The sequence below is a fragment of the Sphingomonas sp. Root710 genome, assembly GCF_001429065.1.
Classification (GTDB): domain Bacteria; phylum Pseudomonadota; class Alphaproteobacteria; order Sphingomonadales; family Sphingomonadaceae; genus Rhizorhabdus.
The window spans coordinates 962949-1019500 of record NZ_LMIB01000012.1; the positions used below are offsets into that span (position 1 = coordinate 962949).

Here is a 56552-nt window from a genome sequence, read left to right on the forward strand (position 1 = left end):
TCATCGTTGCGCCCGCGCCATGTTCATCACATGTTCTCTTTCGCGCAGGCGAGACGATTTGTGAAGTGAAAAGCGGTGAGACCCGATCAGCCGCCCCTAGGCAGGCAGTTTCGTCGCCTTCGCCCAGGTGCCGACACGGTCCTGCACCTGCCAGAAGGCATCGCGGGCGACGCGGCCGGTTTCGGACAGCAGTGCCGCGTCGAGCCGCGCGGCGGCATCGGGCAGATCGAGGCCGGGCTCCACCCGCCCGAATATCGCGGTGAGCGGGTCCTTGCCGGCGAAGGCGTCGGACATAGAACGGACGGCCTTCAGCGCATCCGGACTGCCGACCAGAGACTTGGTACCGTCGCTGCCCAGCACGTTGCGCGGCAGCGCCATGTGGAGCCCGCGCCATTTGTAGAGCAGGGTCCGGTTGCGCGACAGTTGCGCCATCAGCCGCTCATGCGCCCGCCCGGCGCCGATGATGCTGACCGCCACCGCGCGCTCGGCGAGGCGCACATAAGCGGTGGTCAGCAGCTTGCCGCGGATCGCCGCCGAGCTGCTGCCGCTGGTCGCGCCGAGATTGCCGCGGAACTGGAAATAATCCGATGGGTAGAGGATCTCGGCCAGCGGCGCGATCGAGATCAGCATGATGCTGAGCAGATCGCCGGCGGCCTGCGCATGGTCCAGCGCGCCGAACTGATCGCCCGCGTCGAGCGCCTCTTCGACCGACAACCAGCGCCGCAGCACCGTCGGCACGATCAGCTCGGGCAGCTGATGGAGCAGGCAGAACTGGTTGATATGGGTCGGCCTGTTCATCGCCAGCCCAGCCGCTGCCGCCGCGACGCAATCGAGATGCGCCGCAACAATGTCAGCGGGGAGATCGGCAGGGGGAAGCAGACCGAGGCTGTCCTCCTGGGCCAGGAGGATGCTGTTCTTGGTGCGATGGAAGAGCAGCGCATCCGCCGCGCCGCCGGCATCGATCGCTGCGATCGCGGGGAACCCCGCTTCGTCGAAATGCGCGAGGAGCACGCTGCTCAGCGCATCGAGCGCGGGCGGGAACGGCGACGCCGGAACATCGGCATCGCCAGACCGGATGGGCGGCGGCGGCGGCGCATAGACGGCGATGTCATGCTTCAGGCGCAGCAGCCGCTCGATCCACTTAAGCCGGCTCGCGGCGCCGTCGATCCGGCCCGCCTCGACATCGCGGCGGGTCCAATCGCACAGTTCCGCCAGATTGGCGTCGCAGAAGCGCGCGAGGATGAAGAACAGATAGCGGGCATGGGCGTCGTCGGTCAGCGCGCCGGGAATGCTGTCGAGGATCAGCGTCACCAGCCGGACGCTGTGCAGCGTGTCATAAGTGTCGGCAACCTGTCCGTCCTCGGACGTCGCCAGCGCGTCGCGTAGACGATGCTCCTTGTGGCAACCGTCGCCAACCTCTGCCACGCTGAGCGACGGCCCGGCATCGGCCACCGCCAGTGCAGGGGACGAAACCGCCGCGATCTGCGCCGGAACGTCGGCGGGCAGCGACGGTTGGCGCACCGTTACCCAGCGGCTCGAATCCCGCAGCAGATCGACCAGGGCGGCCTTGATGCGCGCGGTCCGCTCGCTCCACAGATCAGGCTGCAGCTTGATGTCGACCAGGATGTTCATCGTGGCGTTGGCTTCGAAGACCAGCACGGTGCCGTCGCTGCGCACAGCGCAATCGATCCCGAAATAATCGAGGCCGAGCCGGGCGTAGATGGCGTCGAGCGCGGGCCTGATCCGGGGCGCGAGGTCCGTGTCGAACGTGTCGATGATCCCGCGCTCCTGCGCGATCGTCCGATCGTCCCAGATCCGGCTGGACGCGTGGAGGTTCCAGCCCGGCCCCATGATCACGCTTTTGATGAACGGCTCCCCGCCGACCATGACGAGGCGATAGCGCCGGTAGAGCCCGTCCTCATCGGCGAAATCGTAAAACTCGGTGATGTAGAGATCCCGGCCCGGCGACACCGACATGGCGAGCTCGAGCTCGCAATCGGGACCGTCGATGCGGACCAGTGTCTTGCCGCCGTGTTCGCCCGCCGAGCGCACCAGCACCGGATAGCGCAGCCCGCCGGCCTCGATCGCCCGGACGATGTCACGACCGGTGACGGCGCGGCAGCGCACCACCTTTGGCACGACCAGCCCGTCGATCCCCTGCAGGTTGCGGCTTACCTGGTCGCGCGTGCTTGCGATGATCCGGTCGGGATGGTTGAACCAGGGCCGCGGGAATTTAGCGGCATTGGCGCTGGCGATGCGCAGCGCGGCGGCGCACATGTCGGGATCGGCGATATAGTTGACGATGGGCCCCGGCCCCAGTTGCGCCTTGCGGTGCCTGCCCGGCCCGACCCATATCTGGTTCCAGGCGATCTCTTCGCCCATCTGGACCAGGAAGCTGGCCGTGCCTTCATAGGCAAGCCGGAAAGGAGGCCCGGTCTCGACGAGATGGACCTTGCCATCGTCCGGCAGCCCGCGAATCAGATTGAGAGGTTCGACCACATGGATGTTACTAGGGCGAAACTGCCTTTACATCCATATTGGTTGAAATGCGCAATGATCAGCCGAGCTTGGCCATGACCTCATCGGGCACGTCGTAATTGCCCCAGACGGTCTGGACGTCGTCATCGTCGTCGAGCGCGTCGATCAGCTTGAGGAGCTTGGCAGCATCCTCTTCGCCGACGGTCACCATCGTCTGCGGACGCCAGGCGAGCTTCGCGCCTTCGGGTTCACCGAGGACCGGCTCGAGCGCCTTGGCGACTTCGTGGAGGGCGTCCTGCGCGGTCCAGATCTCATGGCCGTCCTCGGACGAGCTGACGTCCTCGGCACCTGCTTCGAGCGCGGCCTCGAAAACCTTCTCGGCGTCGCCGGCCGCGGCGCCGTAGCTGATCAGGCCCAGCCGGTCGAAACCATGGCTGACCGATCCGCCCGCACCGAGATTGCCGCCATTTTTCGACACCGCGGTGCGAACGTTGGTCGCGGTGCGGTTGCGGTTGTCGGTCAGGCTCTCGATGATCAGCGCGACGCCGCCCGGGCCGAAGCCTTCATAGCGAACCTCTTCGTAATTCGAGCCGTCATTGGCCGACGCCTTGTTGATCGAGCGCTCGATATTGTCCTTGGGCAGGCCTTCCTTGCGCGCGGTGATCACCGCCTGGCGCAGACGCGCGTTCATCGCCGGATCAGGCAACCCCATCCGCGCCGCGACGGTGATTTCGCGGCTGAGCTTGGAGAAGAGCGCCGAGCGCTTCTTATCCTGTGCACCCTTGCGGTGCATGATGTTCTTGAATTTGCTATGACCGGCCATTGCCGCCCTATCCTGAATCTGCCGTTGAGTGGCGCGCTCTCTAGCCTTGCAGGACACATCTGTGCAACCCACCGCTCACCCCGAAGGGGGCTGAGCGGTGGGGTAATCAGTCGACGAACAGCAGCGCGGGCGTCTCGACCAGACGCTTAAGGGCCTGGACGAAGCTGGCGGCGTCCCAGCCGTCGACGACGCGGTGGTCGCAGCTGATCGACAGGTTCATGAGCTTGGCGGCGACGATGTTGCCATCCTTGTCGAACACCGGCCGCTCGACGACCTTGTTCGGCCCGATGATCGCGACCTCGGGACGGTTGATGACCGGCGTCGTCGCGATCCCGCCCAAGGGGCCGAGCGAGGTGATCGTCAGCGTCGAACCGGACAATTCCTGCGAGGTCGCCCTGCCGGTGCGCGCAGCCTCGGCGAGGCGGACGATCTCGGCGGCGAGCTGCCAGATGTTGCGGTCCTGCGCATCGCGGATCACCGGCACCATCAGCCCAGCGTCGGTCTGCGCCGCCATGCCCAGATGGACCGCGCCCGAGCGGGTGACGATCCCGGCCTCGTCGTCATAGCGCGCATTGATCATCGGGAATTGCGGAATGACCTTGCAGATCGCGGTGATCAGCAGCGGCAGCATGGTCAGCTTGGGCTTGGCTCCGCGCGTCGCGTTCAGATCGGCGCGCAGTTCCTCCAGCTTGGTGACGTCGATCTCCTCGACATAGGTGAAGTGCGGGATGGCGCGCTTCGACGCCGACATATTCTCGGCGATGCGGCGGCGCATGCCGATCACCTTGACCTGCTCGTCAGCGCGCTTGCCGCCGGCGGGGCGGTAACCGCCGCCGCTATTATAGCTCAGAAAGGCATCGAGATCGGCATGGCGCACCCGGCCGTCCTCGGCGGTCTTCACGTCGGCGAGATCGATGCCCAAGTCCTTCGCCCGCTGGCGCACCGCGGGCGAGGCGAGGACGCGCTTGTGATCGTCGGTCTTCGCGATGGGTACGGGGGCGGGAGCAGGCTCGGGCTTGCGTTCGGGCTCCGCCTCGACGACCGGCTCGGGTACCGGATCGGGCTTCACCACCTGCGCCGCCTCATTAGGCGCAACCTCGACCGCTGGCGTCGGCTCCGGCGCGGGCGCCGCATCGCCCTCCACCTCGAACTCGGCGAGGATCGAGCCGATCGCGATCATCTCGCCCGCCTCGCCCGCAATCTTCACCACCTTGCCCGCGACCGGCGAGGTCATCTCGACGGTCGCCTTGTCGGTCATCACGTCCGCCAGCGGCGCGTCCTCCTCGACCACATCGCCTACCGCGACATGCCAGGCGACGATCTCCGCCTCCGCAATGCCTTCGCCGATGTCGGGGAGTTTGAAGCTGTAAATGCCCATCTCGGATCAATCCTGCATCACGCGCTTGAGCGCTTCGGTCAGCCGCACCGGGCCGGGGAAATAAGCCCATTCGAGGCTATGGGGATAGGGCGTGTCCCAACCGGTCACGCGCTGCACCGGAGCTTCCAGCGAATGGAAGCAATGTTCCTGGACGAGCGCCGACAGCTCGGCACCAAAGCCCCCGGTCTTGGTCGCTTCATGGACGACCAGGCAGCGGCCGGTCTTCTTCACCGAAGCGACGATTGTCTCGATATCGAGCGGCACCAGCGTGCGAAGATCGATCAGCTCCGCGTCCACCCCCGTTTCGGCGATCACGCCCTGGGCGACATGGACCATCGTGCCATAGCTGAGCACGGTGACGTCGTTCCCCTCCCGGACCACCCGGGCCTTGCCGAGCGGCACCTTATAGTAGCCCTCGGGCACCGCGCTTTCGGGAAACTTGCTCCAGGGCGAAACCGGGCGATCATGATGGCCGTCGAACGGGCCGTTATAGATGCGCTTGGGTTCGAAGAAGATGACCGGGTCGTTATCCTCGATCGCGGCGATCAGCAGCCCCTTTGCATCATAGGGGTTGGACGGGATCACCGTTTTGAGGCCCGATACATGGGTGAACAGCGCCTCGGGCGACTGGCTGTGCGTCTGCCCGCCGAAAATGCCGCCGCCGAACGGCGTCCGCACCGTGATCGGTGCTGTAAATTCCGCAGCCGAGCGATAGCGCAACCGCGCCGCCTCGGAGACCAGCTGGTCAAGGCCCGGATAGATATAGTCGGCGAACTGGATCTCCGGCACCGGCCGCAGGCCATAGGTTGCCATCCCGACAGCCACGCCGATGATGCCGTTCTCGCTGATCGGGGTGTCGAAGACGCGGGTCTTGCCGAACTTCTTCTGCAGCCCCTCGGTCGCCTTGAAGACGCCGCCGAAATAGCCGACGTCCTCACCCAGCACGACGATCTTGTCGTCGCGGGCCATCGCCGCGTCGAGCGCCGAGTTGATCGCCTGGATCATGTTCATGGTGCGGGTCTCGCCCGCAGCTTCGCTCATCGCTTCCGCCGTCATGCTCATATCCCCGCCGCCTTGCGCTCAGCCATCATCTCCCGCTGCTGTTCGCGCAGATGCCAGGGCATCTCTTCGAAGACATCCTCGAACATGCTGTCGAAGGAGAGTTTGAGGCCATCGTGAAGCAGGCCGTTCTTCTCCGCCTCCTTCTGCGCAGCGCGAACCTTCTCGGCGACTTCCTTGTCCATCGCCGCATGCCGCTCCTCGTCCCAGATGCCGAGACCGATCACATGCTGCTTGAGCCGCGCGATAGGATCTCCAAGCGGCCACTTGCTGCTTTCGTCGGCCGAGCGGTATTTGCTGGGATCGTCGGAGGTCGAATGGCCTTCGGCACGATAGGTGAAATGCTCGATCAGGGTTGGCCCATGGTTGCCCCGCGCCCTGTCCGCAGCCCATTGGGTGGCGGCATAGACCGCGAGCGCGTCATTGCCGTCGACGCGCAAGCCGGCGATGCCGTAACCCACTGCGCGCGCCGCGAAAGTCGTCGCCTCGGCGCCCGCGAAACCGGAAAAGGAGGAGATTGCCCACTGGTTGTTGATCACGTTCATGATCACCGGCGCGCGATAGACCGAGGCAAAGGTCATCGCAGAGTGGAAGTCGCCCTCCGCCGTCGAACCCTCGCCGCACCATACCGCCGAAATGCGGGTGTCACCGCGCGCCGCGCTCGCCATGGCCCAGCCCACCGCCTGCGGATATTGCGTGGTCAGGTTGCCCGAGATCGAGAAGAAATTAGCGTCCTTGACCGAATACATGATCGGCAGCTGGCGCCCCTTCAGCCGATCGGCGCTGTTCGAATAGATCTGGTTGATCATGTCGACGAGCGACCAGTCGCGGGCGATCAGCAGGCCCTGCTGACGGTAACTGGGGAACAGCATGTCGTCATAATCGAGCGCATGCGCCGCGGCGACCGAAGTCGCCTCCTCGCCGAGGCACTTCATGTAGAAGCTTGTCTTGCCCTGGCGCTGGGCGCGATAGAGCCGGTCGTCAAAGGCGCGGGTCAGCGCCATGCTGCGCAACATCTTGAGCAGGGTTTCGGGAGCGAGCCGCGGATCCCAGGGGCCCTGGGCCCTGCCCTCGTCGTCGAGCACCCGAACCATCGCATAAGGCATATCGCGTATGCCGGCGGGCTGGACATCGATCGCGGGCCGGGCGACCGCCCCCGCGACGGGCATTTCGAACGCGCTATAGTCGGCCTCGTCGCCCGGCCTGAAGGCAGGCTCGGGAATATGGAGCGACAAGGGCGGCAGGTTGCGGCCGGACATAGCTCATCCTCTGCGTCAAAATGGTCAGTAATGCTGACCCTTATTATTCGTATAGCCCGTTGGAATAAAATTACAACAGCCTTGTGAGTCGTCCAAGCGGGACGTGCTGGACCGACGCCGCGCGGGCGGCTTTTCTCCGTTTCGTAAGCGGGAGAGCAAAGTCTAGAAGCGGATCGGCAGGCGGCAGATCGCGACGAGCCCGCCACCGGTTCGATTCGCCAGGACGAGGCTGCCGCCATGTTCCTGGGCGATGGCGCGAGCGATGCTGAGGCCGAGGCCGATGCCGCCCGTAGCGCGGTTGCGCGAAGGCTCGCCACGCTCGAATGGGCGGAACATCGCCTCCAGCGCGGCGGCGGGAAGCCCCGGCCCGCTATCGGCGATCCGCACCTCCGCCTCGTCGCCCGCGCGGGTGAGGCTGATCTCGACCCCGCCGCCATAGGCGACGCCATTGTCGATCAGGTTCTGGAACAGCCGGCGCAGCGCCATCGGATCGCCCGACACCTCGATCGGCTCGACCGCGCCAAGCACCGCCTTGCGGCCGATCTCCCGTTCATTGCCGACGAGGTCGTCGAGCAGACGGCCGAGCGCGACCGGCTCGACCACGCTGATGCTGCCGGTGTCACGGACGAAGGAGATGGTCGCGGCGATCATCGCGCGCATCTGCTCGATATCGGCCTGAACCCTCTCGCGAATGTCGTCGGGTGCGCCTTCGATACGGAAGGCGATCCGCGCGAGCGGGGTACGCAGGTCGTGCGCGATCGCGCCGATCATGTTGGTGCGCTCGGCGAGATAGGCCGACAGACGCTGCTGCATCCGATTGAGCGCGTGCGCGGTGACGCGCAGCTCGGCGGGTCCCTCTTCGGTGATCTGCGGTGCCTGTGGGTTGGCGCCGAGCCGGTCGGCAGCGTCGGCGATGCGCCGGATCGGCCGGGCGAGGGCGCGCGCGAAAATCCAGGCGAAGGGGATCATCACCAGCACACTGAGCCCGAACAGAACCAGGATACGCTTCTGCCAGGGCGCGATCCATGCGCGCGGCGGCGTCCGCACCACCCGCCAGCCGCCATCGGTGCGCAGGCCTGCCACGACCGTATCGAAGAAGATCGGTTCGCCCCGGCGGACGATCACGCGCCGCTCGTCACGCGACCGGAAGGGCATGTTGCTGCGCTGATCGGGCTCGAAATAGAGCCGGACATCGTCGGCCGGCACACCGATCCGCGCCGCCAGCCGTTCGCTGAACGCCCCCGAGCTGATCATTTCGCCTTCGGCGCGCGGTTCGGCGGGACGCTCGACGATGGTCAACCGCCGTTCGCGCTCGCGCTCCTCGGCATCTCCCCCGTCGCGCTCATAGCGCCGCGTTCGCCGGGCATGGCTGCCGTGCGGATTCACGCTATCCCAATAGCGTTCGCGCGGCAGCTTGCGGCCCGACAGCGCCTCGGCAATGTCCGACAGGCTGTTGAAGTCGGGACGCGGCGGCGGCGCAGTCAGGAACAGGCCGACCGTCACGACGAACACCACGGCGACGCTGGCGAGCAGCAGCAGCAGCGTCTGCCAGAAGATCGACAGCCCGCCCCAGCGCACCCCGCCCCCCGGCGCCATCACTCGCCCTCGACGCGCAGGGTGAACATATAACCTTCGTTGCGGATCGTCCGGATCGGATCGTCGGGGCCAAGCTTCTTGCGCAGCCGGCTGATCGTCACGTCGATCGCGCGGTCGAACACCTCACTGTCGATGCCCTTGCCCGCTTCGATCAGCTGGTCGCGGCTGAGCACGCGCTGGGGCCGATCGAGAAAGGCGGCGAGGACGCGGAACTCGGCATCGGTGAGCGGCGCGGGCGCGGCGTCGATGCGGCGCACTTCGCGCTGGACGATGTCGAGCGACCATTGCCCGAAGCGGCGGACTGCGCCGGCCGAGGCGATCGCCGCGCTTTCCTCGCCCCGGCGGCGCAGCACTGCACGGATGCGGGCGAGCAGCTCGCGCGGGTTGCACGGCTTGGGCAGATAATCGTCGGCGCCGACCTCCAGACCGATGATCCGGTCGGTATCCTCGCCCATCGCCGACAACATGATCACCGCCGGGCCGCCAGGCTTGCGCACCCGACGCAGGATCGACAGCCCGTCCTCGCCCGGCATCATCAGGTCGAGGACGATCAGGTCGGGCCGCTCAGCAGCGATCCGCGCGTCCATCTCCGCGCCATCGGCGGCGCTTTCGACGCGCAGGCCATTGGCGCGCAGGAAATCGGTGATCAGGGTGCGCAGCTCGGCATCGTCGTCGACGACGAGGATCGCGGGGTTGCCGAGGCTCATCGGCGGCGCTCCTTCGCCTGCTCGCGGACGCGGGCGAGGCAGGCTTCGTTGGCGGCAAGCTGCGCCGGGGTCTTGGGCAGCGAGGCGAAGAGCAGCGTCTTGGCCTGGCTGCTGTCGAGCTCGCGAAAACGCTCGGCTGCCGCCGCGCGGAACTCGGCGGCACTGATCGCACGGTTCACGTCGCTGTCCGCCGCCACCACCGGATGCGGAATGTTGAGGAAGGCATAGCGCCCCGCCCCCATCGCGCCGTCATAGGCCGGAACGCCCGGCTTGCGCTTCGCCGCCTTGCGCCGCTCGGCCCGCTCCTCCTGACGCGCCTTACGGTCGCCCTCGGCATCGGGATCGCGGCGGCGCTGGTAGAGGCGGATCTCGGGCACCTCATCCTCATAGGCATGGACCTCGTCGGGCAGCAGCTCGCCGCTGCGATCCTGATCCAGCCGCGCGAAGAAGCGATCGGCGTCGAGCATCATCTCGCCGATCGTCAGTTTGCCGTCATGATCGCGGTCGGCCTGATCGAACCAGCGCTTCACCGGATCGTCGCTGTCACCCTTCGGCCGGAAGGGCTCGCCGATCGGCGAGACGAACAGCTGCGGCTTCACCGGCTCCGGGCAGATGGCCGGGGGCTGATCGGCCTTCTTCGCGGCGAGCGGCGCGGACAAGGCCGCCAGGAGGAGCAAAGCCTGTCTCATTCGTGCCGCAGCGCCTCGATCGGGTTGAGCGACGCCGCACGGCGCGCCGGGAAATAGCCGAATACCACCCCGATCATCGCCGAGAAGAAGAAGGCGAGCAGGTTGATCTGCGGATCGAAGATGAAAGGCACCTGCAGCACCGGCGCCAGGATGATCGTCGAGACCAGCGCGAGGAAAAGTCCGAGCAGCCCGCCGAGGCAGGATAACGTCACCGCTTCGACAAGGAACTGCAGCAGCACCTCGCGCGCGACGGCGCCGATGGCGAGACGGATGCCGATCTCGCGCGTCCGCTCGGTCACCGACACGAGCATGATGTTCATGATGCCGATGCCGCCGACCAGCAGGCTGACCGCCGCGACCGCGCCGAGCAGCGATGTGAGGATCTGGGTCGTCCCCGACAGCGTATCGGAAATCTGTTTGGTGTCGAAGATGTTGAAATCGTCATCGGCCTCGCTGGTGAGGTGGCGGCGTTCGCGCAGCAATTTGCGTAGCGAGGACTGGACCGCCTGGGTGTCATAGGCATCGTCGACCGAGACCATGATCATGCGGACGTCACGGTTGCCGGTCATCCGCCGCTGCACCGCCTTGTAGGGCATCAGCACGATATCGTCCTGATCATTGCCGAAGCCGCCCTGCCCCTTGGCGGCGAGCGTGCCGATGATCTCGCACGAGATATTCTTGATCCGGAAGCGCTTGCCGACCGGATCGGTCCCCCGGAACAGCCGGCTGCGCACGGTGTTGCCGATGATGCAGACCGCCTTGCCAGCCTGTTCCTCGGCGGCGCTGAACTCGCGCCCGCCGGTGAAGGTCCAGGGCTGCGCCACGAAATATTCGCGGTTGGTGCCGTTGACCGTCGTCGACCAGTTGGCGGCGTTGTAGACGGCGGTGCCGGTCGACTGGACCAGCGGGGCAACCGCGGTCACGCCGACGATCTGGGTCCGGATCGCGTCGAGATCCTCGATCTTGAAATCGGGCGGCTGCGGCCCGCCGCCGCCGCGCCCGAAGCCCTGGCCGGGGCGGACCTGAAGCACGTTCGAGCCGAGGCTGGAGATCTGCTGCTTCACCGCCGCGGTCGCGCCATTGCCCAGCGTCACCATGGTCACCACGGCCCACACCCCGATGACGATGCCGAGAATCGTCAGGAAGGAGCGCAGCAGGTGCCGCCGTATCTCGCGCACCGCGAGAAGGAAGGTGGTGCCGTACATCAGGCCTTCACCCCGGCCCCGCCGGTCTGCTCGATCCGCTCGACCAGCCCGTCGCGGAAATGGATGATCGTGCGGGCATAGGCCGCCATGTCGGCCTCGTGCGTCACCATGAGCACGGTGATGCCGCTGTTGCGGTTGAGGTCGGTCAGCAGCTCCATGATCTCGATCGACCGTTCGGTGTCGAGATTGCCGGTCGGCTCATCGGCGAGCAGCACATCGGGATGGGTGACGATCGCACGTGCGATCGCGACGCGCTGCTGCTGACCGCCCGACAATTCGGCGGGGCTATGGTCCCACCAGTCGGCGAGGCCGACCTTGTCGAGCGCAGCCATCGCCAGCTCGTGACGGCGCGCCTTCTCCTCGCCGCGATAGACGAGCGGCAGCTCGACATTCTCCAGCGCAGTGGTGCGCGCGAGCAGGTTGAAGCCCTGGAAGACAAAGCCGAGATAGCGGCGGCGCAACAGCGCGCGCTGATCGCGTTCGAGCTTCTCGACATGATGGCCCCGGAACAGGAACTCGCCATCGGTCGGCACGTCGAGACAGCCGAGGATGTTCATCGTGGTCGACTTGCCCGATCCCGACGGCCCCATCACCGCGACGAAATCGCCCCGCGCGATATCGAGGTCGACGCCTTTCAGCGCCGAGAAGGCCGTCGCCCCCTCACCGAAGACCTTGGTGACGCCGCGCAGCGAGATCAGCGTTTCGACGGAGGCGGCCTCACTGGGCATTGCGCCGCTGCCCACCACCCTGACCGCCACCGCCGGAACCGCCGCCCGAACCACCACCCTGGCCATCGGCGGCATATTGGCCGGTCACGACCTGTGCGCCTTCGGCCAGCTTGCCGCCGGTCACTTCGGCCTGGCTGCCATTGCTCTCGCCCACGGTGATCTCGACCGGCTCGGGCTTGCTACCGCTATCGGCGACGACATAGACGGTCTGCTTGCTGCCGCGCCCGATCGACGCCTCGCGATCGGCGCGGTTGCCGCCGCGCCGCATGGGCCGGGGCGCGAGCACGCTGGTCAGGCCGCCGCCGCTCGCCGCCGCCTTGCGATCGGGCGAGAAGCGCAGCGCCGCGACCGGCACGAGCAGGACATTCTTCTTCTCGGTGGTGATGATGTCGGCGGTCGCGGTCATGCCGGGGCGCAGCACGCCCTGCGCATTCGAGACGGTCAGCCGCGCGGTATAGGCGACGACACCGCTGGTCGTGGCGCTGGCCGTGCTGCCGGAACTCGCCGTACCGCTGCTCGTCGCATTGGCGCCGACGTCGACCCGCTCGATCATCGCGGGAAAGGTGCGGCCGGGGAAGGCGTCGACGGTAAAGGTCGCCTTCTGGCCCTTCTTCACCTGGCCGACATCGGCCTCATCGACCTTCACCTCGAGCCGCATCTGGCGCAGATCCTCGGCAATGGTGAACAGCACCGGCGCATTGAGCGAGGCGGCCACGGTCTGTCCCGGCTCGATCGAGCGCGAGAGCACCTGGCCGTTGACCGGCGACTTGATGAAAGCCTTGGACAAAGCGGTCTCCGCTGACGACAGTGTTGCGCGCGCCTGATCGACCGTGGCCCTGGCGGTCGAAACGCCGGCCGCCGCCCGGGCGGCATCCGCACGGGCGACGTCGAGTTCGGTCGCGGACGGCACCTTGCCGCCCGACAATCGCCAGACGCTCTCCTGTCGTCGCAGGGTCGCCCGCGCCTGCATCGCGGTCGCCTCCGCCTGATCGACCCCGGCAAGCGCGGAGGCGAGCCCGGCCCGCGCCTGGTTCACCGAGTCCTGCAGGCGCGACGGATCGAGCTTGGCTAGCAGCTGGCCCTTCGAGACCCGATCATTATTGTCGACATAGACTTCGACAACCGTGCCCGACTGTTCGGAACCGACCTCGACCTGATTGGTCGGCGCGAGATTGCCGGTGGCCGAGACGACGACGGTCAGGTCGCCGCGCTCGACCGGGCGGGTCGCATAGGCGGCCTTGTCGTCACCGCCCCAGATCAGCCGCCACAGGATGATCAGCACCACGACGACCGCGAGGCCGATGCCGATGCGACGGAACAGCGCCGCGCGCGGCGAGCTCGGCTCGACGCCGAGAAATTCGTCGAGATCCTGCTCGGGCTGTTTTTCAGGTTCGGTCTTCATCAGCGTTTCGTTCCGGGTTTGGGGGCGCTGCCGCCTTCGTAGGGGCCGGGCGCGGGAATCGGCGCATTCTGCCACCCCCCGCCCAGGGCCTTGTAGAGCTGGATCGTCGCGCTGGCCCGCGCCGCTCGGGCGGCGGCGGTCGCGTCCTGGCTGGACAACAGGCTGCGCTCGCTGTCGAGCAGCGACTGGAAATCGATCAGGCCCGAACGATATTGCAGCCTGGCGTAGCGCGCCGCGTTGTTGGCGGCCTCGTAGCTCACCGTCAGGTCTGCCTCGCGGCGTTCGGCGACCTCGCGGGCCTTGAGCGCGTTCTCGGCCTCTTCGAGTGCGGTCAGAACTGAGAGGCGATAGGCATCATAGGCGGCGTCGGTCGCGGCGCGCTGGCCGAGGATCGCGGCGCGGATCTGGCCGCCCTCGAAAATTGGCGCGGTGATCCCGGCAACCAGCCCGCCGATCCCGCTGCTGATCACGTCGCCCACCGAAGTCGCGGAGCCGGCGAAGGAGCCCGAGAGCCGGAGCGCGGGATAAAGCTGCGCGGTCTGCACGCCGATCCGCGCGCTTTCGGCGGCGAGGCTGCGTTCGGCGCTGGCGACATCGGGCCGGCGCTCGATCACCTGCGCCGGGATCGGCGCGCCAACGCCGGGCGCGAGCGGGATCGAGGCGGGCGGATCGATGAGCGCCGTCACCGCGCCGGGCGCCTCGCCGAGCAGCACCGCGATATGGTTGACGGCGCTGTTGTAATCATTCTCGATCGTCGGGATCGACGCGGCGGTCTGCGCGCGCAGTTGCCGCGCCTGTTCATAGTCGAGGCTGGAGACCAGCCCGGCCTGCCGCCGCCAGCCGACGATCTGCAAAGTGTCGTCCTGCGACGACAGATTCTCGCGGGCGATGCGCAGGCGGATCTGCGCCAGCCGCGCCTGGACATAGTTGAGCCCGACCTCCGAGGCGATGCTCGCCTGGGTGAAGCGCAGGTCCGCCTCGCGCGCTTCCGCCGTCGCGCGGGCGGCCTGTATCGAACGGCGGATACCGCCGAACAGATCGGCCTCCCACGCCACGTCGAACCCTGCGCGATAGACAGTGGTGTCGCCCCCGGTGCCGATCGGCTGACCGGTGGTGGAATCGATCCGTGTGCCGCTGTCCGCGCCGATGCTGCGCGATGCCGATGCCGAGACACCGGCGCTGGGCAGAGCCTGCCCCTGGGTGCCCCGCAACGTCGCGCGCGCCTGGCGCAGGCGGGCGGCGGCGGCGCTGACGTCGAGATTGCCCGCGAAGGCGCGATCGATCAAATTCGTGAGGACCGGATCCTCGAAACTCTCCCACCAGCGGGCGAGATCGGCGATGTCCTGCTCTGCCGCGATCGTCGCCGAAGCCTGGAACTGATCGGGAATCTTGAGCGCGACGGTGCTGGGCGGCCGATAATCGGGCCCGGCATTGCAGGCGGCCAGCGTCAGCAGCCCCACGAAGAGGCCGGGGCGCGACAGGCTGGCAAGGCGACCGTCAAACTTCATGCCGCCGCTCTACCGTCCTTTCATGTCCCATGATTTCAGCGCTGAAACGCACATGTCGCACCGCACATAATCGCCGTTGTTGCTTCACCGCAACAAGCGGAACGGCAAAACGCCCGCCCGCAAAGACAGCGAACGGGCGCTTTGCGCGCTTATGCGGGGCGACGCCCGTCAGTTCAGCGCGGCGAACGACGCGGCCTGCTGACCGACCAGCGTCACTTCGACGCGGCGGTTCTGCTGGCGGCCCGCGTCGATCTTGTTGTCGGCGACGGGCTGGCTTTCGCCATGACCGATGGCCGTAATACGCTCAGGGGCGACACCCATGCCGCTCAGCGCTGTGCGCACAGCCTGGGCACGCGCCTCCGAGAGCTGCTGGTTATAGGCGTCCGCCCCCTGCGAATCGGTGTGCCCGTCGATCCGCACCTTCACGGCGGGGTTGGCCTGAAGATATTGCGCGAGCGGCTGGAGCCGCTGGGCCGCACCTGCCTTCAGATCGGCCTTGCCGGTCTCGAACACCACGTCCTGAAGGACGAGGGTGGCACCCAGCTGGGTCTGCTTGAGCTGATAGTCGCGCATCTCGGCCTTGAGGCGCGCGGCCTCGGCCTGGGCAGCAGCGGCGTCGGCCTGCGCGCTGGCGGCGGTGGCCTGCGCATCCGCCAGCTTCTCATTGGTGCGCGCCGCGGCCTGCGCCTTGGCTTGCTCGACGTCCTGCTTGAGCATCGCGATCTTCGCGCGGGTCCGCGCGGTTTCGATCAGCGCGTCGATCTCTCCGGCGACCGCCTCGGCCTGACCCGACTTGTCGTTGTCGAGCTTCTTGTCGAGCTTGGCGATGCGGTCCGACGCGCGGTCGAGATAGACCGCGCCATATTCGGCGACGCCGGGTTCGGCGCGAGCGACCGCGATCTTCTCACGATATTGATCGGTGACCAGCTTGTCGGTCTTGTCGGCATGGGCCGGCGCGGTGACGCCCGCGAGCGCGGTGGCGGCCGCAAGGGTCAGCATGAGCTTCTTCATCATATATCTCCTCGGGGGCCCGGATCAGTTCACGGCCACTTTCGACCGCTCAGCTTCGAGCGCGCGCAGTTCGGCGGTGGCGGCGGCAAGGTCGGCCAGCGCGTCGGCTTCCTGAGCCAGCACCCGGGCGTGACGGTCCTCGTCCTTGCGGAACTTGGCATTGGCTTCTTCAAGGGTGGTCCGGCTGCGGTTCAGCACGTCGCCGGCATTACCGCCGACGCCGGCCTTTTCCGCCGCATCGAGCTTGGCCTTCGCCGCCGCAATGGCGACGCGGGCATCGTCCTCGTCACCAGCGACCGCCGCGCTGGGCACGGCAATCGCCGACAGGCTCGCCGCGGCGAGCCCGATCATAAGCAGATTTTTCATGTCTTCACTCTCCGCACACTTATGGACGGTCCTACAAACCGGCTTGCGCGGGGCTGGTTCCGTGCCCGAGACAACGTTGGCGATTGTGGGGAGCCGAGCAAAAGCGTATTCAAGGCCTTAAAAGCTGGGAGAGGCCGATGCGCGCGTTGCTGTCGATCCATCACCGGGCGAAGGCCTTCGCCGCGATCGGCCTGCTTGCCTGCGCCGCTCATGCCACCACCCCCGAAACCACCGACCCCAATCAGGTGCAGGGCGGCAGCGATCTCAGCGCGCGCCTGACCGTGCCGGTGACCATCAACGGCGGCGGACCCTATCATTTCGTCGTCGACACCGGGGCTGAGCGAACCGTGCTCTCGCGCGAACTCGCGCAGCGGCTGACGCTCGCCCCCGCGCGGCCAGTGACGCTGCTGAGCATAGCCGGCAGCGATCAGGTGGACACCGCGATGGTCGGCGAGCTGCAGCTGACCGCCAAGGGCAACCGCATGTCCGACCTGGAAGCCCCGCTGCTCGCCGAATATAATCTCGGCGCGGTCGGAATGCTCGGCATCGACAGCCTGCAGACCAAGAAGGTCGTTCTTGATTTCCGAAAAATGCGGATGTCGATCAGCGACGCACCGCGCAAGGCTTGGAGCGACGACGACGAGATTGTCGTCACCGCACGCCGCCGCCTCGGCCAGCTGATCATGGTCGATGCCGAGGCCGAGGGGCAGAAGATCGCCGTCATCATCGACACGGGATCGGCGGTCTCGATCGGCAACCCGGCATTGCGCGCACGGCTGACGCAGCGCGGTAAGATCGGCAGGTCGGTGCCGATCAGCATCACCAGCGTCACCGGCGGGCAGACCCCCGCCGACTACAGCTCCATCAGGAATATCCGGATCGGCGGCGCGCATCTGCTCAACATGCCGATCGCCTTCGCCGATCCGCAGATCTTCCACCGGCTCGGGCTGGAGCGGAAACCCGCGCTGCTGCTCGGCATGGATGCGCTCAGGATGTTCGACCGGGTCTCGATCGACTTTGCCAACCGCGACGTCCGCTTCGTCCTGCCCGGCAGTGCCTGGCAGGCACAACCGCCGCAACTGGCGGGCGGCTTCGTCCAGCGGCGCGGCTGACGGCGCTGGACGCCGCGCAAGACGCCGTTAAGCTCATCTTTTTCATTGGAGAATCGCATGCGCCCGCTGATCAATGCCGCCTGCCTGCTGGCCGCCCTGGCCCTACCCACCGCCGCCCCGGCCGCCCTAAAGGTCGGCGACAAGGCGCCAGCCTTCACCACACAGGCTTCGCTCGCGGGCAAGGATTTCGGCTTCTCGCTCGCCAATGCGCTGAAGAAGGGGCCGGTGGTGCTCTATTTCTTCCCGGCGGCCTTCACCCCCGGCTGCACCGTCGAAGCGCATGAATTCGCCGAGGCGACCGACGATTTCAACAAGATGGGCGCGACCGTGATCGGCATGGCCGCCGACACGATCGAGGATCTCAACCGCTTCTCGGTCAAGGAATGCCGCAACAAATTCGCAGTCGGCGTCGCCACCCCCGCGATGATCAAGGGCTATGACGTGCCGCTGAAGATGATCGGCATCCCGTCGGGCCGCACCGACCGCACCTCCTATGTCATCGCCCCCGACGGGAAGATCGTCTTCGTACACAGCGACATGGGCGTGGCGGGCCACGTAAAGGGCACGATGGCGGCGGTGAAGGCCTGGCAGGCCAAGCATTGAGCCCGGCCCGCCGGGCGCTGCTCGGCGCGGCGGCCCTCCTCCTCGCACCCGGCGCGACCCATGCCGGTCCCGATGCAAACTATGTACGGCGGCTGGAATATGCCGCCGTCATCGAGACGCTGAACGGTGAGTTGCTCGTCAGTGGCAGCGCGACGCGGACGCTGGAGAACTGGTGTCGCGTGCATCGCCTGGCCGATGCGCCGAAAATCGTCGCGGAACGGATGGCCGGCGGGGACAAGCCGATCTCGCCGGATCAGCGCGAACGGCTCGGCATCGGGCCGGACGAGCCGGTACGCTATCGCCATGTCCGGCTGCGCTGCGGCGAGCGCATCCTGTCCGAGGCCGACAACTGGTATGTGCCGTCGCGGCTGACGGCTGAGATGAACACGCGGCTCGACGGCAGCGATACGCCCTTCGGCGCGGTGGTCGCCCCGCTTGGCATCGGACGGCGCACCTTCTCGGCCGAACGGCTGTGGTATCCGTTGCCCGAGGGATGGGAGATGCATCGCGCGACTGCCGCGACGGATGCGGCGGTCAACGCCATCCCCGCCGAACTGATCCGCCACCGCGCGATCGTGCATGACCGGGCGCTTCGGCCGATCGCCGAAGTCGCCGAAACCTATCGCGCGCCGCTGCTCGATTTCATGTCCCGGCGATAAGGGCAACGGCGGGCCGGCCCTTCAGCCGGCCCGCCGCTCGCGTCAGTTCGCGCTGTGGGTCGAGCCCGCATGCGCTTGCCTGGTCGCCGCTGCGATCAGCGCTTCGGCCTGGCGCTGGGCCTTCGCCGAGGCATCGGCGTTGCACGCCACCTCGGACGGCAGTAGCGCGCCGGTCGCCCCGGCCGTGCCGCACACCTGATGGACGGCATAGCTGATGCGGGTCCGCAAAGCCGCCTGCCCGGCCGCGTTGGCGAGGTTGAGATCGTCGGCATCGACGGTGCGGCGATGTTCGGTTCCGGTCACCGCGTCGACCGCGATGCTGTCATCCGCCGCCATGGCAGCCGCCGGCAAGCTCGCCGCAAGGGCGAGCATGATGCTGAGGGACTTGATCATGTTCTTCTCCTGCTGGCACTGCCCTTTTGGGATGGGGTTCGGGCCGTTTCCTGCTGCGCCGCCGGCTTTTGCGCCGGTCGGCGGCGGCTTATGCCGCGCTTGGATCATAAGCCTGTAACTCAGCCGCTACAACCGCAGAAATCCGCCGTTTTCTGCGGTGTTGCGGCATCGCGGGCGCAGCATTGTCAGCATGACAAATGCGTTCAGGACAATCGCTGTATCAGCATCTGCGCGGCGGCGGGATTGCGCTCCTTCGCACCGCTGATGAAGAATATAAATGCATCGCGTCCAGACGCTTGCGGGGAAGCGCCGTCGGCATAGGGCAGTCCCTGTGGGGCCTTGCCTGCGATCCAGCTGCGCGCCACCCCCGCCCAGCGGTCGAGGTCCGCCGCGGCATAACCTGTTGGTTCCTCGCTGCGGCTTTGTTGCAGCCGCGCATAGACGAAGGGTGCAGTGATATCGGCAATGGCGGGATATTCTGCATGGTCGGCAAAGACGATCGCGCAGCCATGATCGCGCGCCAAGGCGACGAACTCGGCGCAGACGAAGCTGTCATGGCGCACCTCCAGCGCATGCCGCAGCGCCACCCCCTCCTGCGCGTGCGGCAGCAGCTTCAGGAAGGCGGCGAAGTCGGCGGGCTCGAACCGCTTGGTCGGCATGAACTGCCACAGGATCGGACCAAGCTTCGGCCCGAGCTCGGCGATCCCCTGGTTCAGGAACTTCCCGATAGAGTCGCCGCTCTCGGCCAATATCTTTCTGTTCGTGCAGAAGCGTGACGCCTTGGCCGAGAAGACGAAGCCTTCGGGCACCGTCTCGGCCCATTTGATCCAGCTCTCGCGCTTCTGGGTGCCGTAATAGGTGCCGTTGATCTCGATCGCGGTGAGATGCTGACTGGCATATTGCAGCTCACGGGCCTGGGCGAGGCCCTTGGGATAGAAATTGTCGCGCCATGGCTCATAAGTCCAGCCGCCGACGCCGACATAGGCCCGTCCCGTCATCAGAAGCTCGCCCCGTCGACGTGCTTGATCGCCAGCGCATCGAGATCGATGGTCTCGACGCAGCGCAGGTTGACCGCGCGGGTCTCGGATCCGTCGGGCATCTTGCCATAGGCGAAAGGCTGGGTGCCGCAGGTGGTGCAGAAGCGATGCTCGATGCGATGCTTGTTGAAGAGGTAGCTTTTCAGATCCTCCTCGCCGCGCAGCAGAGTGAACTGGCCAGCTGGTACAAAGGCGAGCAGGAAACCCTTGCGGCGGCACATCGAGCAGTTGCACGCCATCGCCTCGGCCGGCGCGTCGCCCTCGATCGCGAATGCGACCTTGCCGCAATGGCAGCTTCCTTCATAGGCCATGCCGTGATCCTTTCCTCATGATGACGATCCACATGCCACCGATCCTACACGGGGTGGCGGGCGAATCCATCAACCGAGCAGCTCTCGATTGTTTCCGCCAGCAACGTCAGCGCGCGGCGACCGCGCAAGCGCGCATCGGCATGCTCGCCGAACAGCAGTCCCACCTCGCGGCTGAAGGGAAAGTCGCCGAGGCGCGGGCGCACGACGCCGGGCGCGCGGAAACAGTCGGGCATCACGGTGATGCCAAGACCCGCGCGGACCAAACGCAAAGCGCGATCGTCGCTGGTGACGCGCGCGGGGAAGAAAGGTCGCACCCCGCGCGCCGTGAAGTAACGGCTCGTATCCGACAGCAGCTCGCAATGCCGTCGCACGATCATCGGCTCGCCCCCCAGTTCGGCGCCGTCGATCTCCGCCCGTCCCGCGAGCGGATGGGTTTCGGCCATAGCCAGCGCATAGCCTTCGCGAAACAGCCGCTCGGCGGGGAAACGGACATCGTCGCGGATCACCGTCAGCGCCGCATCGAGACTGCCGCGCGCCAGCCGCTCGGTCAGGTCGCGCTCGCGCGCCTCGATGAACTCGACCCGCTCGCCCGTCCCGCTTTCGCGCAGCGCCACCGCATAATCCTCGATCCAGCCCGCCGGAATCGACGACAATATGCCCAGCCTTATCGTCGCCTGCGCCGAGGCTTGCTGCACCTCGCGCTCGGCTGCGGCGAATTCGGCTTCGATCCGCCGCGCATGTCCCGCCAGCTGCACCGCGGCCTCGGTGAGTTCGACGCGGCGGTTGGTGCGGTTGAACAAGCTCCGCCCCAGTAGCGTTTCGAGCTTGGCGATCCCCGCCGACAAGGTAGGCTGCGATACGTTGCAATAGGCGGCTGCTTTGGAGAAATTGCCGTGGTCGATCACGGCCAGGAAATATCGGAGGAGGTAGCGGTCGATCATAGATGCTGTCTATGATGTAACCGCATATCTTTCAATTTTTCTTATGAACACGCCGGGTTTACACGGGCGCGACACCGCGCTGGAGAGGCAGGCATGACGGATTTCGATTTCGGGCTCGGCGAAATGGCCGACACCATCAGGGACTCGACGGCGCGCTTCGCCGCCGACCGCATCGCACCGCTGGCCGCGAAGATCGACCTAGAGGACTGGTTCCCCCGCGAGCTGTGGCCCGAAATGGGCGCGCTGGGCCTGCACGGCATCACCGTTGCCGAGGAGGATGGCGGGCTTGGCCTTGGCTATCTCGAACATGTCGTCGCGCAGGAGGAAGTCGCCCGCGCATCGGCCTCGATCGGCCTGTCCTACGGCGCGCACTCCAATCTGTGCGTCAACCAGATCCGCCGCTGGGCCAATGCCGAGCAGAAGGCGAAATATCTCCCCAAGCTGATATCGGGGGAGCATGTCGGCAGCCTCGCCATGTCCGAGGCGGGCGCGGGTTCGGACGTCGTTTCGATGAAGCTGCGCGCCGATAAGAAGGGCGACCGCTACATTCTCAACGGCACGAAGTTCTGGATCACCAACGCGACCTATGCCGACACGCTGGTCGTCTATGCCAAGACCGGCGGCAGCGACGACAAGCCGTCGCGCGCGATAACCACCTTCATCATCGAAAAGGGGATGAAGGGCTTCTCGATCGGACAGAAGATCGACAAGGTCGGCATGCGCGGATCGCCCACCGCCGAACTGGTGTTCGACGATTGCGAGGTGCCCGAAGAGAATGTGATGGGCCCGGTCGGCGGCGGCGTCGGCGTGCTGATGTCGGGGCTCGATTATGAGCGCACCGTGCTCGCCGGCCTCCAGCTCGGCATCATGCAAGCCTGCCTCGACACCGTCCTGCCCTATGTCCGCGAACGCAAGCAGTTCGGACAGCCGATCGGTGCATTCCAGCTGATGCAGGCCAAGGTCGCCGACATGTATGTCGCGCTCAATTCGGCGCGCGCCTATGTCTATGCGGTAGCGAAAAATTGCGACGCGGGCCGCACCACGCGCTTCGATGCGGCAGGCGCGATCCTGCTCGCCAGCGAGAATGCGGTGAAGGTCGCGCTCGAGGCGGTGCAGGCGCTGGGCGGCGCCGGCTATACGAGGGACTGGCCGGTCGAGCGCTATATGCGTGATGCCAAGCTGCTCGACATCGGCGCGGGGACGAACGAGATTCGCCGCATGCTGATCGGCCGCGAGTTGATCGGCGCATGACCCGCCTTTCGTCGGTCATCGATCCCGGCTCGGAGGCTTTCGCCGCCAATGCTGCGCACAACCGCGCTCTGGCCGAAGAACTTCATGCGCGCGTCGCCACCGCCGCGCTGGGCGGATCGGAAGCGCATCGCGAACGCCACGTCGCGCGCGGCAAGCTGCTGCCGCGCGACCGCGTCCACCGGCTGCTCGATCCGGGCTCGCCCTTCCTCGAGATCGGCCAGCTCGCCGCCAACGGTATGTACGACAAGGACGGCGGGCCCGCAGGCGCCGGCGTGATCGGCGGCATCGGCCGGGTGCAGGGCCGCGAATGCATGATCGTCGCCAACGACCCGACGGTGAAGGGCGGCGCCTATTTCCCGATGACGGTGAAGAAGCATCTGCGCGCCCAGGAGATTGCCCGCGAGAACCGGCTGCCGTGCATCTATCTGGTCGATTCGGGCGGCGCCAACCTGCCCCACCAGGCGGAGGTTTTCCCCGACAAGGAGCATTTCGGGCGGATATTCTTCAACCAGGCGCAGATGTCCGCCGAGGGCATTCCCCAGATCGCCTGTGTGATGGGCAGCTGCACCGCAGGCGGCGCCTATGTTCCCGCCATGTCCGACGAGACCGTGATCGTCCGCAACCAGGGCACGATCTTCCTGGCCGGCCCCCCGCTGGTGAAGGCCGCGACCGGCGAGGTGATCAGCGCCGAGGAGCTGGGCGGCGCGGAAACGCATGGCCGCAAGTCGGGCGTGGTCGACCATGTCGCCGAGAATGACGAGCATGCGTTGCTGATCGTCCGCGACATCGTCGCCACCCTCCAGCCGCCGTCGCCCGCCACCGTCAACCGCGCCGAGCCGCGCCCGCCCAGATATGATCCGGCGGAGCTGTACGGCATCGTGCCGCAGGATGTCCGTGCGCCTTATGACGTTCATGAGGTGATCGCACGCATCGTCGACGGGTCGGAGTTCCACGAATTCAAGCCACTATACGGCACCACGCTGGTCTGCGGCTTCGCGCATATCTGGGGCCAGCCGGTCGCGATCCTCGCCAATAACGGCGTGCTCTTCTCCGAAAGCGCCCTGAAGGGTGCGCACTTCATCGAACTCGCATGCCAGCGCCGTGTGCCGTTGCTGTTCCTCCAGAACATCTCGGGCTTCATGGTGGGCGGCAAATATGAGGCCGAGGGCATCGCCAAGAATGGCGCGAAGCTGGTGACCGCGGTCGCGACCGCGTCCGTGCCAAAGATCACCGTGCTGATCGGCGGCAGCTTCGGCGCGGGCAATTACGGCATGTGCGGCCGGGCCTATCAGCCGCGCTTCCTCTTTTCCTGGCCGAACAGCCGGATCAGCGTGATGGGCGGCGAGCAGGCCGCCTCGGTACTCGCCACCGTCCACCGCGACGCCGAGAAGTGGACGCCTGAGGAAGCCGAGACCTTCAAGGCCCCGATCCGCCAGAAATATGAGGATGAAGGCAATCCCTATTACGCCACCGCGCGGATGTGGGACGACGGCATTATCGATCCCGCCCAGACCCGCGACGTCCTCGGCCTCGCCCTTGCTACCACGCTGAACGCGCCGATCCCCGAGCGGCCGCAGTTCGGCCTGTTCCGGATGTGATGCGATGATCAAGTCCCTCCTCATCGCCAATCGTGGCGAGATCGCCCGGCGGATCATCCGCACCGCGCGCAAGATGGGCATCCGCACCGTCGCGGTGCATTCGGACGTCGATGCGGGCATGCCGTTCGTCACCGAGGCCGACGAAGCTGTGTGCATCGGCCCGGCCCCAGCGCGCGAATCCTATCTGGTCCAGGAAAAGATCCTCGCCGCCGCCAAGGCGACCGGCGCGGAGGCTATCCACCCGGGTTATGGCTTCCTGTCCGAAAATGCCGAGTTCGCCGAGGCGGTCGAGGCCGCCGGGCTGGTGTGGATCGGCGCGCCCGCGTCGTCGATCCGCGCGATGGGCCTGAAGGACGCCGCGAAGAAGCTGATGATCGCGGCCGGCGTGCCCGTCACCCCCGGCTATATGGGCGACGACCAGAGCCCCGACCATCTGAAGACCGAAGCCGACCGGATCGGTTATCCGGTGCTGATCAAGGCGGTCGCGGGCGGCGGCGGCAAGGGGATGCGCAAAGTCGACCGGGCCGAAGATTTCGCCGATGCGCTCATGTCCTGCCAGCGCGAGGCGGCATCGTCGTTCGGCGACGATCGCGTGCTGATCGAGAAATATATCCTCGGGCCGCGCCATATCGAGGTGCAGGTCTTCGGCGACACGCTGGGCAATGTCGCCCACCTGTTCGAGCGCGACTGCTCGCTCCAGCGCCGCCACCAGAAGGTGATCGAGGAGGCCCCCGCCCCCGGTATGGACGCGGCGACCCGCGCCGCCGTGTGCGAGGCGGCGGTCAAGGCGGCGAAAGCGGTCGACTATGTCGGCGCGGGGACGATCGAGTTCATCGCCGACGCCTCGGAAGGCCTGCGCGCCGACCGCATCTGGTTCATGGAGATGAACACCCGGCTCCAGGTCGAGCATCCGGTGACCGAGATGATCACCGGCCAGGATCTCGTCGAATGGCAGATTCGCGTGGCGAGCGGCGAGCCGCTGCCGAAGAAGCAGGACCAGCTCTCGATCAGCGGCTGGGCGATGGAAGCGCGGCTCTATGCCGAAAATCCATCGGTCGGTTTCCTGCCCTCGACCGGCCCGCTCGACCGGCTGAAGCTGCCGCGCGGCATTCGCGTCGACAGCGGGGTCGAGGAGGGCGGCGAGGTGTCGCCTTATTATGATCCGATGATCGCCAAGCTGATCGTCGGGGCATCGACCCGCCCGGCGGCCGCGGCCAAGCTTGCCGCGGCGGCAGGCCGGATCGAGGTCTGGCCGGTGCGGACCAACGCCGCCTTCCTCGCGCGCGCCGCCTCCGACCCCGATTTCGTCGCGGGGAACATCGATACCGGCTTCATCGAACGCCATGCCGAGCGCCTGGTGCCCCCCGCCGAACCATCGGACACGGCGAAGCAGGCCGCTGCCCGTGCGCTGCTCCCCGCCGCGACCGGCGTGTGGGGCGCGCTTCCCGGCTTCCGCGCCAATGCCGCACCCGACCGGCGCGTCGCGGTCGATATTGCCGGTCACACCCATCTGGTGACGGTCGACGATGCCCCGATCCGCGCGCGCGACCATGATGTCGCGGGTGAACGCCTGCTGTTCGTCGACGGCGAAGCCTGGCCGTTCGAAACCCCGCGCGCCGACCATGCGGGCGGCGGCGGCGCGGTCTCCGACGGCGCGATCCTGGCGCCGATGCCGGGCAAGGTGATCGCGGTCGAGGTCGCCGAGGGCGCTGCGGTCAGCAAGGGGCAGAAGCTGCTCGTCCTCGAAGCGATGAAGATGGAACAGGCGATGCTCGCCCCGTTCGACGGCATAGTCGCCGAACTGAAGGTGAGCGTCGGCGCTCAGGTGCCAGAGGGAACGGTGCTGGTGCGGGTGGAGAAGGCGGAAAGCTGACACCTTCCGGCTTACAGCGGTTGACAGCCGGTCCAGCGATCGGCCTGATGCGGGCGAAAGCCAGCCAGCCAGACCCCATGCCATGACCGCCGTTCGTCCTTATTATGCCGCCGACAGCGCCTCGGCGCGCCACTATGACCTGATCACCGCCGCCGACCGGTCGATCGACGGCGATATCGACATCTATGCCGGGCTGGCCCCGGCGGGCGGATCGATCCTCGAACTGGGCGCTGGCACCGGCCGGGTCGCCATTCCGCTGGCCGAGCGCGGCTTCGCCGTCACCGGGCTGGACATCGCCGCGCCGATGCTCGCACAGGCCGAGGCGAAGCGCGCGCTCCTCCCTGCCGATATCGCCGCGCGGTTGCGCTTCTTGCGTGGGGACCTGCGCTCGCTCGCGCTGGGCCAGCGCTTCGACGCGATCATCGTCACCTTCTACACCCTCGCCCATCTCCAGCCGTCGGTCGCGTGGAAGCAGGCCTTCGCCGGCATGGCCCGGCACCTCGCCCCAGGGGGCGTGATCGCCCTCCACCTGCCCGATCCGGAGAAGATGGGCGGCCTCGCGCCTCGCCCCGACGTGCCGGTGATGCGCAGACTGGTCGAGGACGGCAGCTATCTCACCCTTTTCGTCGCCGCGCAGGCGATGAATGCGAGGACGGGCCGGTTCAATCTCACCCTCGACTATGTCTCGCACGCGCCAGACGGCCGCGAACTGAAGCGGTCGCGCGAACTCTATTCGCTGTTCCATGGAGACCCGGCGCCCTATGCGGCGCAGGCCGGCCTGCGCTCCCGCGGGGATGCCATCGCGATCGGTGACACCGGCTCGATAGTCTGTTTCGAAGCGGCCAAGGCCTGATTGCCGATGGAGCGGGGTACGGCCATCGACGACGTCCAGGGAGCGGGCGCGATCCTCTATTGTGCGGCCGACCTCGCCCGAGGCACCACGAACGCCTGCGCCGCCTATCCACAGGCGGTGCCTCCGGCAAACTGATCTAAGATGGACCGGAGCCTTCTTTCCCCTCCCCGTCTCGCCAGCTATAGCTGCTCCCTGCCGCTTCGACAGCGGCATCGCTCGGGGCCGGGGGGAGACACGACGATGCAGGGAAGGCGACTGAAAGCGCGCACGATCGTGGGGGCGGGGCTCGCCGCCCTGCTGCTGGCCGGGTGCCAGAAGGTTCCGAAGGGACAGGTGATCGCCATCGTCGATGGCGAGGAAATCTCGACCCAGCAGCTCGAGGCCGAGCTGCGCGCCATGCCGATACCCGATGGGATGGATCCCACGCAGCTGCGCAAAGCCGTACTCCAGGGGTTGATCGATCGCCACTTCCGGGTCGAGGCGGCGCGCGAGCAGGGGCTCGACAAGACCGCCGAATTCGCAGCGCTCAAGAAGAAGGGGGAGGAGGAGCTGCTCGCCACGCTGCTGGGCGAGAAGGCATCGCAGACGATCCTGCAACCGACCGATTCCGACATTCGCGACTATATCGACGCCAATCCGCTGCAATTCGCGCGGCGGCAGCGCCTGTTCATGGATCAGATCGCCTTCACCCCGCCCAAGGATCGCAGCCGCCTGTCGGCACTGGACGGCGCGGCGTCGCTCGATGCCGTGACCGCGACGCTACAGGCGATGGGCATCGCCAGCGAGCGCGCCCGGGCCGTGATCGACACCGGCCAGCTTCCCGCGGACCTGGCGCGCGAGCTCGACAAGACCCCCGATGGCAAGCCGGTGCCGATGCCGCAGAGCGGCCGGATGATCTTCGGCGCGATCTCCGCGCGCGAGCCGCTGCCGGTGGCGCCCGACGACGCCCGCCTCGCCGCGGCCCGCGCCGTCCGCGCCGCGACGATGCTGCACGAAAGCGATGCCCAGATCGCCGCGGCGCGCGCCACCGCGCAGATCAGCTATGAACCCGGTTATGAGCCGCTGAAACCGGCTCGCTGATATCGAAGACCACGCGATGCCCACGCCCTCGGACCTGATCGACGCAAGGATCGCGGAGCTAGGCGACTGGCGCGGCGAGACGCTGGCCCGGATCCGCCGGCTGATCCACGAAGCCGTCCCCGGCGTCGTCGAAGAGTGGAAGTGGCGCGGCGTGCCGGTCTGGTCGGGCGACGGCATCATCTGCACGGGCGAGACCTACAAGAAGGTGGTGAAGCTCACCTTCGCGAAGGGGGCGGCGCTCGACGATCCCGCGAAACTGTTCAATGCGAGCCTGGACGGCAACGTCCGCCGCGCGATCGACATTGCCGAGGGCGAGACGGTGGACGCGGAGGCGTTCAAGGCGCTGGTGCGGGCGGCGGTGGCACTGAACGGAGCTAAGAAGAAGCGCCGACAAGGGGTGGTCTAGATGTTCAATCCCGGAGTTTGATGGTGCATCATCCGCGCAGCGACGGAGGTATGCACTATGGACAGGTGCTACAGGGGAGCGCCAGCACGACGGCGGCAGTCCGTCGAGCAATACAAAAATTGCGGTCCTGATCCTACTGGTCGTTATGGCATCTGGTAAGCGCCTTATCCGGACTCACTTTTCCGGCGCGAACGCCCGTGCTGGCAGGCGGATGATGCGGTTTCGGGTGAGATCCACATGGCGCTTGCCAGCTTCTTCGGCCGCATGCGGTTCGCCGGCGAGGAGCGCCTCGGTCAGCGCGGTAAAATCGTCGGGATCAAAAGCATCCGCGGCCAGACCAAAGGTGCGCAGCTGAATGCGCATGATATGGATTTGCGTGTCCGGAAAAATGCGACGAAGCTCGCCATTGCAGGACAGCCGTACGATATGGCGATAATATTCCTCGCGCGCGCTAAGGAAGTCGGAAAAGGCCGAAATATCATTAACCTGTTGCAGGCGGGCATGAAGCGCTAGCAGCTTATCCCGATCCTCTCCCGGACCCAGGCGCACAGCCGCACCCCGTGCGGCCAGCCCCAACAGCACCTCAACGATATCCAGAACTCCGGCGACCTCGCGACGGGTCAGTTGACGGATCGCGGCACCGCGATTGGGAATGATCGAAACCACTCCGCTCGATGCAAGGCGATGCAGCACTTCCCGAACGGTTCCACGCCCCACATCAAAACGCTGCATGAGATCGGGAGCGATCAGGCGTTGGCCCGGAACGAGTGTTCCTTCGTACAATCCGCGCAAGATGCCGCGATAGGCCCGGTCGAATGGGCTGTGGTCATCGCCGCCGGTGCCGGTGCTGTGCGGGCCGCTGTCGCCCGCTGGAATATGCCCATCGTCCCCCATCATATTCGGCAGCTCCGATGCCATTTCCCTTAATCGACTTCCGAATGCGCACCCGTGCGGCCCATAGACGGCGGGCGTAGCACAGGCAAAACAACTTCGCATAATGTTGACCCTAGCGAATAATCATGTCAAATCGTATGACGATATTGAGAACTCTTGAACAGTTAACAGATGGGAGGGGCTGATCCATGTCGCTCGCGGGAAAAACGTTATTCATCACGGGTGGAAGCCGCGGCATTGGGCTTGCCATCGCCGAACGCGCGGCGCGGGACGGGGCCAATATCGTCATCGCGGCCAAGACCGTCGCACCCCATCCCAAGCTGGCGGGGACGATCTACACCGCCGCGGAGGCCATCGAAGCGGCGGGGGGAAAAGCGCTGCCGCTGATCCTGGATGTTCGGGATGATACGGCGATAGAGGCAGCCGTCGCCCGCGCGGCGCAGCATTTCGGAAAGATCGACATCTGCGTCAACAACGCCTCCGCCATCAATATAGCGCATTCCTGCGACATCGAAATCAAGCGCTTCGACCTTATCCAGCAGATCAATATGCGCGGTACATTCCTGGTATCGCGCGCCTGCATCCCGCATCTGCGCAAGAGCGAAAATCCTCATGTGCTCAATCTCTCGCCGCCGCTGACGATGCGGCCGGACTGGTTCGCGCAGCATTTACCCTACACCCTCAGCAAATATGGGATGTCGATGGTCGCTTTCGGCATGGCCGAGGAGTTCCGCGGGGAGGGCATCGCCTTTAACGCGCTCTGGCCGAGAACGACGATCGCTACCGCTGCGGTAGAATTTGCCCTGGGCGGCGATGCACTGATGCGCAAATCGCGCCGCCCGGAGATCATGGCCGACGCAGCCCATGCTATTTTTCTGCGAAATGCCCGCGAATATTCGGGGAATTTCGTGCTCGACGAGGATGTCTTGCGCGAAGAAGGCGTAACAGACTTCCGGCATTACCGCTACGACGAGGCGACCGAACTGGAGGTCGACATCTTTGTCGAAGCAGGTGCTACCCCTCTTCTCTGATGATCGCCTGTGCGGACTGTAAACCCTCAGCGACAGTGCCCCTGCATCACGTTTTCCGTGGGTCTGGCCGGCGCATCGGCACAAACGCCCTTGCTCTTCAAATGCGTCGAATTAATATAACTCTATTAGGGACTGTGGGAAAGCACAGGACGAAGGGTACCCGGTGGAAAACAAGGACGCATACGAGCAGGAAAACGAAAGACCCTGGTCGCGTGAGCGCTATCGGGAATTCGGTCTTTGCCCATCGCCCACGCGCCCCGATCTGCCGTGGGGCCCTTGTGATGTGGCCTCGGTTCTGGACGGAGTTGTCAGTAAAACGCCGGATTCTATTGCCCTTGTTGGTCGGCATGGTGCGCTGACATATCAGGCGCTGGACGCGCAGGTCCATGCGGCGGCCGCAATGATGGCAAGCCGCTGCGGGATCACGCCCGGCATGCGGGTTGCCGCAAGTTGTGGAAATCACGTCGAACTGATTGTGGCTTTTCTGGCCGTTCAGCGATTGGGAGCGATCTGGGTCGGCATCAACAAGGCCTATGCACCACCGGAAAAAAGTTATCTTATTAAAGATTCCGGCGCTTCTCTATTCCTATGCGATCAGGCAACCGCAGAGATAGCGCAATCATGGGATGCTGTCGTCGACGGAACCACGCGGGTCCTGCAGATGGAACCGGGCCGCGACGATTGCACATGGTCCCTCGGCCTGCAGAGCTTCATGGGCGCGACCCGCCCAGCCATTCAGATCGATCCTTTTGCGCCTGCGGCCATTGCCTATACCAGCGGCACAACAGGGTTCCCGAAAGGCGTGGTCCACAGCCAGCATAATATGATGTTGACGGCCCTCATATCCACGGAATATAGCGGCGACGGCGTTCCCGAAACGGTGCGTGGTACAGCCCTGCCACTGACGATCCTCAACCTGATGATCCTCGGCCCGCTTGCGGCGTTCGCAACAGGGGCGCGGCACGTTAATCTTGATCGTATAGATGCGGCGGGCGTGGCGGAATGGATTGCGCGCGAAAAGATCGCCAATATCTCCCTCGTGCCGACGATTGCCTACGACCTGCTGACGAAGCCCGATATCGACCAAGATGATCTGCGATCGCTGCGGTGGCTGGTGATCGGCGGATCAAGCGTCCCAAAGAAACTTCCAGACATATACCGCAAGCGCTTCGGCAGGCGCATGACCGTCGGTTATGGGCTGACCGAAGGCCCAAATGGCGTCGCCAAGACCCACGAACACAGCCCTGACGTCGCAGGAGTCATCGGCCGGCCTCTTCCCCATCTCGATATGGCGATCCTGGACGAACAAGGAACGGAACTGCCGCGCGGCAGCACTGGCGAAATCGCCTTTCGCCCGGCACAGGCCGGGCGGTGGGCGCATATCTACACGCCTGCCCTGGGCTATTGGCGAAATCCCGAAGCGACGGCGAAGTTGCTGCGCAATGGATGGGTGCATACGGGAGACGTCGGCCTGCAGGACGAGGCAGGCGAATTTCATATTCGTGACCGTGGATCCGACCTTATCCTGCGCGGCGGCGCGAACATCTATCCGGCGGAGGTTGAACGGGTTCTGCGGATGCATGCCGGCGTGCGCGATTGTGCCGTATTGGGGCGGCCGGACGAGCGGCTCGGCCAGACGGTTGCAGCGTTTATCGAACCCGCCGACCCCGGCCAGCCGGAGAACGCGCTGATCGAAACCCTGGCGCAACTATGTGCCGATAATCTCGCGGCGTATAAATGCCCCGCTCATTGGCATGTGTGCGCAATGCCCCGCAACGCCATGGGCAAGATTGTGAAAACGGCCCTTACAGACCGGCTGAACGGATAGCCTCAGCCCCAGACGAGCGAAAGTCCATCCAGCGACAGCACCGATCCCCCGGTGGCGACGATCTGCTGATCGGGCGCAAGACGGAACGGCGGCAAACGGGTCAGCCACTCCTCAACGGCAATCGCGATGTTCCGCCGCGCGAGCTGGGCGCCGATACAGCGATGCGGCCCGTAGCCGAACGCGAAATGGGGATTGGGGTTACGCTCGGCATGGAAGCTCCCTGCGTCCGGAAACTCCGCCGGATCGCGCGAGGCCGCCGCCAGTGAGAGGGCAAGGCAATCGCCTTTGCGGATCGCAACCCCGCTCAGCACCGTGTCCCGCGTCGCGATGCGCTGCGGCGTGACCGGCGCAAACAGTCGCATCATTTCCTCCACGTGGCGGGGGATGTGCTTCCGGTCGGCGCGAAGGCGGGACTGCGGGTGTTCATTTTCCGCGAGGAAGCGAAAGATGAAACCAAGCGAGCTGACGACCGTATCAAGGCCAGCGGAAAACAACAGAAACGCCAGGCTGCAAAATTCGTCTTCGGTCAGCGATACCCCCTCGCTCCGGCCCAGCAGATAGGCGAGGATGCTGTCATCGCCATAGCCATCGCGCATAAGGTAGAGCGCCCGGAAATAGTCGACGATCTGGCGCACGGCGGCAATACGGCGCTCGGCCGTCTCACCGTGGATGAATTCCCGCGCCCAACCGACGAACAGATCGAGCCGCTCGCCGGGCAACCCCATCAGATCGATGAAAACACCGGTCGGAAATTGTGTCGCAAACTCGGCAATGAACTCACAGCTTCGCCGATGCTCGAACCTATTGATAAGCGCGGCACAGCGGGCCCGGATGAGCGTTTCCAACTCCACCATGCGCTTGGGCGTGAAGAGCGGATTGAGCAGCGCCCGGAACCGACCGTGCAACGGCGGATCAGCGTCCAGCGGCGTTAGCCGGATGGTCTCGCCGATCGCGGCAAGAAACTCCCCCTGAATAGAGCTGGAAAACACCTCCGGCGCGCTCATCACGGCCCGTATGTCGGACGCGCGCGTGATAACCCACATTCCCGCTCCAGACCCCATGGTGTGGCGCACCGGGGAGTAAAAGATCGGCGGCCCCTCGTGCAGTCGTGCAATGATTTCCTGGGGTCGATCCGCGAGACCGGTCCGGAAATCGAAGTGCTTCACCAGATGCGGCGGAACGTGATCCGGCACGGCTCCCGACTGGATGTCACCCTCCGTCTTGCCGTTCATGTCCGAGCCCCCCTAATCTCCGTCGTCGCCGAGCGGAGCAACGAACCGGCTTTCCATCCGAAGCTCGCCGCGCGTCAGTCGCCGCACCACCATCTTGTCCATCCCCTTGTGGCCGATATGGTCGTAAGGACCGAAGGATATGACCGTGCGGTCGCCCCCCATCGCCGCCGGGATCATCCGCACCTGCTCTAGCCCCGCGACCATCCCGGCCGGGGTCAGGATCGGCGCCTGTGCCACGCCTTCCAGCAGCGCCGTCATACCATCGCGAAACATCGCGAGGCTTTCGGGTGCGATGTTGGCCAGTTCGGGACAGAAGGCAGCAAAGCCTTCCCGCTCCGCAGCCAGAGTGCGATTGTCATCATCCCACAGGCCGGTTCCGACCCAGCCGTCAAGAAACGCGTGGGTGTAATCGTAATTGGCCTGGAAAAATGCGCCGTTCATGATGCGAGGCACATCCCAGCCGGACGCATGGACGATCTTGCCCCAGTTTATCTGGCTGGCGCCGGTGCCGAAAAACGCGATGGCGTCAGGATCAGTCTCGCGATGGCGGACAAGGATCTTTTCCATGCCCGCCCGTGCGGCATCGTCATTCACCTCCGACACGCTGCTGTCGGCAACGATCTCCAGCCCCATGCGCGCCGCAGCAGTGCGGAACCATGCAGCGTAGAGTTTGCAGTGCGCAGCATTGTCATGCGCGAAAGCGATGCGTTTGTGCCCCTGCTCGCGCAACCAGCTGGCCACGATGAAACCATCGTCGGGTACGCTTCCCCAGCCGATGTTGAACACATGCTGGGACACCTGACTGTGAATGGCGCCGAGCGAGAGCAGCGGCACCTTACGTTCCTCGGCATGGGGCGTGATGGCGAGATTGTTGTCGGAGTGATTGGGACCTATGACCGCCAGCACCCCTTCATCGCACAGCTCGTGATAGCCCCGCATCACATCATTGATATATCCCGAAGGCGGCCCGACCACGATCTTCTTGACGAGTTCAACGTCCCGGTGAAGACGCCCGCTCATCACGAACTTGTCCACGACATAGTCGTACACAGCAAAACCGAATTTATAGTGCCGTTCCGGAAGATCCATGAGCACACCAATTCTGATCGGTTTGGCCGTTGCGAAATAGGAGTCCTTGCCGCTCATCTCGTTTTCCCTGGGGTATTTTTTGTAAAGCGGGACGGTTGTGCAGACCGCCCCGCCCCCGCATAAGGCTGCCGGGCAGGCTTTATGCTACTTCGTGTTGCTCACGGCCGGAAAAGGCCCGCTGCCATTTTCATTATGAGAATCCTTTCCCTATGCTTTTGTCTAGCATAGCGCCTCCTGCTGCTGCCTTCAATAAAGATATATCAAATGAGCGCCATAGGGTATATTTTTGAGGTTTTCAGCCAAATCAACTCACTATGATTGCGTATCACGGATAATAGATATATCTGTATTGCATTCACATCGTAGGAAGTGAAGGCCATGCATGACTCCGAAATCGCTGAAATTGCTCGCCTGTTGCTGGCAGCTCGCATTGCGGGGCGCCAAGTCGATCCTCCGCCCGTGGCCACACATGAGGACGCCTACACGATACAAACCGAGATTGCCCGGCGTGATGGCGGTTTTGGTTACTGGAAACTCGCAGCGCCGGGGGACGGCCTGTTCTTTTCGCCGATACGGCCCGCGATGGTGGGACAAAACGGCATCCGCTTTCCCGAGGGAACGTTCGTCCGGATCGGGATCGAGGGCGAAATCGTGGTGACACTGGGTGGCGCTTTCGCCGAAACAGCGCTTACCGGTGGCGACATCACCCGGCACGTCGAAAAGGTTCACGCCGGCATCGAAATCGTGGACACGCGGATCGCCGGCTGGCCGCACGTACCGCGCGCGCCGGTCATCGCAGACAGCATGCTTAGTGGTGCTCTTGCGATCGGCGACCAGCTGGAAAGATGGCAAGAGATGGATCTGGTCGCTCCCGGCTTTTCGATAGAGGTTAACGGCCAGGTCAAGGCTGCGCCCCAGCCCAACAATGTCGGAAATATCTTTGCGGCATTGGGGAAGATGCTCGCGCATATCCGGTCGCTCGACATTGATCTGCCGGACCGCATTCAGGTAACGACCGGGTCCGCAACCGGGTTGATATTCGCTGAGCCGGGCGATCACATTGCCTTGAAGAGTGCCGGGAGACAGGTTGCGGAAGTGAGGGTTTGATCAGGTCTCCCGAACATCACCGCGCCAGCTGCATCACCGCCTCGATCACCGCTTCCGGTGCTTCCTGGGGCGGACTGTGGCCTATACCGGGGAGTTCGACATAGCTGTATGCGGCGGTGAACTTCTCCCGGTCACCTGGCCGCATCGGCGGGGATATTCCCTGATCGCTGTGCAGGATAACCGTGGGAACGGCGATCTCCGGGCGTTGTTCAAGTTGCAGAGACAGCGCCTGATAGCGCGGGTCACCGGACACCAGCCCCGCGCGCCAACGATAGAAATGCAGCACGATATCGACGAAATCCGGATTGTCGAACGCGTCCGCCGCCGCCTCGAACTCGGCTTCATCGAACGTCCATGTCGGCGACCACTGGGTCCATAGATAGCGGCAAAAGCCGCGCCTGTTTTGTTCGAGCATCATGCGGCCACGATGCATGTGCAGATAATATTGATACCAGAGCTGATGCTCCCATTCCGGTGCCAGCGGAGCCGTATTCGGTCGGCCAAGGATATTATACCCCCAGCAGGAGACCAGCCCCCCCAGCCGCTCGGGGGCGATGGCGGCGGCGCAGCAGGCTGCTCGGCCGCCCCAGTCAAAGCCAACGACGATAGGGCGATCTAGTTTGAGCGCGTCGATCATTTCGAGCAGGTCTTCGCACGTTGCGCCCTGTTCGGCGGTGCGCATGGCGTCAGGATCGAGAAAGCGCGTTGGACCAAAGCCCCGCAGATAGGGTGCTATGGTACGGAAGCCCCGCTCCGCAAGTGCAGGACAGACCCTGTCGTAGGATCGGGGAGAATAGGGAAAGCCATGCATCAACAGCACAGGCTTGCCCTCGGGCGGCCCATGCTCCTCAAACGCGATCGACAATACCGATGTTTCGACCGAGCGTAACATTCCCGCTGCCTCTCCTTCGATTCCAGACCCGATTATATCCCGCCCCGCACGGGCCGGTTGCCATGGATAATAACGGCACTTGCCCTGGCCAAATGATCCTTGCCGGGGAAATCTAACGACGAGGCGGAGAAAAGGTCAATTCAATTATCTCTTTTGACAACCGGAGACGCTCTTGATTTATCCACAAAAGCTCTTCAAGATGCTCCCACAACATATATAGCGTGCCTTTTTTTGCAGGTATACCCCGGAAATTCTGGCGATTTAGGCCGCCGAGGCACATGGTTAGCGGAGAGTATGCGTGATTCAGCCCCACAGTCCGCCGTCCGAAAGATATCACCCTTTATACCGGCATTATCTGCTATTCCTATGCTGTTTCAGTTTTTTTCTCGCGTTCGTGGACCGGCAGATTTTCGCAGTGCTGATGCCTGCGATCAAAATGGAGTTTGGATATTCGGACTCCGTGCTTGGTCTCATCTCCGGATTGGGCTTCGCGGTAACCTACAGTATCTTCGCCATTCCGCTCGGACGGCTGGCGGATCGTGGCAACCGGAAATATCTGCTCGTCGGATGCATCGCGGTCTGGAGCGCCATGACATTTCTGTGCGGCGCCGCCCGCAATCTCCCCCAGCTGCTGCTCGCGCGCATGGGGGTCGGCGCGGGTGAAGCTGGACTGACTCCCAGTATCGTACCGATTATCAGCGATCTCTACGATAAGCGTTTCCGGGCTCGCGCTATCTCCTTATATCCCATCTCCGGCGCGCTCGGCATGGCGTCTGCGCTGCCGCTCGGCGGATGGCTGGTGGCGGAATATGGATGGCGGACAACATTTCATCTGATCAGTATCCCCGGCTTTTTGTTGCTTCCGCTAATGATCCTCACCTTCCGGGACATCACCCGCGCCAAGACTTCAGCCGGAGTGGCCGCGAAAACGGCTGGGTCATCCAGCCTCGCTGACACCCTGCGCATCATGGTGTCCAACCGCCGGCTGGTGATGGTGCTGGGCGCAGGCGCTCTGGGATCGATGATGACCGCCATGAACATATGGCTACCCACATTTTATCTGCGTTCGCACGGCTTGCAGCCAGTCGAGAGCGGCGTCGTGCTCGGGCCATTGATCGGCCTGGGAACGATTTTCGGAATGTTCCTCGGCGGCTTCATGATCGACAAGACGAGCGTCCGGCATGGAGAAAGCGGCGTCCTGCTGCGGCTGGGCTATATTGCATTGATACAGGCTATCACCGGAGCGGCGATGCTGTTCTCACCCAGCCTGCTTTTCTCTTATGTTACCGGCGGCTTCTGGGCAATCGCATCAGCGGCATGGGCACCCGCGACATTCTCCCTCACCCAGACACTGGTTCCCGAGCGGATGCGCGGCACTGCGCTCGCCGTCATGGGGCTGGTCAACAATGTGATCGGTTACGGGCTAGGCCCATTTCTGACCGGAGCCATAAGCCAGAATTTGCATCAGGGATCGGGTGACGACTCTCTGCGCTGGGCCTTGATCGCGCTTTGCGTAACTTTGGGCCTTTCCACGGGCCTCCTTTATTTCATAGCATCGCGGACCAAGCAGCGGCAGTCCGGGCAATCACCGGCGGAAAACGGAGCCGAAACCGTCAACCAAAGCGCCGCTTGAGGTCCTGAACCTGATCCAGCGTGAGAAGACGCGTACGGTGCCCCTGAAGCAACAGGTGCAGCCGCGCGGTTTCTTCCAGTTCCTCGATCGCGGCCGATGCCGCTTCCAGCGATGTGCCGGCGACGATCGGACCATGATTGGCAAGCAGCACGGCATGATCACGCCCTTCGAGTTGTCGTACGGCCTCGGCCAGCCCGACATCGCCTGGCGCGAAATAGGGAACAAGCGGCAGGGTGCCGACCCGCATCACATAATAGGCCGTGATGGGCGGCAGCACATTGGCGGGGTCCACGTCCGCGAGGCATGATACCGCAACAGAATGGGTCGCATGAAGGTGGACCACCGCCTGAGCATCCGACCGTCGTCCATACATGGCGAAATGCAGCGAAGCTTCTTTCGTGGGCGGATCGCCGCTTATCAACGCACCCTTGTCATCCAGCAGGGACAATCGGGCAGGATCGAGGCCGCCCAGCGAGCTGCCGGTCGGCGTCATGAGCCACCCATCCGCAATGCGTATGCTGATGTTGCCAGAAGTCCCACCCGTCAGGCCCCTGCTGAACAGACTGGCAGCCACGGTGCACAGCTGCTCACGTGCCTTGGCTTCCTTCGTCACGAATTCAACATCCGTACAGCGTCGGCGAAAAAGGTTACCCCACCGAAATTGCCTGATTTGAGAGCGAGCGTCATTCCGTCGTTTTCTCCCAATCTATGCACGACCGGAACCCCTGCCGTGATTTCCGGACCGATGAAAAAGCCCTTGATCCCCAGCCTGTCAACAACCGCGCCGGACGTCTCTCCCCCGGCGATGACCAGCTTGCGAACGCCTTGTGCTGCGAACTGGTGTGCCAGATCGGCGAGTGCGTGCTCTACACGCGCAGCGATCGCCCCGGCGCCGTGGCGCTGCTGCGCGCGCAACACATCCTCCACATTGGCCGACGTGGTGACAAGGAAAGGAGCGGATTGTTCGATATAGGCTTGCGCCCAGCCCAGCGCGCGCTTCACCGTGCCCTCTAGGTCTTCGGCCAACGCGTCGGTCGCAAGTTGCAGCACCGGGAAATGCCTTTCCGCCTCGGCAATCTGCTCCAGCGTCGCGCGCGAGCAGCTTCCGGCGATCATCGCGACCGCACCAGGCGGGGATTCGGGAGTTGCCTGAATATGGCCCTGCACACCGCTGGCCAAAGCCCGGGCGAGGCCAAGGCCCAAGCCCGATGCGCCCGTGGACAGCGGCCCTGCGCTGATCGCCGCCTTTCCCAATGTCTCAAGATGGACGGTGTTGGTCGCATCGAAGATGACGCTGCCTTTGCCCCGTTGCTCCTCGATCCGGGCGCACAGAACTTCCGTGCCCGCTTCCACCACAGAAGCGTGCGCAAGCGCTACAGGATAGCGGCTCTGCCGTTCAAGCACCCGCACCAGGTTGGAATCGCGCATCGGGTTGAGGGGATGGTCTTTCAGCGGACTTTCGGAAAGGAGTACGTCACCAACGAAGAGATATCCGTTATAGACCGTCCGGCCAGTCTCCGGAAACGCGGGACAGACCGGCATCGCCGCACCGCCGTGCCGCTCGCGAAGCGCGTCGATCACGGGGCCAATATTACCGCGATCGGTGGAATCGAACGTCGAGCAGATCTTGAACATCACATGTCCCGCGCCCCTTCCTCGCAGCCATGCGTCGGCCGCAAGAGAAAGCGTGATGGCGCGATCCGGTTCAATCGATCGGCTCTTGAGCGCAATAACGATCGCGTCGACTTCGGGAAGGTTTATTTCCTCTGTCGGCACGCCTTGCAATTGGATCGTGCGCAGGCCGTTGCGCGTCAGCGTATTGGCGAGGTCAGTTGCGCCGGTATAATCATCCGCGATACATCCCAGTCCCAGTGTCATGGACGCCTCCTGTAAGGTGCGAACCAGCCTAGCCCGTCCCCCGTCGCTCCCGCGGGGTGATATTCGGCGCCCACGAATCCCGGATATCCCCACGCATCGAGCATCGCGAAGATGTAGGCATCGTCGAGTTCGCCGGAGCCCGGCTCGTGCCTCTCCGGAACCGAGGCTGTCTGCACATGACCGATCAACGGCAGGAGCCGTCGCAGCGCCTCAGTTACGTCGCCATGAAGGATCTGACGGTGGAAGATGTCGAACTGGAGCTTGAGATTCGGGAGCGCCAGCTCGTCAATAATATCCGCGGCTTGATCGAAATCGGACAGGAAATAACCAGGCACCGAACGCGGGTTCAGCGGCTCCACGAGCAGCGCGATCCCATTCTTTGCGAACTCTCCTGCAGCCCATGTGAGATTGGCTTTATAGGTTTCGCGGGCTTCTTCGTTATACGCGCTGACTTTCCCCGCCATCACATGAAGGCGGGCGCAACCAAGTTGCCGCGCATAATCAAGCGCTACGCCGCATTGCGCTCGAAATTCCTCTCCTCGGCCCGACATCGCGGCAAGTCCGAAATCGCCGGCCGCCAGGTCTCCGGCTGCCGCATTGAACAGGACAATGTCGACCCCTGCTCTTCGCGCCGCATTTCCCAAGTCCGAAACAGGAAAATCGTAGGGAAACAGGAACTCAACCGCATCGAAACCCGCCTGACCAGCGGCGTCAAAACGCTCCAGAAACGGCAGTTCCTGAAACAGGAAACTCAGATTAGCGGAAAACCGGGGCATGTGCGCCGTTACCCAGGTAAGCGCAGGCCGGTCATTGCCCGTCCTTTTTTCCGAACGCGCGCCGGAAATTGGGCTGGCCACTCGCGGCGGTCAGCCCCCCATCGACGACGAGATGCGTGCCGGTGATATAAGAGGCTTCGTCAGACGCAAGAAAGGCAATCGCATCCGCCACCTCTTCGGTCTCTGCCCGGCGGCCGAGCGGGATGCTGCGCGCAAAATCCTCTCTGATGCCTTCATGCTCGTCAAAGATCCGGGAATTGGGCGTGCGTACTGAGCCGGGCGCTACCGCATTTACGCGCACGCCATCCTCTGCATGATCGAGCGCCATGGCCCGCGTCAGATTGGCCGCCGCCCCCTTCACGGCGTTGTAGGCGGCAAGACTATAGTCACCGTATAAACCGGATATGGACCCGGTATTGACGATGCATCCCCTCACTGTTGCCAAATGGGGCATGGCCGAACGCGACGCGTAGAAGATGGAATCCACCCCTACCGCGAAGATACGGCGCCATTCCTCCGGAGCGACATCAGTAATACGACCGAACGCCCCGATAGCGGCATTGTTAATCAGGATATCCAGACGGCCATGTTCTGCAATGGCTGCGGCGACCATTTCCTCGTTATCCTGTTGCACCCCCACATCGACCTGAACGGCGGTCGCCCGAGCCCCATCCGTACGCAATTCTTGCGCAAGCTTCTCGACCGCCTCGCCATTGATATCTGCGAGCACTAGCATGGCGCCATCGGCGGCAAAGCGCCGAGCGATTGCTTGCCCGATTCCTCCAGCCGCGCCGGTAAGGATTGCCACCTTGCCTTCAAAACGACCCGCCACCACTCATCCCATCAATTCTAATTACTCTATTGTGACAAGCGCCGTGGAATACGCCACCGTCTCTCTAGCGACTATAGATCTCAGTTTCGCCGATAACAACGGCAATTTTTCCCCGAAGAAACATGCAGGATAGGCGTTGATGGGTAAAGGCTGCGGACCTCTTTAGAATTGACTCTATTAGGCATTGCTGGCACGTCCGCCCTATCAGAACAAGTGGTCGCATATCCTCCTGTCCTGCGGAGGCGGCAGACCGCCATCCCCTGTCTCGAGAGGACATCATGACGCATTCGACCTCCGCTATCGTCCAGCATCCTGACCGCCTTTTCATCGGCGGAGAATGGGTTACCCCTCATGGAAACGGTCGACTGGACGTTTTCGATTCGAGTACCGAGGAGCTGTTCGTCAGCGTCTGCGAAGCCGACGACACCGATATTGAACGCGCCGTGCATGCTGCGCGCACAGCGTTCGACGACGGGCCATGGCCTATGCTGTCGCATGCCGAGCGCGCACGATATCTGAGCGCCATTGCGGATGAGATCGAGGCGCGCCACGAAGATCTGGCGACGATCTGGACTGCGGAATCGGGGGTCATCCAGTCGATCGCCAATCCTGCGTCGCGCATGCTGGCCGATACCTGGCGCTATCACGCCGAGCTTGCCGCCACATTCCCGTTCGTGGAAAGAGCCCAGCCAGGCCGGGGGTCGGGCAATGTCGGGCTGATCGTCCGCGAGCCTGTGGGTGTCGTCGCCGCAATCGTCCCGTGGAACGCTCCGGCATCGATGGTCACCAACAAATGCGCCCCCGCCCTGCTGGCCGGCTGTACCGTAATCGTCAAGGCGTCGCCCGAGGCGCCGTCGGCATCCTATCTCTTCGCGGAAATCTGCGAGAAGATCGGGTTGCCTCCAGGGGTCGTCAATGTGGTGGCGGCCGACCGGGGAGCGTCCGAGAGCCTGGTCCGCAACCCGGGCGTCGACAAGGTGACCATTACCGGGTCGACAGCCGCGGGCCGCAAGGTGGGCGCCATCTGCGGCGAACGCATCGCCCGTTGCACACTGGAACTGGGTGGCAAGTCGCCCGGTCTCATTCTCGACGACTATGACATCGCGACAGCGGCCACCACCATTGCGCAAAAGGCGACATTCATCACCGGTCAGGTCTGCTCGTCGCTCACCCGGCTGATCGTTACCCGGTCCCGCCATGACGATTTGGTAGAGGCACTGTGCGACGAGTTTTCCCGGGTCACGGTTGGCGATCCTTATACCGAGGGTACGCAAATGGGTCCGCTCGCCTCGTCCGCCCAGCTCCAGCGGGTGCAGGGCTATATCGCCAAAGGCCAGAGCGAAGGCGCCCGCCTGATGTGCGGAGGGGGGCGACCGTCCGGCCTCAACCGCGGCTATTATATCGAGCCGACCGTATTCGGGCAGGTCGATAACGGCTACACGATCGCACGAGACGAGATTTTCGGCCCCGTGTTGAGCGTCATTGCTGCCGACGATGAAAATCACGCGATTAAGATCGCGAACGACACGATCTATGGGTTGAACGCGTCGGTGTTCACCCATGATGTCGACAAAGCTTATGCCATCGCGCGCAAACTGCGGTCCGGCACGGTCGGCCATAACAGCTTCCGTACCGATCTGAGCATCGCGTTCGGGGGTTTCAAGGCTTCCGGCATAGGACGCGAGGGCGGGACCGAGGGGCTGCTGCCCTATCTCGAAACCAAAACGGTTCTTCTTGACGAACTGCCGTCGCACCTTGCCCTGCAGGGAGCAGGGCATGATGCGTAGCGGCACTTCCTACAGTGCGCGCGGCCGGGACGGCAGATAGATCGTCTTGGTCTCGGTATAGGCGGCAAGCCCTTCCGGGCCACCCTCCCGGCCAAGGCCTGATCGCTTGAAACCGCCGAAGGGCATGGTCAGATCCAGCGTGTTATCGCTGAAACCGATATTGCCCGTGCGTATCTGGCGTGCCAGCGCATAACCCTTGTCCACGTCATGCGTGAATAAAGCGCCGTGCAACCCATAATCGGAATCATTGGCGATCGCGATAGCCTCGTCCTCGCTGTCATAGGGGATCATGGTAATGACCGGCCCGAAGATCTCCTCGCGGGCGATCCGCATGTCGTTGGTCGCGTGGGCAAACAGCGTCGGCTCGAAAAAATAGCCGCGATCGATCGAGGCCGGGCGCCCGCCACCGCATACCAGACGGGCACCTTCAGCTTTTCCGATGGCAACATAATCGTTCACACGCTCGAACTGGCGTTTCATCGCCAGCGTGCCGATCTGACTTTCGGTGTCGAACGGGTCGCCGATTTTCACCCGACCGAAGGCCTGAGAAAAAGCGTCCGCGTAGTCGGCCTGCCGACGCCGGGGAACCAGGATGCGCGACAAAGTCACGCACGCCTGTCCGCAATTGCCGATCACCTGCCCCAGCACGCCGGGGACCGCGTCTTCCACCGCTATATCGTCGAGAATGATCCCGGCCGACTTGCCACCCAGTTCGAGCGTCACCCGGGCCAACCGGTCCGCGCAGGCCTTCATGATGTGCGTTCCGGTCGCGGAACTGCCGGTAAATGCAACCTTGTCGATACCCGGGTGGCGGATGAGGTGATCACTGGATTCACGCCCAGCTGCGACGATATTGACCGTTCCCGCCGGTAGTCCGGCCGCTTCGGCGCATTCCCCCAATATATAAGCGTCCAGCGGCGTTTCCGGCGCGGGCTTGACGACAACCGTACATCCCATCGCCAGCGCCGGGGCGAGCTTGATCATGGCAAGGAAGATCGGGGCGTTCCAGGGCACCACGGCGGCCACCACGCCAACCGGCTCCCGCGCGATCGCCGCATAGCCTCCGCCGAATGCGCGTTCGCGCAGTTCGACGAACGCATGGGACTCCGCGAGGTCCGCATAATAGCCCGCCATCATGCCGACGCCCATCGAAACGCGCGATGCGAAGAATTGGGGTGCCCCGGCCTCCAGCGTCCAAAGATAGCTCATAGCTTCCGCTCGCTCGCTCAGCGCCGCTGCGAAGGCGCGCAGCTTGGCGGCCCGCTCATTTGGCGACAAGCGCGGCCATGGACCGGTGTCGAAGGCTCTGCGGGCAGCCGCAACCGCACGGTCGATATCCGCGGGTGCCGCCTCGGGTACCGAGGCGATTTTCAGTTCAGAAACGGGAGAAATGATATCGAGCCGTGCGCTCGTGGCGGGCGCTATCCACTCTCCACCAATAAACAGCCTGTCAGGACAACGCGGCTGATGAAGCGCATCCTTCAATAACGGAACCTGAAATATCACCTATGCCTCCCGTGAACCAGATATATTGAGTATTCTCTATTTAAAAAGGGGGCAAGCCTCGTGCGGTGCAATCTCGTGTGGATATCCACATAAAGCGGGAAATATGGGCCGACCAATTGACATACACTGCAACCGCTCGCAATAGAGGGATCTGTATTGGCTGTAGCGCCATCGCCGTAAAAGAGAGTGACAGGGTGACCCGATCACAGGAAATCTTGAGCTGGATCGATGATGGCATCGGCTGGGTTTCAATAAACCGCCCCGAGGCGGGCAATGCTGCCCGACCGTCTTCCATGAAGGCGCTGTGCGATGCGCTGGATGCCCATATCGAAAGTCGGGACGTCATGGCTATCGTGATCACGGGCGAAGGACGGCACTTTCTGGCAGGGGGCGATTTTGGTTTTTTGGAGGACATCGCATCTGGCCGAAATACCGAAGCGGGCCAGCAGATCTATCAATGGTTCCAGGGTGCTGCCCGGCGTCTTTTCCGATGCGCGAAACCCACTCTTGCCGCGATTGCCGGCGGGGCCATCACGGTCGGCTGCGAACTGACACTGATGTGCGACGTGCGCATTGCCGATCGCACAGCCTTTTTCCACGAAAGCTGGATCGAACTCGGATTGATCCCGCCACTGGGAGGAGCAGTCATGTTGCCCCATATCGTCGGCCTGCCGCTCGCCAAGGAAATGATGCTGGAAAGCAGACGGATCGATGCCGACGAGGCCTTGCGCTATGGCCTCATAAACGAACTGGTCGACGATCCTCAGATCATGCGAGCGAGAGCGCAGGAGCGAGCGAAAGCCATGGCAGCCCGGCCTGCCGCGACATTCGCGCGGGCCAAGGAACTAATCCATCGCGGCCTTGAATCGTCGATGGACGACGAATGGGCAGCCGGTGTCGCGGCTCAAACCGATCTGCTCGGTTCCGATATGTTCCGCGAAGCCCTTACTACCAAGAAGCGGTCGCTGGACAAACGCCGCTGAAGGCTATGTGTCCGCGCCCTCGCCGCGTGGCCAGAGCAGATATTCATAATAGGTCTTCTCGAAACTCTGCACCGTCACTTCCTGGTGCGGATTGGGCCGCACGCCGCGGAATCCGCGCGACTTCACGCCATCCTGAACAGCCTTGATGTTGTCAAAATCCTGTTCGAGAAAGAAGCACTGACCCGCAAAGCTTTCCATATCCGGGAAATATTCATGAATGAAGCTCGACGGAGCGTCCGGCGCGCTGCGCTCCAGCCACCAGACGTCGAAAATGGCTGAGGACGGATCATCCCCATTGGGTCGCGCACGATAGGCCTGCAAACCGTCAACCGTCGGCAGAATGACCATGTTCGGAAAGATGTTCCACGCCGTGCCCGCACGCGCGATGTCCTGCGGGGTAAGCGCGGCGGGATAGCGCGCACCGTCTGCCGCCATCGCGTCGGCATGGAAGCGCATATAGGCCGCGTTGACCTCGTCAAACGTGGCGGTTTCCGGCAATTCGGCCATCAGGCGTTCGGCGGCGGCCATCGCGTGTCTGCCTTGCAGCGCACCCAGCGTCCGGTGCATTTCCTCGACGTAGGTGTAGCGCGCCTGCCGATAGTCGATCGTGAGGCCAGGCTCCGCATCCTTTGGTCGCACAAAGGGGTAGAAGAAATAGGAGTGCCGCCCAAACGCCTGTGATCCGGGCGTGCGAACCCCGAATTTAAGGGATTGCGGATGCGTCATGGCGACATGGTAGCTCTCGATAAAGGCTTCGAGGACGACCTTCCAGTTACACGCCACCACCAGCGTCTTGTGCCAGGCAATGCGCGTGTTCCTGTAATCGAAATGCGCAAATACATCCGGCAACGGATCGAGATAGCTCTCGAGCGGCTCCGCGTCAGAATCCAGCGTGACGAAGACCCATCCGTCCCATGTATCGACACGCACCTGACCCAGATCCACATCCGCAGCGCACAATCCCCCGGTCTGATTCCAGTTTTCCCGATCGAGAACGAACTGATTCTCGCCCCGCGCATTCCAGCGCCAGCCATGAAACCTGCAGGCGATATTGTCTCCGATATTGCCGTTTCCATCCTTCAGGCGGCGGCCCCGGTGCGGACAGACGTTGTAAAAAGCCCGCAGCACACCGTCTGACGCACGCACGATGAGAATGGAATCATCGGCGATGTCGAAGACCACCGACTGTCCTGCTTCGGCCACCTCTTCTTCACGACAGGCCATAAGCCAGCTGTGCGGCCACAGCATCGCCTTTTCCCGCGCAACAAAAGCGGGGTCATGATACGCCTGCGCCGGCACGAAATCGGGCCGGATTTGTGCATAGAGGCGGGCAATATCCTCTTCGATACTCATCGGTTCGTCTCGCTTTTCCTCTAAAGGCCCGGCGTTGTCGGCTTGTCCGATCTATAGCGCGGCATCGGTGGTGCTTCTGGCAGGCGCACGGGGCCATGCGCGCGCGACGGCACGAGGATCGTCGCACTGCCGCGCAGATTTTCTTCGCCTCGCTGGTTGACGGACACCACTTCCAGTTCGATCACAGGCCCCAGTTTCTCGTCCACCTCGGCGCGAACGATCCGACCGCTCAGCCAACTGGTGTCCCCAACATAGTTGAATGACCGCAGTTCGTAACGGATACGATGGATGAAAGCGTCGTCACCCGCATAATTGGTAAGGTAATGGCACATCATGACGAAGCGCATCGGCCCTATGTCATAAATGCCCTTGACGCCGACACTGGCCGCCAGTTCCGGGTCCCAGTGAACCCGCTGGATCGTGTCCCAGGCGCCGAACTCGTTGCGCGAATAAAATCCCCGCAAACGCTTTCGATTTTCGAACGCGAGACGATAGGGCGGATTGGTATAGGTAATCCAACCAGCGCCCATATGCATGTTGATCATATCCGTAACGGTCAAAGGTCCCTTGACCATCAACGGGGTGGCATCGCCCACCACCACATCCTCCATGTACAGAGCTTCAGATCCGCGCAGGAACTGGTTGTCGTAGGCCTGCTCGATCTCTTGCAGCTGTTCATCCGAATAATGTGTGGGTGTATGCGGTTGGCGGCTGCTGCGTGCCGCGTCGCTGCTCACCGGACGACGCTCAGCATGGACAAACCAGCGATTGCTTGCAATGCATACACGTTCTTCTCTGTCCCAATAGGCGTTGTCATTGGTGGTGATCACCGTGCGGTTGGCGAATTTGCTCTTTTTTTCGACCGCGTCGGCAAGCCATTCGGACTTGTAGAGTTCAGTCCCCTCAGTGAGGGGCCGGTAATAGAAATATTCGGCACCGGAGTGAAACAGCTGGACGCCCCGCAGCGCTTTTCGCGTGGCGGCGTGCAGTTCCGGCGACACTTCGGGCGACCGGTTCCAGCCCATGGACCATTCGAAACCGGGGGGAGCGATCGTCCCGCCCCAGCGTGACGCGCGCGCGCGCTCCGGATCGACGAACAAGGGATTGTCATCGCCGATCGAAATAGCCCAGCGCCGTACCGCCAAGGACGTGACAGCCGGATTCCAGGGCTCAGCGCTCAGACCCGCTCTCAACGTAGGGTTCGGCGTGCCGATGCGCAGTTGCAGCAGCGCGAGATCATCATCGGATATGATCCCCCTCAGCAGCGATTCTTCACTCATGATGTCTCCCTCGGGACGGCTGCCATTCCAGCGCCGTTCTTAAATAGATTAACCTCTTTCCTGACATCCCGTCTTACCCGTCCGTCCATTGCGGCGGGCGCTTTTCCAGAAAGGCGGCGGGCCCTTCTTTCGCATCGGGATGATCGCGATAACGGATCAGTTGTTCGAAGGACCGATTGAGGGCGACGTCCAAGGGGTAGTGGAACGACTCCCAGATAGCCTTGAGTGATGCCTGGATTGCAGCCGGAGACCCCGCACAAACGAGTTCTGCCAGCTCCATGGCCCGCTCCATCAGCCGGTCGTCCGCCACGACTTCCGAGATCATGTTCGAGGCCAGCGCCTGCGCGGCAGACAGGCGTTCAGCCTTGCCGAGGATCACCATCCGCAACACAGTGGTCAACGACGTGCGTTGCAGAAGGCCGATCGGTTCCAGCGCGCTTACCTGACCGACATTGACATGCGTATCCGTAAAAACCGCGGAATCGCTCGCGATCACGATGTCGCTGTCCGAAACGAAATGCAGGCCGGCGCCGGCACACATGCCGTTTACCGCGCAGATGACAGGCTTGTATAATTTGGCCTGTCGCGCTGTGAACGAGGGCGGATGAACGAGTTGCTGATCCATGGGAAGCGCCGCCTGTGCGCCGAGATGGCCAACGTCCGCACCGGAGCAAAAGGCTCTTCCCGAACCAGTGATAACGAGCGCGCGAATGCGTCCGTCCTCCCGGACCTCCTCAAAGAGCTGTTGCAGCCTCGTTTGCATAGCGCGGTTGAGTGCGTTGAGTTTGTCGGGTCGGTTGAGCGTGATGACAAGGACCTGTCCACGCCGCTCCGCCTTTACCAGATCATCCATATTCCCTGTCCTGCTTGTTGGACTGCCGCCGCTTCGTTCCGGATCCCATTTCGCAATCCTGTCAATTAGAAATACCTCTTTTTAAGATGGGCGGCTTTTGCGCCTGTTCCGTGCCGGTGCCCAGGGCTACGCAAAAATTGGGCTTGGTCAAATGCGCTTACTCGTTGAGCCTTGATCAAATACAGTTTACTCTATAATGGCAAACGGAAAGACGCAACCATTGCCGACAGCAAGCAGCAATCTGCTCCAAAAGCAGCGGGGGAGCAGTGGAAAGGGCCGAAGGGTTGTCGGCAAGCACACCATTAGAGTAAGATGAATGAGGATGGGTGGAGGATGACAAGCAGCGGCGAACCGTCGACTAGGACCAACGTGGCAGTCCCGGCGGAGACACTCCTCCAGATCTACACGCAGATCGCCCGGATCCATGAGGTGGACGAGGCGATCCGTAAGGGTCTTTCCAGCGGCAAATTCCGCTTCACCTATTGGCCGATGACAGGTCAGGAAGCGATTCCGGCGGCCTTGGCGCCGCTACTTTCCCATGACGACTATATGGTCACCACCTATCGCGGCATTCACGATCTGGTAGCCAAAGGCGTGCCGCTGCGTGGATTGTTCGCGGAGATGCTGGGCCGCGCCGATGGCGTCAACAAGGGCAAGGGGGGATCGCCCCACGTCTCGCATCCCGAGGTTGGTGCGATGCTGACGACCGCCATCGTCGGCGGCGGCGCCCCTATTGCAAACGGCCTGGCCCTTGCTTCCAAAATGCGGGGAGAAGGCCGGGTAACGATCGTCAATTTCGGCGACGGCGCTACCAGTATTGGCTCTGTTCATGAGGCGATGAACTTGGCAGGCGCATGGGGGCTGCCGATCATCTTCCTGTGCCAGAATAACCAGATCGGCGAATATACGCTGATTCCTGATTACACGGCGGGCATGGATTTTGCCTCTCGCGCCGACGCTCTGGGCTTCCGCGGAGCGAAGCTCGACGGCAACGACCCGGAGAGCTTTCATGCGGCGATGGCGGATATCGTCCGTTCTGTCCGTAACGGCGGAGGACCGGTGTTCGTCGAGGCAGTTACGCTGCGTCTTGGCAGCCATGCGGGTGTTGCGGACAGCACGCACCTGACGCCCGAGCAGCGCGAGGCGGGAATGCGCGACTGGCCGGTGCGGAAAATGCCGGCACGGCTGCTTGAACTGGGCGTAGCGAGCGCGCAGGATCTGGCGGATATTGTCGACGCGGCCAAGGAAGAAGTCGCCGACGCCGTCGCCTTCGCTCTGGCAAGCGTGGTCACGCCGGCATCCGATGTTTCCATCGATGTCTTTGCCCAGGCCGATTTCGTGCCGCACCGGGGACATTATCCTGTCCGCGCCGATACGGCTTCACCCGCCGGGGGCGAAGCAAAGGTGATGAATATGGCGGAAGCCGTGCGCCATGCGCACGAAATAGCTCTGGAAATGGACCCGACAGTCTTTGCGCTGGGCGAGGACATCGGCGATCCGGTCGGCGGGGTGTTCAAGACTACCCTGGGACTGGGCACCCGCTTTGGCAAAGAGCGCATACGGGATACGCCCATCGCCGAGCAGGCCATCATAGGCGCGGGCATGGGAGCGGCGCTGGCGGGCATGCGGCCCGTTGCGGAAATCATGTTCAACGATTTCGTCGGTGTCTGCCTCGATCAGCTCGCCAATCATGCGGGTAAGCAGCGCTTCATGTCGGGCGGAGCCACGTCGGTTCCCCTGACTGTGCGCACGATTATGGCGGGCGGGGTCGGCGGCCTGGGCGCCCAGCATTCGCAGTCGCTCGAAGCCTGGCTGCTGCATTCGCCGGGTCTCAAAGTGGCATATCCTTCCACCCCGAAGGACGCGAAAGGGCTTCTGCTCAGTTGCATCTTTGATGACGATCCGTGCGTTCACATCGAATCGATGGCCGTGCTGCACGGTATCAAGGAAGAGGTTCCGCTCGGTGATTATCGCATTCCGCTGGGCGTTGCGAAGGTACGGCGCGAAGGGGCCGATATCAGCATCATCACCTATGGACTATTCGTCCACCGCTGCGTCGCGCTTGCCGATAAGCTGGCGGAAGAAGGCATCAGCGTCGAGGTGATCGACCTGCGCACTTTGATGCCGATCGACTATGATCGCATCATCGGTTCCGTGCAGAAAACCGGGCGGGGACTTGTCGTCCATCTCGCCACGGAATTTTGCGGGCTGGGAGCCGAGATTGCCGCGACCCTCAACGAAGAGCTTTTCGGCAAACTGAAAGCGCCGGTGTCCCGGTTGGGCGCGGACTACGCCCCCATCGCATATTCCAGCGCGATCGAAAGCGCACAGATTCCGGGCGAGGCATCGATCACCCAACGCATCAAGCAACTCATGAACTTCTAAAGAGGGATTTTTATGGCCACCGAACTCACCATGCCCCAGCTCAGCATGTCGATGACCGAAGGCGATCTGGTCGAATGGCTGGTGCCCGACGGATCGACCGTCAACGAAGGCGATCCCGTCTACGCCGTTGAGTCCGAGAAATCGACACAGGAAGTAACCGCCCCCGTGACCGGTGTCCTGCGGCAAGCCGCCGCGCCCGGCGAGACCTATGCCGTGGGCACCCTGCTCGGCGAAATCGTCTGACCGGCAATGGTCGCCCCCCTGTCGACCGCCGAAGCCAACCGGCAAACCGCGCTCCGTTTCATCGAATCCCTGCGTTTCGGCAAGCTGGCAACGGACCTGCTTGCCGAGGACTTCAAGGGATGGTCCGGCCTTTCGGGGGAAATTCCGGGAAAGGTGCTGGTCGAACGAGCCTCGATCGTCGGCAGCAAGATGATGCCGGGCGGTATCAGCTACGTCATCCACGATACCATCGCCGAAGGTGACCGCGTGGCGGTGCGCGCCTCAGCGAGCGCCACCACGTTCGAGGGCGTTCCTTATGCCAACGATCTGCATTATTTTTTCCGCTTCTCGCCCGAAGGAAAGCTTCAGTATATGGCGGAATATATGAATACGCAGAAGACGCTGGAGGTGATCCGCCCCGCGTTCGAGGCGCTGGCGCGCCTCAAGTCATGACATTACCTGACGTCCCTCACACGTCGCCGGGGCGTCCCTTGTAGAAGGTAAAGTCGCGCTCCAGAAAATACCACTGGCCGCCCACCTTCCGTAGCTTATCCTTATATTCGCCGCAAAAGCCGGGGGTCTCGTCGCGGTACCAAGGCGTATACATGATCGAGAAGCAGGTGGCATCACACCCGTCGATCTCAATGATGTGTCCTGTTATCAGAGGAATGTTCTTGCCCGGCTTTATAACGCCTTCCAGAAAATCCTGAATATTCGCACGACCACTATAGTCGAGCGCACCCGCAGCGAAACGGCCATCCTCGGCATAAAGCGCGCCCACTCCCCGCCCGTTGCCGCGGGCGACCTCCCGCGCATAGCGGGCGGTGAGTTCCTTGATCGCCTCGCGATCGATCAGGGTTTGGAGGTCCAGATCGGCCTTCATCGCTCACTCCTTCAACAGGGTATCAATGACCGCCAGATCTTCCTGGCTCAGCTTCCACGACACAGCCGCCGCATTTTGCTCTACCTGCTCGGGCCGCGTCGCCCCGGCGATGATGCTGGGAACCAGTGGGTTGCTTGCGAGCCAGCTCATCGCCAGCTCCAGGAGGCTGTGCCCGCGCTCCACCGCGAAGGCCTCCAGTTTCTGGACGAGAGAAAGATTTTGCTCGGTCAGGAAACGGTTGCCCAGATTGAGAAAATTCTCGCTGAGCCTCCCACCCGTTCCGCCTGCACCATATTTGCCGGTGAGCAAGCCCGACGCGAGAGGGTAATAGGGTATGAAGCCCATCGCGCAGTTCCGGAGCGCGGGGAGCAGGTCTGCCTCAACCGTGCGCGCGAGCAGGCTGTACTCGCTCTGGGCGGCCAGAAAGGAAACGCTGTGGATTTCCTTTGCAACCCAGTGCGCCTCGACCATACGCCAGGTCGCCATGTTGGAGCAGGCAATGTACCGGACTTTACCAGATGTCACGAGGTCATCGAGCGTGCGCAGCGTCTCTTCCAGCGGTGTCACCGGATCGGGCCAATGCACGTAATAAAGGTCTATCCAATCCGTCTGAAGTCTTCTGAGACTTGCCTCTACCGCACGTAGGATGAAACTGCGCGAGTTGTCGGGCCGCGGCGCGCCGTGCGCCGGGATGCCAAATTTCGTTGCTAGAATGACATCCTGCCGCCGGTCCCTCAGAAACTCCCCCAGCAGTTCTTCCGACGCACCGAAGGGATCGCCATAACGGTCGGCGGTGTCAAAGAAAGTGATGCCCTGATCGAGCGCGCACTGCACGACTGCGCGTGACGCTTCTTTGTCGATCTTCCAGCCAAAATTGTTGCAGCCCAGGCCGACAAGCGAAACCCGCAAACCTGACTGTCCTACGTAACGAGATTCCATCGGCCCTCTTTCCGGTTCGTCGGATGGCCCATCCGAAGCCCATCCAAAGCATTTCAGGCAGGTGTTTTCGTGAACATCGTCCGCACACCCTGTTGGCTCACTTTGAGCGACGGCGTGCGCGGAAGAGCATCGACCAATCGTATATCGACAGGAATCTCGTAGGGTTTGAGTCGAACGCGCAGCTGATCCTTCAACGCGTCCAGATCGACCCCCTGCCCCGGACGAGCGGTGATCGCAGCTACGGGAACCTGTCCCAGCCTCTCGTCAGGGATGCCGACCACGCAGGCCTCGTTGACATCGTCCGACTGCAATATGGCCTTTTCGACACCGTCCGGCATGATTTTGAAACCACCCCGGATGATGACATTGTCGGCCCGTCCCTTGATATACAGGAAGCCATCCTCGTCGATCCACGCGAGATCGGACGTACGGACCCAATCCGGATTGTCCTGAATCTGCTGGGAGCGGACCTCCAGCAGCCCGGTCTCGCCGCTGGGAAGCGGTTCAAAACTCTCGCGGTCCACGACGCGCAGCTCCACGCCGGCATTGGCGCGCCCGACGCTGGCCCGCTTGGTTGCAGCATAGCGGCGATGATCGCGAATGGTCCAGCCGGCCACACCACCGACAAACTCTGTGGCGCCATAGCCCTCGAGCACCGGCACGTCATAACGCCGCTCGAATTCGAGCGCGAGGGCGTGGTCGAGCGGCGCGGCACCGGAGCGCAACGCCAGCAGGCTGGAAAAATCTTCCTTGGGATAATTCCGGCTGAGCACCATGTGCAGAGCGCTGGGCGGCAGGTTGGCGAATTTGGGACGATGCTTCAGAATGAGTTCGTGCCAGCGGTCCACTTGAAACCGGTCCATCAATACGAACGCCCGCGCGTTATAGAGCGAATAGAGCGCGCCAAAAAGACCACCAATGTGCACGAGCGGCATCCACTGAATGCCGACGCTCCGCTTGAGCGCCAGTTCATCAGACGCGCCCGCCTCATATTTGGAGCCGGTCTCTAGCGAGCGCGAAAGAGAACTATACAGAAGCTGCACGCGCTTGGGCGTTCCCGTGGTGCCGCTGGTCAACATCTCGATCGCTACGCCGGGCCGCGTCGATGCACGGGCACCTTCCGTAGCGGTCAGGCCCGGCATTGCTTCGATATCCAGTCCCTCCCTTTCCGCTATCGTTATCCCCATGGCACCCAGCGAACGCACGCTGTCCACGATGCCGGGCCGCTCCCAATCTTCCGGATCGGCGATGCAGCCCGCGACCGCCAACCCTCGAATATCGTCAGCCAAAGGACCATCTGGCAGCAGTGGGTTCACTGTCACGAGACAGCGTTTCGACATCAATAGAGAGACGACCGCCGCCAGATGCGCGGGCCGATTGCGCAGCAGCACGGCGACCTTGGCGCCCTCCCCAATACCGGCGTCCGCCAGCAGTCGATCGAGCTTGCCCGCCGCAACGGCAAGCTCGCCCCAACTGTACCAGCGATTATCGCGCGCTACCGCCCGGGCTGCCGGATCGAGCGCGAAGACCTGCTGCAATCTCTTGGTAACGTCCATCTCTAATTCCCGCTAGCGTGACCGTGGCAGCCCCAGCAGACGATCGGCAATGATCTCCCGCTGAATTTCGGAGCTGCCGCCCGATATCGTCAGGACCCACGCCCACATGAACTCGTAGGTCCAGTGGTTGGAATGACGATCTGAACCGTAACGAAGGAATTCATGCCCCAGCATATCGCGCACAATCTCGGCAAGACGCTGGCAGGTCTCCGTTGCGTAAAGCTTCAGCAGCGAGCCCTCGGCACCTGGCGATCCTCCCTCCGCGATGCGCGAGATGTTGGCGATGGTCATCGCGCGCACCGCAAATGCATCGGCCTTTACCGCGGCCAGTCGGCGCATCAGCCCGGCATCGTCGCGTGCGGCGCTCCCGTCTTCGAGTTTGACGCGGTCCGCCAGCCTGAAAGCGTCGTCAACGCGTTGAAGAAGCTCGACCTGATCGGTCAGAAAGGACAGGGAACGCTCGATCGATAGTGTGGACATCGCCACCGACCAGCCCTCCCCGACACCGCCCACCACATTGGCCAACGGTATGCGCACATTGTCGTAGAACACCATGTTGACGTGCAATTCGCCCATCATGTTGGTCACGGGCACAACCTCGATACCGGGCGCCTTCATGTCGCAAATGACCCAGCTCAGCCCATGATGGCGTTTCGAGCCCGGCTCGGTGCGGATCAATAGTTCCTGATAGTCGGCAAGATGCCCATAGGATGTCCACATCTTCTGGCCGTTGACGATAATCTCATCGCCCGAGATCTCGCCGCTGGTCTTGAGCGCCGCCAGATCCGAGCCGGCTCCGGGTTCCGAGAAGCCCTGACACCAGATCGACTCTCCGCACAGCATACGGGGCAAGTGGAATGCCTTTTGCGCCTCCGTTCCCCGCGCGATCAGCGTAGGACCCGCATGGTTGATGGTGATGGCAAGCGCATTTAGGCTAGGAGCGTGTACGCGCGCGACTTCCTCGAACCAGATCAGCTGTTCGATCAGCGAATATCCGGCCCCGCCATATTCCTTCGGCCAGTTGAGTCCGGCATAGCCGCCTTCAAACAATTTACGCTGCCAGGCGCGATCGAACGCACCCGCGCGTTGCGGCTCGGTCGGGCGAGGCTCGCGCGGGCGGTTTTCCGCGAGCCAGGCGCGGGCGCGCTCGCGAAAGGCTTTTTCGTCGTCGGTGTAGTTTAAATCCATGGTCAGAGCGCGCCCGCAAGGGTCGGCAGCGACGCGGCCGAAGTGGGGGAGGCGGCCSCCAGCCGGTCGAGGCAAGATCGCATGGGCGCGACCCATTGC

Annotated in this window: 55 protein-coding genes (2 of these 55 cut by a window edge); 19 read left to right on the forward strand and 36 right to left on the reverse strand. The window is 63.6% G+C overall.

Annotated features, from left to right (window positions below; genetic code table 11):
* From ruvC to ASE00_RS14510, 15 genes are all read right to left on the reverse strand, one after another.
* Positions 1 to 4: the start of a crossover junction endodeoxyribonuclease RuvC gene (gene ruvC / locus ASE00_RS14440; protein ID WP_056381369.1), read on the reverse strand. 494 nt of this gene lie to the left of the window's left edge; 4 of the gene's 498 nt are visible here — the first part of the coding sequence; the start codon lies at positions 2 to 4; the stop codon falls past the left edge of the window.
* 92 nt (positions 5 to 96) lie between these two features.
* Positions 97 to 2499 (reverse strand): hypothetical protein, encoded by a 2403-nt coding sequence (locus ASE00_RS14445; RefSeq protein WP_056381371.1) that lies wholly within the window; start codon positions 2497 to 2499, stop codon positions 97 to 99.
* A 58-nt stretch (positions 2500 to 2557) separates the two neighbouring features.
* On the reverse strand, positions 2558 to 3301 hold the full coding sequence (locus ASE00_RS14450) for a YebC/PmpR family DNA-binding transcriptional regulator (protein WP_056381373.1): 744 nt from the start codon (positions 3299 to 3301) through the stop codon (positions 2558 to 2560).
* A gap of 106 nt (positions 3302 to 3407) precedes the next feature.
* Complete coding sequence (locus ASE00_RS14455) at positions 3408 to 4679, reverse strand: dihydrolipoamide acetyltransferase family protein (RefSeq protein ID WP_056381375.1); 1272 nt, start codon at positions 4677 to 4679, stop codon at positions 3408 to 3410.
* Between the two features lie 6 nt (positions 4680 to 4685).
* The gene (locus ASE00_RS14460; protein ID WP_056381739.1) at positions 4686 to 5690 is read right to left on the reverse strand and encodes an alpha-ketoacid dehydrogenase subunit beta; all 1005 of its coding nucleotides are present in this window, start codon (positions 5688 to 5690) and stop codon (positions 4686 to 4688) included.
* Positions 5691 to 5737: 47 nt separating this feature from the next.
* Entirely contained in the window at positions 5738 to 6997 is a 1260-nt protein-coding gene (locus ASE00_RS14465; RefSeq protein WP_056381378.1) for a 3-methyl-2-oxobutanoate dehydrogenase (2-methylpropanoyl-transferring) subunit alpha, read from the reverse strand.
* 162 nt (positions 6998 to 7159) lie between these two features.
* A complete protein-coding gene (locus ASE00_RS14470) occupies positions 7160 to 8593 on the reverse strand; it encodes an ATP-binding protein (protein ID WP_056381379.1) in 1434 nt (477 codons plus the stop codon).
* Complete coding sequence (locus ASE00_RS14475) at positions 8593 to 9300, reverse strand: response regulator (RefSeq protein WP_056381381.1); 708 nt, start codon at positions 9298 to 9300, stop codon at positions 8593 to 8595. Before ASE00_RS14475 ends, ASE00_RS14470 begins: the two co-directional genes overlap by 1 nt.
* On the reverse strand, positions 9297 to 9989 hold the full coding sequence (locus ASE00_RS14480) for an EF-hand domain-containing protein (protein WP_056381383.1): 693 nt from the start codon (positions 9987 to 9989) through the stop codon (positions 9297 to 9299). Before ASE00_RS14480 ends, ASE00_RS14475 begins: the two co-directional genes overlap by 4 nt.
* On the reverse strand, positions 9986 to 11194 hold the full coding sequence (locus tag ASE00_RS14485; protein WP_056381385.1) for an ABC transporter permease: 1209 nt from the start codon (positions 11192 to 11194) through the stop codon (positions 9986 to 9988). The genes ASE00_RS14480 and ASE00_RS14485 overlap by 4 nt, the downstream gene beginning before the upstream one ends.
* Positions 11194 to 11922 (reverse strand): ABC transporter ATP-binding protein, encoded by a 729-nt coding sequence (locus tag ASE00_RS14490; protein WP_056381740.1) that lies wholly within the window; start codon positions 11920 to 11922, stop codon positions 11194 to 11196. The genes ASE00_RS14485 and ASE00_RS14490 overlap by 1 nt, the downstream gene beginning before the upstream one ends.
* Positions 11912 to 13324, reverse strand: coding sequence for an efflux RND transporter periplasmic adaptor subunit (locus ASE00_RS14495; protein ID WP_056381387.1), 1413 nt, complete (start codon positions 13322 to 13324; stop codon positions 11912 to 11914). The genes ASE00_RS14490 and ASE00_RS14495 overlap by 11 nt, the downstream gene beginning before the upstream one ends.
* Complete coding sequence (locus tag ASE00_RS14500; protein ID WP_056381389.1) at positions 13324 to 14832, reverse strand: efflux transporter outer membrane subunit; 1509 nt, start codon at positions 14830 to 14832, stop codon at positions 13324 to 13326. The genes ASE00_RS14495 and ASE00_RS14500 overlap by 1 nt, the downstream gene beginning before the upstream one ends.
* A 168-nt stretch (positions 14833 to 15000) precedes the next feature.
* A complete protein-coding gene (locus ASE00_RS14505) occupies positions 15001 to 15843 on the reverse strand; it encodes an OmpA family protein (protein ID WP_156405432.1) in 843 nt (280 codons plus the stop codon).
* A 24-nt stretch (positions 15844 to 15867) separates the two neighbouring features.
* The gene (locus ASE00_RS14510) at positions 15868 to 16209 is read right to left on the reverse strand and encodes a DUF4398 domain-containing protein (protein ID WP_056381392.1); all 342 of its coding nucleotides are present in this window, start codon (positions 16207 to 16209) and stop codon (positions 15868 to 15870) included.
* A 137-nt stretch (positions 16210 to 16346) separates the two neighbouring features.
* Between ASE00_RS14510 and ASE00_RS14515 the strand changes: the two genes are divergently transcribed.
* The 3 genes from ASE00_RS14515 to ASE00_RS14525 are packed head-to-tail and all read left to right on the forward strand — an operon-like array spanning position 16347 to position 18583.
* Entirely contained in the window at positions 16347 to 17321 is a 975-nt protein-coding gene (locus tag ASE00_RS14515; RefSeq protein ID WP_056381393.1) for a retroviral-like aspartic protease family protein, read from the forward strand.
* A gap of 57 nt (positions 17322 to 17378) precedes the next feature.
* Positions 17379 to 17924, forward strand: coding sequence for a peroxiredoxin (locus tag ASE00_RS14520; RefSeq protein WP_056381395.1), 546 nt, complete (start codon positions 17379 to 17381; stop codon positions 17922 to 17924).
* Positions 17921 to 18583 (forward strand): hypothetical protein, encoded by a 663-nt coding sequence (locus tag ASE00_RS14525; RefSeq protein WP_056381397.1) that lies wholly within the window; start codon positions 17921 to 17923, stop codon positions 18581 to 18583. The genes ASE00_RS14520 and ASE00_RS14525 overlap by 4 nt, the downstream gene beginning before the upstream one ends.
* Positions 18584 to 18625: 42 nt before the next feature.
* Here ASE00_RS14525 and ASE00_RS14530 read toward each other — a convergent pair whose 3' ends face one another.
* The 4 genes from ASE00_RS14530 to ASE00_RS14545 all read right to left on the reverse strand — a co-directional run bounded on the left by ASE00_RS14530 (position 18626) and on the right by ASE00_RS14545 (position 21265).
* On the reverse strand, positions 18626 to 18976 hold the full coding sequence (locus ASE00_RS14530) for a UrcA family protein (protein WP_162256463.1): 351 nt from the start codon (positions 18974 to 18976) through the stop codon (positions 18626 to 18628).
* Positions 18977 to 19179: 203 nt separating this feature from the next.
* Positions 19180 to 19974, reverse strand: coding sequence for a DUF72 domain-containing protein (locus tag ASE00_RS14535; RefSeq protein ID WP_056381402.1), 795 nt, complete (start codon positions 19972 to 19974; stop codon positions 19180 to 19182).
* On the reverse strand, positions 19974 to 20324 hold the full coding sequence (locus ASE00_RS14540; RefSeq protein ID WP_056381403.1) for a GFA family protein: 351 nt from the start codon (positions 20322 to 20324) through the stop codon (positions 19974 to 19976). The genes ASE00_RS14535 and ASE00_RS14540 overlap by 1 nt, the downstream gene beginning before the upstream one ends.
* Before the next feature lie 44 nt (positions 20325 to 20368).
* Complete coding sequence (locus ASE00_RS14545) at positions 20369 to 21265, reverse strand: LysR family transcriptional regulator (protein WP_056381405.1); 897 nt, start codon at positions 21263 to 21265, stop codon at positions 20369 to 20371.
* A gap of 93 nt (positions 21266 to 21358) precedes the next feature.
* Between ASE00_RS14545 and ASE00_RS14550 the strand changes: the two genes are divergently transcribed.
* The 7 genes from ASE00_RS14550 to ASE00_RS14575 all read left to right on the forward strand — a co-directional run bounded on the left by ASE00_RS14550 (position 21359) and on the right by ASE00_RS14575 (position 28326).
* A complete protein-coding gene (locus tag ASE00_RS14550) occupies positions 21359 to 22516 on the forward strand; it encodes an acyl-CoA dehydrogenase family protein (RefSeq protein WP_056381407.1) in 1158 nt (385 codons plus the stop codon).
* Positions 22513 to 24114, forward strand: coding sequence for a carboxyl transferase domain-containing protein (locus ASE00_RS14555; RefSeq protein ID WP_056381408.1), 1602 nt, complete (start codon positions 22513 to 22515; stop codon positions 24112 to 24114). Before ASE00_RS14550 ends, ASE00_RS14555 begins: the two co-directional genes overlap by 4 nt.
* A 4-nt stretch (positions 24115 to 24118) precedes the next feature.
* Entirely contained in the window at positions 24119 to 25987 is a 1869-nt protein-coding gene (locus ASE00_RS14560) for an acetyl/propionyl/methylcrotonyl-CoA carboxylase subunit alpha (protein WP_056381410.1), read from the forward strand.
* Positions 25988 to 26069: 82 nt separating this feature from the next.
* On the forward strand, positions 26070 to 26840 hold the full coding sequence (locus ASE00_RS14565; RefSeq protein ID WP_056381411.1) for a class I SAM-dependent methyltransferase: 771 nt from the start codon (positions 26070 to 26072) through the stop codon (positions 26838 to 26840).
* Between the two features lie 6 nt (positions 26841 to 26846).
* Entirely contained in the window at positions 26847 to 26975 is a 129-nt protein-coding gene (locus ASE00_RS24255) for a hypothetical protein (protein WP_268801359.1), read from the forward strand.
* Positions 26976 to 27080: 105 nt separating this feature from the next.
* On the forward strand, positions 27081 to 27920 hold the full coding sequence (locus ASE00_RS14570; protein WP_056381414.1) for a peptidyl-prolyl cis-trans isomerase: 840 nt from the start codon (positions 27081 to 27083) through the stop codon (positions 27918 to 27920).
* A gap of 16 nt (positions 27921 to 27936) precedes the next feature.
* Positions 27937 to 28326, forward strand: coding sequence for a DUF1801 domain-containing protein (locus tag ASE00_RS14575; RefSeq protein ID WP_056381415.1), 390 nt, complete (start codon positions 27937 to 27939; stop codon positions 28324 to 28326).
* A 174-nt stretch (positions 28327 to 28500) separates the two neighbouring features.
* On the opposite strand, the gene ASE00_RS14580 is transcribed toward ASE00_RS14575, so the two are convergent.
* A complete protein-coding gene (locus ASE00_RS14580; RefSeq protein ID WP_162256464.1) occupies positions 28501 to 29223 on the reverse strand; it encodes a GntR family transcriptional regulator in 723 nt (240 codons plus the stop codon).
* Between the two features lie 185 nt (positions 29224 to 29408).
* On the opposite strand from ASE00_RS14580, the gene ASE00_RS14585 reads away from it, so the two are divergent.
* A complete protein-coding gene (locus tag ASE00_RS14585; protein WP_056381419.1) occupies positions 29409 to 30251 on the forward strand; it encodes an SDR family oxidoreductase in 843 nt (280 codons plus the stop codon).
* A 163-nt stretch (positions 30252 to 30414) separates the two neighbouring features.
* The gene (locus ASE00_RS14590; RefSeq protein ID WP_082594709.1) at positions 30415 to 32079 is read left to right on the forward strand and encodes a class I adenylate-forming enzyme family protein; all 1665 of its coding nucleotides are present in this window, start codon (positions 30415 to 30417) and stop codon (positions 32077 to 32079) included.
* A 2-nt stretch (positions 32080 to 32081) separates the two neighbouring features.
* Here the strand turns inward: ASE00_RS14590 and ASE00_RS14595 are convergent, their stop codons facing one another.
* Both ASE00_RS14595 and ASE00_RS14600 read right to left on the reverse strand, forming a co-directional pair.
* Complete coding sequence (locus ASE00_RS14595) at positions 32082 to 33311, reverse strand: cytochrome P450 (RefSeq protein WP_056381423.1); 1230 nt, start codon at positions 33309 to 33311, stop codon at positions 32082 to 32084.
* Between the two features lie 12 nt (positions 33312 to 33323).
* Positions 33324 to 34457: an ABC transporter substrate-binding protein gene (locus ASE00_RS14600; RefSeq protein ID WP_056381425.1), complete on the reverse strand. Its 1134-nt coding sequence runs from the start codon at positions 34455 to 34457 to the stop codon at positions 33324 to 33326.
* A 321-nt stretch (positions 34458 to 34778) separates the two neighbouring features.
* Between ASE00_RS14600 and ASE00_RS14605 the strand changes: the two genes are divergently transcribed.
* Positions 34779 to 35507, forward strand: coding sequence for a hypothetical protein (locus ASE00_RS14605; protein WP_056381426.1), 729 nt, complete (start codon positions 34779 to 34781; stop codon positions 35505 to 35507).
* Positions 35508 to 35523: 16 nt separating this feature from the next.
* On the opposite strand, the gene ASE00_RS14610 is transcribed toward ASE00_RS14605, so the two are convergent.
* Positions 35524 to 36399: an alpha/beta fold hydrolase gene (locus ASE00_RS14610; RefSeq protein ID WP_056381429.1), complete on the reverse strand. Its 876-nt coding sequence runs from the start codon at positions 36397 to 36399 to the stop codon at positions 35524 to 35526.
* Positions 36400 to 36697: 298 nt separating this feature from the next.
* On the opposite strand from ASE00_RS14610, the gene ASE00_RS14615 reads away from it, so the two are divergent.
* Positions 36698 to 38032, forward strand: coding sequence for a spinster family MFS transporter (locus tag ASE00_RS14615; protein WP_082594710.1), 1335 nt, complete (start codon positions 36698 to 36700; stop codon positions 38030 to 38032).
* Here ASE00_RS14615 and otnC read toward each other — a convergent pair.
* From otnC to ASE00_RS14635, 4 genes are read right to left on the reverse strand one after another with little or no spacing between them, the layout of a single operon-like run.
* Entirely contained in the window at positions 38013 to 38645 is a 633-nt protein-coding gene (gene otnC, locus ASE00_RS14620) for a 3-oxo-tetronate 4-phosphate decarboxylase (protein WP_056381433.1), read from the reverse strand. The two genes, ASE00_RS14615 and otnC, sit on opposite strands and share 20 nt — an antisense overlap.
* Positions 38642 to 39910, reverse strand: coding sequence for a 3-oxo-tetronate kinase (gene otnK / locus ASE00_RS14625; RefSeq protein WP_056381435.1), 1269 nt, complete (start codon positions 39908 to 39910; stop codon positions 38642 to 38644). The genes otnC and otnK overlap by 4 nt, the downstream gene beginning before the upstream one ends.
* A complete protein-coding gene (gene otnI / locus ASE00_RS14630) occupies positions 39907 to 40686 on the reverse strand; it encodes a 2-oxo-tetronate isomerase (RefSeq protein WP_056381437.1) in 780 nt (259 codons plus the stop codon). Before otnI ends, otnK begins: the two co-directional genes overlap by 4 nt.
* Positions 40687 to 40717: 31 nt before the next feature.
* Entirely contained in the window at positions 40718 to 41518 is an 801-nt protein-coding gene (locus ASE00_RS14635) for an SDR family NAD(P)-dependent oxidoreductase (RefSeq protein ID WP_056381742.1), read from the reverse strand.
* Between the two features lie 278 nt (positions 41519 to 41796).
* On the opposite strand from ASE00_RS14635, the gene ASE00_RS14640 reads away from it, so the two are divergent.
* A complete protein-coding gene (locus ASE00_RS14640) occupies positions 41797 to 43305 on the forward strand; it encodes an aldehyde dehydrogenase (protein ID WP_056381439.1) in 1509 nt (502 codons plus the stop codon).
* Between the two features lie 9 nt (positions 43306 to 43314).
* Here ASE00_RS14640 and ASE00_RS14645 read toward each other — a convergent pair whose 3' ends face one another.
* Positions 43315 to 44811: an aldehyde dehydrogenase gene (locus ASE00_RS14645; RefSeq protein ID WP_235538682.1), complete on the reverse strand. Its 1497-nt coding sequence runs from the start codon at positions 44809 to 44811 to the stop codon at positions 43315 to 43317.
* A gap of 215 nt (positions 44812 to 45026) precedes the next feature.
* On the opposite strand from ASE00_RS14645, the gene ASE00_RS14650 reads away from it, so the two are divergent.
* On the forward strand, positions 45027 to 45794 hold the full coding sequence (locus tag ASE00_RS14650) for an enoyl-CoA hydratase/isomerase family protein (protein WP_162256465.1): 768 nt from the start codon (positions 45027 to 45029) through the stop codon (positions 45792 to 45794).
* A gap of 3 nt (positions 45795 to 45797) precedes the next feature.
* Here the strand turns inward: ASE00_RS14650 and ASE00_RS14655 are convergent, their stop codons facing one another.
* The 3 genes from ASE00_RS14655 to ASE00_RS14665 form a co-directional block, all read right to left on the reverse strand.
* Positions 45798 to 47147 carry an aromatic ring-hydroxylating oxygenase subunit alpha gene (locus ASE00_RS14655; RefSeq protein ID WP_056381446.1) on the reverse strand — a complete coding sequence of 450 codons (1350 nt, stop codon included), beginning with the start codon at positions 47145 to 47147 and terminating at the stop codon, positions 45798 to 45800.
* A gap of 20 nt (positions 47148 to 47167) precedes the next feature.
* Complete coding sequence (locus ASE00_RS14660) at positions 47168 to 48427, reverse strand: FAS1-like dehydratase domain-containing protein (RefSeq protein ID WP_056381448.1); 1260 nt, start codon at positions 48425 to 48427, stop codon at positions 47168 to 47170.
* A 73-nt stretch (positions 48428 to 48500) separates the two neighbouring features.
* Positions 48501 to 49280 (reverse strand): enoyl-CoA hydratase/isomerase family protein, encoded by a 780-nt coding sequence (locus tag ASE00_RS14665; RefSeq protein ID WP_056381450.1) that lies wholly within the window; start codon positions 49278 to 49280, stop codon positions 48501 to 48503.
* Positions 49281 to 49613: 333 nt separating this feature from the next.
* Here ASE00_RS14665 and ASE00_RS14670 point away from each other — a divergent pair, with 333 nt between their 5' ends.
* Genes ASE00_RS14670 through ASE00_RS14680 form a run of 3 tightly spaced genes read left to right on the forward strand, consistent with a single transcriptional unit; the run spans position 49614 to position 52340 of the window.
* On the forward strand, positions 49614 to 51665 hold the full coding sequence (locus ASE00_RS14670; protein ID WP_162256466.1) for a thiamine pyrophosphate-dependent enzyme: 2052 nt from the start codon (positions 49614 to 49616) through the stop codon (positions 51663 to 51665).
* A 12-nt stretch (positions 51666 to 51677) separates the two neighbouring features.
* Positions 51678 to 51908 carry a biotin/lipoyl-containing protein gene (locus ASE00_RS14675; RefSeq protein WP_056381454.1) on the forward strand — a complete coding sequence of 77 codons (231 nt, stop codon included), beginning with the start codon at positions 51678 to 51680 and terminating at the stop codon, positions 51906 to 51908.
* A 6-nt stretch (positions 51909 to 51914) separates the two neighbouring features.
* Positions 51915 to 52340: a nuclear transport factor 2 family protein gene (locus ASE00_RS14680; RefSeq protein ID WP_056381456.1), complete on the forward strand. Its 426-nt coding sequence runs from the start codon at positions 51915 to 51917 to the stop codon at positions 52338 to 52340.
* Positions 52341 to 52356: 16 nt separating this feature from the next.
* Here ASE00_RS14680 and ASE00_RS14685 read toward each other — a convergent pair whose 3' ends face one another.
* The 5 genes in view from ASE00_RS14685 to ASE00_RS14705 are tightly spaced (at most 53 nt apart) and all read right to left on the reverse strand, a layout consistent with a single transcriptional unit that may run on beyond the window.
* Positions 52357 to 52770, reverse strand: a complete 414-nt coding sequence (locus tag ASE00_RS14685; RefSeq protein ID WP_056381459.1) for a nuclear transport factor 2 family protein — start codon at positions 52768 to 52770, stop codon at positions 52357 to 52359.
* Between the two features lie 3 nt (positions 52771 to 52773).
* Positions 52774 to 53709 (reverse strand): aldo/keto reductase, encoded by a 936-nt coding sequence (locus ASE00_RS14690; protein WP_056381461.1) that lies wholly within the window; start codon positions 53707 to 53709, stop codon positions 52774 to 52776.
* 53 nt (positions 53710 to 53762) lie between these two features.
* Complete coding sequence (locus ASE00_RS14695; protein WP_082594713.1) at positions 53763 to 55265, reverse strand: class I adenylate-forming enzyme family protein; 1503 nt, start codon at positions 55263 to 55265, stop codon at positions 53763 to 53765.
* A gap of 12 nt (positions 55266 to 55277) precedes the next feature.
* Positions 55278 to 56549: an acyl-CoA dehydrogenase family protein gene (locus ASE00_RS14700; protein WP_235538683.1), complete on the reverse strand. Its 1272-nt coding sequence runs from the start codon at positions 56547 to 56549 to the stop codon at positions 55278 to 55280.
* Positions 56456 to 56552, reverse strand: the final stretch of a protein-coding gene (locus ASE00_RS14705) for an acyl-CoA dehydrogenase family protein (RefSeq protein WP_156405434.1). The gene runs 929 nt beyond the window's last position; the window shows 97 of its 1026 coding nt (coding positions 930-1026); its start codon lies off the right edge, out of view; it ends in the stop codon at positions 56456 to 56458. Before ASE00_RS14705 ends, ASE00_RS14700 begins: the two co-directional genes overlap by 94 nt.

Bases quoted from the DNA above. Each gene is read 5' to 3' on its own strand.
- ASE00_RS14450 (WP_056381373.1), bottom strand. From the start codon at position 3,301: ATGGCCGGTCATAGCAAATTCAAGAACATCATGCACCGCAAGGGTGCA.
- ASE00_RS14455 (WP_056381375.1), bottom strand. From the start codon at position 4,679: ATGGGCATTTACAGCTTCAAACTCCCCGACATCGGCGAAGGCATTGCG.
- ASE00_RS14460 (WP_056381739.1), bottom strand. From the start codon at position 5,690: ATGAACATGATCCAGGCGATCAACTCGGCGCTCGACGCGGCGATGGCC.
- ASE00_RS14465 (WP_056381378.1), bottom strand. From the start codon at position 6,997: ATGTCCGGCCGCAACCTGCCGCCCTTGTCGCTCCATATTCCCGAGCCT.
- ASE00_RS14470 (WP_056381379.1), bottom strand. From the start codon at position 8,593: ATGGCGCCGGGGGGCGGGGTGCGCTGGGGCGGGCTGTCGATCTTCTGG.
- ASE00_RS14475 (WP_056381381.1), bottom strand. From the start codon at position 9,300: ATGAGCCTCGGCAACCCCGCGATCCTCGTCGTCGACGACGATGCCGAG.
- ASE00_RS14480 (WP_056381383.1), bottom strand. From the start codon at position 9,989: ATGAGACAGGCTTTGCTCCTCCTGGCGGCCTTGTCCGCGCCGCTCGCC.
- ASE00_RS14485 (WP_056381385.1), bottom strand. From the start codon at position 11,194: ATGTACGGCACCACCTTCCTTCTCGCGGTGCGCGAGATACGGCGGCAC.
- ASE00_RS14490 (WP_056381740.1), bottom strand. From the start codon at position 11,922: ATGCCCAGTGAGGCCGCCTCCGTCGAAACGCTGATCTCGCTGCGCGGC.
- ASE00_RS14495 (WP_056381387.1), bottom strand. From the start codon at position 13,324: ATGAAGACCGAACCTGAAAAACAGCCCGAGCAGGATCTCGACGAATTT.
- ASE00_RS14500 (WP_056381389.1), bottom strand. From the start codon at position 14,832: ATGAAGTTTGACGGTCGCCTTGCCAGCCTGTCGCGCCCCGGCCTCTTC.
- ASE00_RS14505 (WP_156405432.1), bottom strand. From the start codon at position 15,843: ATGAAGAAGCTCATGCTGACCCTTGCGGCCGCCACCGCGCTCGCGGGC.
- ASE00_RS14510 (WP_056381392.1), bottom strand. From the start codon at position 16,209: ATGAAAAATCTGCTTATGATCGGGCTCGCCGCGGCGAGCCTGTCGGCG.
- ASE00_RS14515 (WP_056381393.1), top strand. From the start codon at position 16,347: ATGCGCGCGTTGCTGTCGATCCATCACCGGGCGAAGGCCTTCGCCGCG.
- ASE00_RS14520 (WP_056381395.1), top strand. From the start codon at position 17,379: ATGCGCCCGCTGATCAATGCCGCCTGCCTGCTGGCCGCCCTGGCCCTA.
- ASE00_RS14530 (WP_162256463.1), bottom strand. From the start codon at position 18,976: ATGATCAAGTCCCTCAGCATCATGCTCGCCCTTGCGGCGAGCTTGCCG.
- ASE00_RS14535 (WP_056381402.1), bottom strand. From the start codon at position 19,974: ATGACGGGACGGGCCTATGTCGGCGTCGGCGGCTGGACTTATGAGCCA.
- ASE00_RS14540 (WP_056381403.1), bottom strand. From the start codon at position 20,324: ATGGCCTATGAAGGAAGCTGCCATTGCGGCAAGGTCGCATTCGCGATC.
- ASE00_RS14545 (WP_056381405.1), bottom strand. From the start codon at position 21,265: ATGATCGACCGCTACCTCCTCCGATATTTCCTGGCCGTGATCGACCAC.
- ASE00_RS14550 (WP_056381407.1), top strand. From the start codon at position 21,359: ATGACGGATTTCGATTTCGGGCTCGGCGAAATGGCCGACACCATCAGG.
- ASE00_RS14555 (WP_056381408.1), top strand. From the start codon at position 22,513: ATGACCCGCCTTTCGTCGGTCATCGATCCCGGCTCGGAGGCTTTCGCC.
- ASE00_RS14560 (WP_056381410.1), top strand. From the start codon at position 24,119: ATGATCAAGTCCCTCCTCATCGCCAATCGTGGCGAGATCGCCCGGCGG.
- ASE00_RS14565 (WP_056381411.1), top strand. From the start codon at position 26,070: ATGACCGCCGTTCGTCCTTATTATGCCGCCGACAGCGCCTCGGCGCGC.
- ASE00_RS24255 (WP_268801359.1), top strand. From the start codon at position 26,847: ATGGAGCGGGGTACGGCCATCGACGACGTCCAGGGAGCGGGCGCGATC.
- ASE00_RS14570 (WP_056381414.1), top strand. From the start codon at position 27,081: ATGCAGGGAAGGCGACTGAAAGCGCGCACGATCGTGGGGGCGGGGCTC.
- ASE00_RS14575 (WP_056381415.1), top strand. From the start codon at position 27,937: ATGCCCACGCCCTCGGACCTGATCGACGCAAGGATCGCGGAGCTAGGC.
- ASE00_RS14580 (WP_162256464.1), bottom strand. From the start codon at position 29,223: ATGATGGGGGACGATGGGCATATTCCAGCGGGCGACAGCGGCCCGCAC.
- ASE00_RS14585 (WP_056381419.1), top strand. From the start codon at position 29,409: ATGTCGCTCGCGGGAAAAACGTTATTCATCACGGGTGGAAGCCGCGGC.
- ASE00_RS14595 (WP_056381423.1), bottom strand. From the start codon at position 33,311: ATGAACGGCAAGACGGAGGGTGACATCCAGTCGGGAGCCGTGCCGGAT.
- ASE00_RS14600 (WP_056381425.1), bottom strand. From the start codon at position 34,457: ATGAGCGGCAAGGACTCCTATTTCGCAACGGCCAAACCGATCAGAATT.
- ASE00_RS14605 (WP_056381426.1), top strand. From the start codon at position 34,779: ATGCATGACTCCGAAATCGCTGAAATTGCTCGCCTGTTGCTGGCAGCT.
- ASE00_RS14610 (WP_056381429.1), bottom strand. From the start codon at position 36,399: ATGTTACGCTCGGTCGAAACATCGGTATTGTCGATCGCGTTTGAGGAG.
- otnK (WP_056381435.1), bottom strand. From the start codon at position 39,910: ATGACACTGGGACTGGGATGTATCGCGGATGATTATACCGGCGCAACT.
- otnI (WP_056381437.1), bottom strand. From the start codon at position 40,686: ATGCCCCGGTTTTCCGCTAATCTGAGTTTCCTGTTTCAGGAACTGCCG.
- ASE00_RS14640 (WP_056381439.1), top strand. From the start codon at position 41,797: ATGACGCATTCGACCTCCGCTATCGTCCAGCATCCTGACCGCCTTTTC.
- ASE00_RS14655 (WP_056381446.1), bottom strand. From the start codon at position 47,147: ATGAGTATCGAAGAGGATATTGCCCGCCTCTATGCACAAATCCGGCCC.
- ASE00_RS14660 (WP_056381448.1), bottom strand. From the start codon at position 48,427: ATGAGTGAAGAATCGCTGCTGAGGGGGATCATATCCGATGATGATCTC.
- ASE00_RS14665 (WP_056381450.1), bottom strand. From the start codon at position 49,280: ATGGATGATCTGGTAAAGGCGGAGCGGCGTGGACAGGTCCTTGTCATC.
- ASE00_RS14670 (WP_162256466.1), top strand. From the start codon at position 49,614: ATGACAAGCAGCGGCGAACCGTCGACTAGGACCAACGTGGCAGTCCCG.
- ASE00_RS14675 (WP_056381454.1), top strand. From the start codon at position 51,678: ATGGCCACCGAACTCACCATGCCCCAGCTCAGCATGTCGATGACCGAA.
- ASE00_RS14680 (WP_056381456.1), top strand. From the start codon at position 51,915: ATGGTCGCCCCCCTGTCGACCGCCGAAGCCAACCGGCAAACCGCGCTC.
- ASE00_RS14685 (WP_056381459.1), bottom strand. From the start codon at position 52,770: ATGAAGGCCGATCTGGACCTCCAAACCCTGATCGATCGCGAGGCGATC.
- ASE00_RS14690 (WP_056381461.1), bottom strand. From the start codon at position 53,709: ATGGAATCTCGTTACGTAGGACAGTCAGGTTTGCGGGTTTCGCTTGTC.
- ASE00_RS14695 (WP_082594713.1), bottom strand. From the start codon at position 55,265: ATGGACGTTACCAAGAGATTGCAGCAGGTCTTCGCGCTCGATCCGGCA.